Source organism: Burkholderia sp. ZZQ-2, assembly GCF_050768715.1.
In the GTDB taxonomy this organism is placed as follows: domain Bacteria; phylum Pseudomonadota; class Gammaproteobacteria; order Burkholderiales; family Burkholderiaceae; genus Burkholderia; species Burkholderia cepacia.
In genome coordinates this window covers 1-57671 of record NZ_LDVA01000364.1, presented here as the reverse complement: position 1 = coordinate 57671, position 57671 = coordinate 1, and the positions used below count along the sequence as shown (strand labels likewise).

The following is a 57671-nucleotide window of genomic DNA, read 5'->3' as shown; positions in this document are numbered from 1 at the left end:
CGCGCAGACGAACCTGCTCGACGCCAACCTGCTCGATTCGCTGTCGCTTGTGCACTTCGTGCTGTTCATCGAGCAGACGCTCAGGATCGACATCCCGATTGGCGACTTCGTGCTCGACTCGATCGCGTCGGTCGCGGCGATCTACGACCACTACGTGCTGGGCACGTCGCATGCCGCGAGCGCGTCGCGATGACGCCGGACGACCTGCTTCGTGACGAGCCGTTCGCGTATTTCGCATACGGCTCGTGCATGAACCTCGCGAGCCTGTCGACGTCGCTCGGCTGCGACGCGGCGACGTACTTCGCGGGCGCGGCGCGCCTCGACGGCCATCGCCTCGCGTTCAATTACGCGTCGCTCAACGAGCCGGTCTGCTGCGCGAACATCGAGCCGGCTGCCGGTGCGATCGTCGAGGGCGCGCTGTACCGGTTGCCGATGCGCGTGCTCGACGCGCTCGAGCGTCGCGAAGGCGTGCATCTCGGCCGCTACGTCCGCTACGCGGTCGAGGTGCTGGCGCCGGGCGGGCAGCGCGTACATGCGCTGACGTATCGCGGTGCGGTCACGCTCGATTGCGACGCCGCGCCGAGCGCGCGCTACCGCGACCTGCTGGTTCGCGGGCTGGCCGACGCGGGCGTGTCGGCGGCGTATCGCGACCGCACGGTCGCCTACATGGCGGGGCTGCGTGATCGGCCGCCGCGTGCGGCATGACGGAATCAAGGCATCGTGCGCTCCACAAGAGCGCCCGATCCAGCGGTGCGCTCGCGACTTCGAACGTCGACGAGCGTTTTAAAGGCGCCCTAAGCGGGCATGTGAGCAAAAGGTTGAACATGAACAAGGCTTTCGACCATCCGCGCGTTTTGCGCATCTTGCGCGTTGCCTGCGACGCAGCGCCCGGGCACAACGACGTACAACGAGCCCCCGGATCTGCGGCAACGCCACGAACGGACCTCGCGAGGCCGATGCGCACCTGATCCGCGCCCGCGAGCCGGATCGACACCCGCCCGGCGTGCCGCACACATGCGTGCGGCACGCGGCACCCCGCATGCGAGAACGAGCCGACCGGAGGAGGACGGCTCGCCGCCTTGTGCGCCGGATCGCGGGTGCCGCCGTCGGGCGACGCGTGCAGGACGCCGTGCGCAACGAATGACAATCGATCGCAAACAAGGAAAAAAATCATGGAGACGCTCGTATCGACCGTATTGCCCGCAGCGCGGGTGTCGGAAGACGCCGCCTATCGCAAGGTCGCGTGGCGGCTGATGCCGTTGCTGCTGTTCTGTTACCTGGTGTCGTATCTCGACCGCGTGAACGTGGGCTTCGCGAAGCTGCAGATGGCGGGCGATCTCGGGCTGTCCGACGCGGCCTACGGGCTCGGCGCCGGCATCTTCTTCTTTGGCTATTTCATCTTCGAGGTGCCGAGCAACCTGATCCTCCACCGCATCGGCGCACGCGTCTGGATCGCGCGAATCATGGTGACGTGGGGCGCGGTGTCCGCGCTGACGATGTTCGTCACGACGCCGACGGCGTTCTACGCGATGCGATTCCTGCTCGGCGCCGCCGAGGCCGGCTTCTTTCCGGGCGTGATCCTGTACCTGACCTATTGGTATCCGGCCCATCGGCGGGGGCGGATCACGACGGTGTTCATGACGGCCGTCGCGCTGTCGGGCGTCGTCGGCGGCCCGATTTCCGGCTACATCCTGAAGGCGTTCGACGGCATCAACGGGTGGCACGGCTGGCAGTGGCTGTATTTGCTCGAAGGGCTGCCGTCGATCGTCGCGGGCTTGCTCGTCTACGCGCTGCTCGACGACCGGGTCGCGCAGGCGAAGTGGCTGAACGACGAGGAGCGCGCGCTGCTCGAACGCAACGTGAATGCCGAGGACGCGGTCAAGTCTCACCTGTCGCTCGGTGCGGTGCTCGCGAATCCGCGCGTGTGGCTGATGTGCGCGATCTACTTCTCGTTCGTGATCGGCCTGTATGGCGTCGGCTTCTGGCTGCCGACGCTCATCCATGCGACGGGCGTGGCCGATCCGCTGACGATCGGGCTGCTGTCGACGGTGCCGTATGCGCTTGCGGTGGTCGCGATGATCGCGATCGCACGCAGCTCGGATCGCCTTCGCGAGCGCCGCTGGCACCTCGCGGTGCCCGGTGCGATGGGCACGGTGGGGCTCGTGCTTGCGGTCGGCTGGGCGCATCAGACGGGGCTTGCGATCGCGGCGCTGACGCTCGCGACGATGGGCATCCTCACCGCGATCCCGCTGTTCTGGAGCCTGCCGACCGCGTTCCTCGGCGGCACCGCGGCCGCCGCCGGGATCGCGATGATCAATTCCGTCGGCAATCTCGCAGGCTTCCTCGGCCCTTACCTGATGGGGCTGCTCAAGCAACTGACCGCATCGAACGACGCGGGCCTCTACATGATGGCCGGCTGCATGGCGCTGGGCGGACTGCTCGCGCTGTCGCTGCCGAAAGCGCTGGTGAACCGGTAGCGGTGCGCGGCTTTTCCCCCATGCACGGAGACAGGACATGATCCACAACGAACCCGCACTGTTCCCCGACCAGTCGATGGGCGCCTCGCCGCAGCGCTTTCGCGACGCGATGTGCCGCGTGGCGTCGGCCGTTCACGTACTCACGAGCGACGGACCTGCCGGGCGCTGCGGCATGACGGCGACCGCCGTGCTGTCGGTGTCCGATGCGCCGCCGACGGTGCTCGTGTCCGTCAATCGCGGCAGCGTATCGGCGCAGCGGCTGATCGCGAACGAGGTGTTCTGCGTGAACACGCTCGGCGCCGCCGACCGGTTTCTCGCCGACGTGTTCGCGGGCAGGACCGCGCACGAGCGCGACGCGCGCTTCACGGTGGGCGAGTGGGGCGAGCTCGCGACACGCGCGCCGGTGCTGGCGAGCGCGCGCATCGCGCTCGACTGCCGGCTCGTCGCGTCGATGAGCGCGGCGACGCACGAGCTGCTGGTCGGCGAAGTGGTGGCGCTGCACTGTGCGGCGCCCGACGACGACACGCTCGTCTATCTGCAGCGGGAGTTCCGCGTCGTGTGACGACGCGTGCCGACAGGATGACCGACATGAAACGCGAAATCGTACTAGCCACCAACCGCTGCCGCGGTGAGATCCTCGCCGGCGGTTTTCGCACCGACGTCGCGCGCATCGCGCAGTGCGCACGCGCGCATCTCGGCGACTACGCCGACAACCCGCATGTGCGTGCGCTGCTCGTGGCGCTGGAGAACCGCTGCCTCGCATCGGGGCGCCTGCTCGATCTCACGTACTCGGTGGACCCGAGCTTCATCCTCGGGTTCTTCGACGTGCCCTACAACGCCGACGCGTTCCTCGAGGCGGCCGCGATCGCGCCCGTGCCGATTCCGCCGAGCGTGCTCGCGATCGCGCCGGACGGCAACGCGCTGCCGGTGCAGATCCGCATGTGCACGGACGGCTTTCTCAATCCGCTCGCGGTCGCGGTATTCGGCGAGAACTTCATCGACGCCGACCTGCGCGCGTATCACAAGGCGTACTACTTCATCGACAAGTTCGTCGAGCGCTTCAAGCGCCATACACGCCCGGCAATCGAAGCGAACTGGTCGCCCACCGCGTTCCCGGATCTGCTCGCGGCGGACGACGAGCTGCTGACGCAGGCGAGCGCGATCTGGGTCCACCTGCACGAGTACCACCATCGCACGGGCTTCCTGCCGATCCCGGAGTACCTCGATGCAAAGAGCACGCGCAACGGTGCGGGCGCGGAGGAGTTGCGGGTCGACATCCTGTCGATCCTCGCGCTGTTCCGGCTGCGCTCGGACGACCGCGTGCTGCGCGCTTCGATCCAGTACATCCTGGCCGAGCGCCTGATCCGCTACCCGCTGCAGGCGCCGCCGCTCGACAACTACGACGCGCGCTCGTCGGTCGCGCTGTTTCATTACCTGTCCCGTCACGGCGTGATCGCGCAGCGTGGCGGCTCACTCTATTTCGAAGGGGGCTACGAACGCCTGACCCAGGCGCTCAGGTCCATCGTGATCAAGCTGACGGCGCTCGAATACAAGCTCAGCGTGTCGTCCGATCTCGACCGGAGAAAGATCCTGTCGTTCGTGCTGCCGACGCTCGCGAAGAACGACAACAACTGGGGCGCGGCCGGCAGGCCGCATTGACGGCAGCCCGCTGCCCGCCCCATTTCGCAACGAATCAACCGAGGATCACGATGCCCACCTATCGTTCACGCACTTCCACGCACGGCCGCAACATGGCGGGCGCGCGCAGCCTGTGGCGCGCCACCGGGATGACCGACGCCGATTTCGACAAGCCGATCATCGCGGTCGTCAATTCGTTCACGCAGTTCGTGCCCGGTCACGTGCACCTGAAGGATCTCGGCCAGCTCGTTGCGCGCGAGATCGAAGCGGCCGGCGCGGTCGCGAAGGAGTTCAACACGATCGCGATCGACGACGGCATCGCGATGGGCCACGACGGCATGCTGTACAGCCTGCCGTCGCGCGAGCTGATCGCCGACAGCGTCGAGTACATGGTCAACGCGCACTGCGCGGATGCGATGGTCTGCATCTCGAACTGCGACAAGATCACGCCGGGGATGCTGATGGCCGCGATGCGCCTGAATATCCCGGTGATCTTCGTGTCGGGCGGCCCGATGGAATCCGGCAAGCTGACGTTCCGCGGCAAGCGTCGCGCGTTCGACCTGATCGACGCAATGGTGGTGGCGGCCGACTCCCAGGTGACGGACGACGAGGTGCGCGCGGTCGAGAACGTCGCGTGCCCGACCTGCGGCTCGTGTTCCGGGATGTTTACCGCGAACTCGATGAACTGCCTCGCCGAGGCGCTCGGGCTCGCGCTGCCCGGCAACGGCTCGGTGCTTGCGACGCATGCCGAGCGCAAGCGCCTGTTCATCGAGGCCGGGCGCACGATCGTCGATCTCGCGCGCCGCTACTACGAGCAGGACGACGCGAGCGTGCTGCCGCGCTCGATCGCGACGCGCGATGCGTTCGAGAATGCGATGACGCTCGACATCGCGATGGGCGGCTCGACCAATACGGTATTGCACCTGCTCGCCGCCGCGCACGAAGGCGAGGTGCACTTCACGATGGCCGACATCGACCGGCTGTCGCGCCGCGTGCCGGTGCTGTGCAAGGTCGCGCCGTCGGTGCAGGACGTCCACATGGAGGACGTGCACCGGGCCGGCGGCGTGATCGGGATCATGGGCGAACTCGATCGCGCGGGGCTGCTGAACACGACGCTGCCGACCGTCCATGCGCCGAGCGTCGCGCACGTGCTCGCGCGCTGGGACGTGATGCGCAATCGCGTCGATTCAGTGTCGCGCTTCTATCGCGCGGCGCCCGGCGGCGTGCGCACGCATGTCGCGTTCAGCCAGGACAACCGCTACGACGAACTCGATCTCGACCGCGCGAACGGCTGCATTCGCGATGCCGAGCACGCGTTCTCGCGCGACGGCGGGCTCGCGGTGCTGTTCGGCAACATCGCGCGCGACGGCTGCATCGTGAAGACCGCGGGCGTCGACGGCGGGATGCTGAAGTTCACCGGCACCGCGCGCGTGTTCGAAGGGCAAGAGGAGGCGGTCGAAGGCATCCTCGGCGGTGCGGTCGGCCCGGGCGACATCGTGATCGTCCGCTACGAGGGGCCGCGGGGCGGCCCGGGCATGCAGGAGATGCTCTATCCGACCAGCTACCTGAAATCGAAGGGGCTCGCGAAGCAGTGCGCGCTGATCACCGACGGTCGCTTCTCCGGCGGCTCGTCGGGGCTGTCGATCGGGCACGTATCGCCCGAGGCGGCGGAGGGCGGCGAGATCGGGCTGCTCGAGAACGGCGACGCGATCGAGATCGACATCCCGAACCGCTCGATCAACGTCCTCGTGTCCGACGACGAACTGCGGCGGCGCCGCGCGGCGATGGAGGAGCGCGGCGCACGTGCGTGGCAGCCCGAGAAGCGGCAGCGCCGCGTGTCGGGCGCGCTGCGCGCATACGCGGCGATGACGACGAGCGCGGCGCGCGGCGCCGTGCGGATCGTGAAGGGCTGACCGTGCGGCCCGCCCCGAACCATCCGGCGGCCGATGCGCAGGTCGACACCGTGCTCGTCACGGGCGGCCGCGCGCCGGCCGCGCATCACGGCTTCGTCAACCCGCCGGTGTATCGCGGCTCGACGGTGCTCGCGCCGAGCGTGGCCGACCTGCTGGGCTACACGCAGCCGTACGTGTACGGCCGGCGCGGCACGCCGACCACGGCCGCGCTGCAGGACGCGGTGCGCGCGCTCGATCACGGCGCGGGTGTCGTGCTGTGCCCGTCGGGGCTTGCCGCGATCACGACCGCGCTGTCGTCGTGCCTGTCGGCCGGCGACCATCTGCTGATGACGGATGCGGTGTACAAGCCCGCGCGCCAGCTGTGCGACGGCGTGCTGCGGCGCGCGGGCATCGAGACGACCTACTTCGATCCGCTCGCGTCGGTTGACGCGCTCGCCGCGCTGATCCGGCCGAACACGCGTGCGCTGTATCTCGAAGCGCCCGCGTCGCAGAGCATGGAGCTGTGCGACGTGCCGGCGTTCGCCGCGCTCGCGCGCGACCGCGGGCTCGTGGTGCTGTTCGACAACACGTGGGCGACGCCGCTGTTCTTCGACGCGTTCGCGCACGGCGCCGATCTCGTGATCCAGGCCGGCACCAAGTACCTCGCCGGTCATGCGGACGTGATGATCGGCATGGTGTCGGCGTCCGCGCGCGCGCTGCCGGCGCTCGAACAGTATCAGCGCGACACGGGGCAGTGCGTCGGCTCGGACGACGCGTTTCTCACGCTGCGCGGCATCCGGACACTCGGCGTGCGGCTTCGCCAGCACCAGGCGAACGCGCTGCGCGTCGCGCGCTGGCTCGCCGCGCGTCCGGAAGTGCGGCGCGTGTGCTATCCGGCGCTCGAGGACGATCCCGGCCATGCGCTGTGGGTGCGCGACTTCGGCGGCGCGACGGGGCTGTTCTCCGTCGTGCTGCGCCCGGCGCCCGCGCAGGCCGTCGCCGCGCTGCTCGAGGGGCTCGCGTATTTCGGGCTCGGCTATTCATGGGGCGGCTATGAAAGCCTCGCGATGCCGTTCGACTGCAGTGCGTACCGCACCGCGTCGCACTGGGACCCGGGCGGCCCGTGCGTGCGCTTTCACATCGGGCTCGAAAACGCCGACGACCTGATCGGCGACCTCGAGGCCGGCTTCGCCCGCTTCAACGCCGCGCGCTGACGCCGACACGAGCAGCACGCGCGCGGCCCGCACGTTTCGCGCCGCATTCCAATGACGAGGAACCCCGTATGACGAAGCAACTCTGCCTGGGTGGATTCATGCGCCCCATCTGCCTGCACACGGCGTGGTGGCGGCACCCGAGCGCGCCGACGCTCGCGAACTTCAACTGGCCGGTGATCCGGTCGCTCGCGCAGAAGCTCGAGCACGCGTGCTTCGACGCGGTCTTCACCGCCGACCACCTCGCGGTGATGCCGATGCCGCCGAATGCGCTCAAGCGCAGCGGCACGATCACGTCGTACGACCCGCTCGTGATGCTGTCGGCGATCGCCGCATGCACCGACCGCATCGGCCTGATCGCGACCGGCACGACGAGCTACGAGGATCCGTACCTGCTTGCGCGCCGCTTCGCGTCGCTCGACCACCTGAGCGGCGGCCGCGCGGGCTGGAACATCGTCACGACGGTGAACCCGGAGGCCGCGCTCAACTTCGGTCTCGAGACCGCGCTGCGCCATGCCGAACGCTACGAGCGCGCCGAGGAGTTCTTCGACGTCGTGACGGGGCTGTGGGACGGCTGGTCCGATCACGCGCTCGTGATGGACAAGGAGGCGGGGGTGTTCTCCGATCTCGACAAGATCCGGCCGCTCAACCACAAGGGCAAGTTCTTCTCGGTCAAGGGGCCGCTGAACATCGCGCGGCCCGTGCAGGGCTGGCCGGTGATCGCGCTCGCCGGTGCGTCGGAGGAAGCGCGCGACATGGCCGCGCGTTCGGCCGACCTGGTGTTCGGCAACGCGCGCAGCATCGAGACGGGCCGTGCGTTCTACCGCGACGTGAAGTCGCGCGCGGTCGCGGCCGGGCGCAACCCCGATCACGTGAAGATCCTGCCCGCGAACCAGGTGTATGTCGGCCGCACGCGCGCGGAGGCGCTGGCGAAGAAGCGCTACATGGACGATCTCGTCCACGTGGACAGCAACATCCCGAACCTGTCGATCCGGCTCGGCGTCGACTGCTCGAAGTTCGATCCCGACAAGCCGTTGCCCGAGCTGCCGCACACGGAACAGGGGCAGGGCAACCAGCGCGAATGGGCGGCGCTCGCGCGCCGCGAGGGATTGACGGTGCGCGAGCTGGCGAAGCGGGCGGCCGAATCCGGCACCGGCGAGATGGTCGGCACCGCGTCCGAGATCGCCGACCAGATGGAGGAGTGGCTGATGACGGAGGCGTGCGACGGCTTCATCGTCGTGTTCTACACGGTGCCTGACGGCTACGACGACTTCGTGACGATGGTGGTGCCGGAGCTGCAGCGGCGCGGGCTGTTTCGCACCCGCTACGAAGGCACGACGCTGCGCGAACACATCGGCCTGCCGCGGCCGAAGAGCCCGCTCGACTGAGCGGCGCGTCGCCAGATTTCGTTCCGGGAGACCGCAATGACCCACGATTCACCCCGATCCACATGGATGACGACGCCGTACCGCCGCCGGCTCGGCGTGCTGAGCGACGCCGCACACCTGCCGCTGCTCGGCGACGGGTTATGCGGCGTCGAGCGCGAGACGCTGCGCGTCGATGCCGCCGGCCGGCTCGCGCTGACGCAACACCCGCACGCGCTCGGCGCGGCGCTTACGCACCCGTCGATCACGACCGACTACGCGGAGCCGCTGCTCGAATTCGTCACGCCGCCGCAGCACGACGCGGCCGACGTGATCGAGCGGCTCGACGAGCTGCACCGCTTCGCGTGCCGCGCGATCGGCGACGAGCTGCTGTGGAGTCAGTCGATGCCGTGCCCGCTCGACGACGACCGCCGCATTCCGATCGCGTGGTACGGCACGTCGAACATTGGCATCCTGAAGCACGTGTACCGGCGCGGGCTGGCGTTCCGCTACGGCAAGGCGATGCAGTGCATCGCCGGAATCCACTACAACTATTCGCTCGCCGATGCCGTGTGGCCGCTGCTGCGCGACGTGCGCGACGGATGCGAGCCGGCCGGCCGCGACGCGCGCGACATGCGCTCGGCAGGCTATCTCGCCCTGATCCGCAATTTCCATCGCTACGGCTGGCTGCTGCTGTATCTGTTCGGCGCGTCGCCGGCGCTGTGCGCGGGTTTCGTCGCCGGCGACCGGCACGGGCTCGACGCGTTCGATGCGCAGACGCTGTACCTGCCGTACGCGACGAGCTTGCGGATGAGCGACCTCGGCTACCAGAACCGGGTGCAGGGCGCGTTCGCGCCGTGCCTCGACAACCTGCCTGCGTACCTGGACGGCCTCGCGCGAGCCGTCGCGCAGCCGTGCCCCGAGTACCAGGCGATCGGCGCGAAGCGCGACGGAGAATGGCTGCAGCTCAGCACGCACTTGCTGCAGATGGAGAACGAGTTCTACTCGTCGATCCGCCCGAAGCGCACGGTGCGCAGCGGCGAGCGGCCGATCGACGCGCTGCGCAGCCGCGGCGTCGAATACGTCGAGGTGCGCTGTCTCGACATCGATCCGTTCGCGCCGCACGGCGTCGCCGAGACGACGCTGCGTTTTGTCGACGCGTTCCTGCTGTTCTGCGCGCTCGACGACAGCCCGTGCCTCGCGGGTGCCGAGCAGGACGCGTGCCGGCGCAACTTCGCGGCGGTCGCGCGGGAGGGGCGGCGCCCGGGGCTGGAGTTGCAGCGTGGCGGCGAGCGCGTCGCGCTGCGCACGTGGGCGCACGAGTTGCTCGCGCGAATCAACGAGGCGGCCGGCGTGCTGGATCTGCAGCGCGGCGACACGCGCACGACCGCCGCGCTCGACGCGCAATACGCGAAGCTCGACGATCCGCAGGCGACGCCGTCGGCGCGTGTGCTCGATGCACTGCACACGCTGCGCGACGATCCGGGCGGCGCGTGCTTCGCGTTCGGGATGCGGCAGACGCTCGCGCATACCGGGGCGTTCCGCGCGCGTCCGCTGCCGGCCGACGTGCAGGCGCGCTTCGACGCGATCGCGGCCGAATCGCTGAGCCGGCAGGCCGACCTGGAGCGCACGCAGATCGGCAACTTCGACGCGTTTCTCGCCGCGTATCACGCGGGAACGCTGAACCAGGAGTGCGGCGAGCCGACACATGGCGCGCACTGATACGGTCGCCGCCGTATCGAATCCATCTCACGGAGGACAGATGAGCAGTATCGCGGAAATGAAGACCGATCGCGGGTTCTCGGCGCGGGCGGCCGGCGCGGGCGCGCTGGCGTCGTTCGTCGGCTTTGCATCGACGTTCACGCTGATCGTGAATGCGCTGACGAACGTCGGTGCAACGCGTGCGCAGGCCGCGTCCGGCCTGATGGCCGTCTCGATCGTGATGGGGCTGGCCGGCATCGTGCTCAGCTACCGGACGCGGATGCCCGTCAGCGCTGCGTGGTCGACGCCCGGCGCGGCGCTGCTGCTCGGCCTCGGAGCGGTGAAGGGCGGCTATCCGGCCGCGGTCGGCGCGCTCGTGCTGACCGGCGTGCTGCTCACGCTGGCCGGGCTGTGGAAGCCGCTCGGCCGCGCGATCTCGAGGATTCCGCTGCCGATCGCCAACGCGATGCTCGCGGGGATCATCCTGAACCTCTGCGTCGCCCCGGTGCACGCACTCGAGCAGTATCCGCTGTACGTCGCGCCGATCCTGCTCGTCTGGGTCGTGATGATGCGGGTTCGCAAGATTCTCGCCGTGCCTTGCGCCGCGGTCGCGACGCTGATCGTGATCGCGTTCATCGCCAAGACGGGGGGCGTCGGCGCGACCGGGATGTTGCCGCACCTCGCGCTCGTCGGGCCCGTGTTCTCGGCATCGACGATGGTGAGTGTCGCGGTGCCGCTCTTCATCGTGACGATGGCGTCGCAGAACATCCCGGGTGTCGCGGTGCTCAACGTCAACGGCTACCGGCCCGAGGCGTCGCGGCTGTTCACGGCCACGGGGCTGTGCAGCCTGCTCGCGGCGCCTTTCGGCGCGCCGCCGATCGGGCTGGCCGCGATCACCGCCGCACTGTGCGCCGGCGAGGAGGCCGGCCCCGACGAATCGCGGCGCTACTGGGCCGGCATCGTCTGCGGCGCCGCGTACATCGTGTACGGGTTCGCGGCGAGCGCCGCGACGCTGTTCATCGCGGTCGCGCCGCCGGTCATCATCGAAGCGGTTGCCGGCCTCGCGCTGATGAACGCCCTCGGCGGCGCGCTGCTCAACGCATTCACCGACAAGGACGCGCGCGAGGCCGCGATCCTGACCTTCCTCGTGACGATGGCGGGCCATGCGTTTCTCGGCATCGGCGGCGCGTTCTGGGGCCTGCTGACCGGCATCGGGCTGACGTTCGTGCTGCGTCGCGAGAAGGGCCGGTGATGCCGCGCGACGACGCGGCCCCCGCAGTTCTGCGATTCCCTCAAAAAAACGGAGAAGAGATGCAGCACAACATCGTGAAAGTGACCGCGACGCCGGTGTTCGCGCGCGGCGACGCGGAGATCGCCGGCGTGCGGTTGTCCGGCAAGCTGTCGGGCGTCATCGTCGAAATCGAGACGTCGCAGGGCGTGGTCGGCCACGGCTTCACGGCGATCACCGACGAAGCGGTCGTGGCCGCGGCGATCGATCACGTCGCCGCACCCAACCTGGTCGGGATGAACGTCGTCGAGCGCGAGCGGATTCTCGACAAGCTGTACTGGCTGTTATGCCCGCGCGGGCAGACCGGCTATGCGGGGCACGTGATTTCCGCGATCGACATCGCGGTCTGGGATGCGATCGGCAAGATCGCCGGGCTGCCGGTATGGAAAATGCTCGGCGGCGCGCGTCCGGTCGTGCCGCTGTACACGACGTTCGGCTTCGCGTCGCTCGAGCGCCCGGAGCTGATACATGCCGCGCGTGCGCTCGTCGGCGCCGGACATCGCCGCATCAAGATGATCGTCGGCTATCACGCGCTTGCGCGCCGCGACGAAGGGCGCTCGCTCGACCAGGTCGTCGCGGACGACGTCGCGCGCGTGCGCGCGGTGCGCGATGCGGTGGGCGACGCCGCCGAGATTTACATCGACGCGAACTGCGGGCTCGACCACTATCACGCGCTGCGGCTTGCTGAGCGCGTGGCCGATTGCGACATCGGTTTCTTCGAGGAGCCGATCGCCGAGAACGACCCCGCGAAGCTCGCCGACCTGAGAAAGCGCGGCGGCATTCCGGTCGCCACCGGGCAAAGCGAGGGGCAGTTGTTCCGGTTCAGGGATTTCCTCGTGAACGACGCCGTCGACATCCTGCAGCCAAACGTGTGCGTGTGCGGCGGGTTCTCCGTCGCGGCGCGCGCGGCCGCGCTCGCGCAGGCGTTCGGCGTGCCGATCGACAATGGCGGCACGTTCCCGTTCCACAACATGCATCTGCACGGCGGGCTCGCAAACGGCGGCTCGGTCGAGTGGCACGTCGTCGCGGTCGAGATCTGCCGGAACCTGTTTACCGGCCTGCCGGCCGAGCAGAACGGGACGCTGGCACTGCCCGACACGCCGGGCCTCGGCTTCGGCATCAATCGCGATGGTGTCCGCGAATTCTCGTCGGGCCCGGGATCGCAGGGGCACGGCAAGGCGTGAGCGTCGGCCGGCGCGTCCGCGAGCGAGGACTCGCCGGCCGTGCGTCGACGGCTTCCCGCGCGTCGTCGCGCGGCAAGTGGCCTGCCAAGCCGCCCGGGCATGCCAAAGCGGATCTGCCTGCGGCCGGCATCATGCCGAGGCCAGTGTCCGCACGATATTGATGAAGCTGGCAAGGACGTGCCCGATATCGCCTTTGCGCCAGACGAGGCCGGTTTCGACGACGAACGAGCCGTGTGCGAGCGGGCGATAGACGACACCCGTACGCTGCAGATTGTGCAACGATTGCGGCACCAGGGCGACGCCCATGCCGGCGGACACAAGGCTGACGATCGTCTGCATCTGGATTGCTTCCTGGCCGATGTGCGGGACGACACCGACGTCGCTGTAGCACTCCATGATCGCGTCGTAAAACCTCGGGGCGAGACGACGCGGAAAAATCACGAGCGGAAGGTCTGCCACTTCCTTCAGGTGAATCGGCACGTCGTCGGGTGCCGTCGACGCGGCGCTCGGCATCGCGAGCACGAGCGGCTCGCTCAGGAGCGGCAGATACGACAGCTCGGCCACGTAGCGCGGCGGCAACGGCGGAATGATCAGGCCCGCGTCGATGTGGCCCGCGACCAGCTCTTCGATTTGCACGTCGCTCGTCGCTTCGGTCAGTTGCAATCGCACCAGCGGATAACGCATGCCGAATTCGCGCAGCAGCGAGGGCAGCAGCCCGTAATCGGCAATCGAGACGAACGCGAGCGACAATCTTCCGGTCTCGCCGAGAGCGAGGCTCTTTGCCAGCGCGGGAAGCTCCTCGGCCGCGGCAAGCAGTTTCAGCACCGTCGGAAGCAACGCCTCGCCGACTGCCGTGAGCGCGACCGCACGCTTCGTGCGTGCGAAGAGCTCGACGCCGAGTTCGCGTTCCAGGGAGCGTATTGCCTGCGACAGCGGCGGCTGGGTCATCGAGAGGCGTGCGGCCGCACGGCCGAAGTGCCGCTCCTCGGCAACGGCCGCGAAGTAATACCACTGGCGAAGATCCGGGGGGAAGTTGGGCATTCGTTCGACCTGAAGCGGCTGAATGGTGATGAATCATATATTGGACCAGCGGCCTGTGGCGCATCGGGAGCCGGTTCGTTCTTGTGTGCGCGGGACGCATGAGCCGATGGCCGGGGCGCCGCTTTATGCGACGCAAATGCCAGGAAAGCCAGCCGGCAATTGACGGACCGGCGACGTGGAGCATGCGGACGGAAGCTACCGCGTCAGGCAATACAACACATCGGGACAACCTTCCTCGTTCCTGCTTCCGTCGTTATATGCAATGGCAACGAATCCATGCCGCTCATAAAACGCGGCAGCATCGCGATTCATCTGGAACGTATAGAGCTGGAGCTTGCCAACCGTCTGCGACTTCACCGATTCCAGGAGGGCGGAACCGATCCCTTGTCGTTTGAATTCGGGGCACACGTACAACTGGTCGAGCCATGCCGCACCGTCAGCGATGACGTGTGCGGCCATGCCGACGATGCGATCGTCGTACATGGCAACGGTCACGTTGCCCGACGGGACAAGTACGTTGGCAATCCAGTCGCGGACGGCGGCTTCGGAGTGCGCGAGCGGCGCGTAGGATGCGAGCGCGTTGCGCGACCGCAGATACACGTCAGCCACCGCCGCGGCATCAGCCGCCACGGCTCGGCGCAAGATCAAGGGCATGGATCGGCTGCTCCGGAAAATTAATTGCGTGCACAACGATAGCAGCACGGAATCGAACTTCCAAGTTCGTGCGGCATGCTGCTGAAACTGCCGACATCGGAAGTCCGGCGCTGCTTGTCGAGTTTGCGCTACAGCGGTGAGATCGGGTTGCCGATTTGCTGCTTCATTCCGACATTCCCGTATCATCCGTCCGGTTCGCCGGGTCCCACGCGCCGGCGATTCCGCACACATGAAAGGACGAGCGATGAAGGTCGAAAGGCGCGGCCACGGTAAAGCGATCGGGCACGGCGAGGCGGCGGATCCGAAGCGGGCCGGCATCGCACCCGTCACAAAGAGTACCGACCCGCGCGACTACCAGAATGCACCCGCCATCGCGGCCGTCATGCCGAAAGCATTTCCCGACGGCTTCGTCGTCGCGGAGCATCGGCACACGCGCGCGCAACTCGTCTACACCACGACGGGCATCGCCGAAGTCATCGCCTGCCGGTCGCTGTGGATGATCCCGCCGCATCGCGCACTCTGGATTCCGCCCGACCTGCCGCACGCGATGCGCGCACACGGGCAACTCGAAATGCGCACCGCCTACGTCGACCCGCGAGCCTGCCGATCCGCGTACCCGGATCAGCCGGGCCTGATCAACGTTTCGCCGCTGCTGCGCGAGTTGATCGTGCGTGCATCGTCGTTCCCGGTCGAGGTCGATCCCGACGGACGCGACGCGCTCGTCATCCAGCTCATGCTCGCCGAAATCGAGTGGTCTCCCGAGCAACCGTTGCGGCTGCCGTCCGGCCAGGACCGGCGTCTTGCCCGGGTCTGCGACGCGATGCTCGCGAATCCGGCCGATCAGCGAACGCTGACGGAATGGGCCGACGAAGTCGGTGCGTCGAGCCGGACACTGGCCCGGCTGTTCACCGCCGAAACCGGGCTGTCGTTCAGCCAGTGGCGCCAGCAGGCCAGGATTTCGGCCGCGCGCCCGCTGCTGGCCTCGGGACGCTCCGTGATCGCCGTCGCGGCCGAACTCGGCTACGAAACCACGAGCGCCTTCTCGACCGTGTTTCGCCGGTTTGCCGGCATGACGCCCAGTGCGTACGCGAAACTGTCCGATTCCGCGTAGCAAACGTCCTTCCAGCAAACGCGGGGCGCGGCGTGCACGCTTATCGTGTCGGTCATCGAATCCACTGACCGAACGAGGTAAGCCGACATGACGCGACACGACATCGAATTCCTGTCCGAAGCCGCCACGCTGCGAGGCTGGTACTACGAACCGGCGCAGCGCATCGCCGGTACGCAAGCGTATCCGGCCATCGTGATGGCGCACGGCTTCTCCGGCGTGAAGGAACAATATCTGGACCGCTACGCCGAGGTATTTGCCGCCGGCGGTTTCGGCGTGCTGCTCTACGATCACCGGAATTTCGGCGCGAGCGACGGGTATCCGCGTCAGGAGATCGACCCCGTGCAGCAGAAGCGCGGCTATCGCGATGCGATCAGCTATCTGCTGACGCGCCCGGACGTCGATGCCGCACGCATCGGCATCTGGGGCACCAGCTACAGCGGCGGCCACGTGCTCGAAGTCGCGGCCATCGACCGGCGCGTCAAATGCGTGGTTTCGCAGGTGCCGACGATCAGCGGATATCAGTCGGCGTTGCGCCGCACGCGTTCCGATCTGGTGCCCACGGCGCTGGCTCGCTTCGATGAAGATCGCCGGCAGCGATTCGCGGGCGGCGTGCCGGCGATGTTGCCGGCAGTCAGCGCGGACCCCGCGACAGCCTGCGCGATGGCGGGCGCGGATGCGTACCGGTTCTTCACCGAGTCGGCGGCGCGGTGCGCGCCGAACTGGAAAAACGAAGTGACGCTGCGCAGCGCGGAGATGTCGCGCGAGAACGAACCGGGCCAGTATGTCGACCGCATCTCGCCAACCCCGTTGCTGATGATCGTAGCCAACGACGATCTGCTGACGCCAACCGACCTGTGCCTCAAGGCGTGGGAAAACGCGCTGGAGCCGAAGCGCCTGCTCCAGATCAAGGGCGGGCATTTCACGCCGTATATCGAGCATTTCGACGAAACGAGCCGGGCGGCGGTGGAGTGGTTCACGCTGCATCTGTCCGGCGCGCGCTGACCTGACCGGTTGCAGCGCGTGCGTGCGGTGTCCACGGCTTGCGCGAATGGCGATACCGCTAGCTTCGATGGTGCCGGCGTTTGAGGGGAAGGCGGCAAGGCATTCCGAGGCACGACTACATCCGTCGCCCGTCCGAAGCAACACCGGCGAACGGCACGCCGTAATGCCGCACGCGCTCGCGGATGAAGTGTCGCCTCTTGGCCCGTACACGGCGGCGGCCGATGCTTCGTTATATGGAGTAATAGCTGTAATCTGGCCTGAAATTTTCTTTCCGGAGACTCGGGCTAGACTGGTCTCGCCTTGATACCCCCCCAAGGTGTTGTGTGTTCTCGGCTTGGCCCGCGCTTTCAGGTTTTCAGGTGCGGGCCAATTTTTTCGGGTGAGCGCCACCGGCCGTTCCGCTCCCGACCCTGCCGGCGAATGCGTCATCCGGCACCCCCGTTTCGCAATAGCCATTCTTTCCGAACCCTTTCATGGAAGCCTGACGATCGACAATCGGTCGCAACGTCGTGTGTGATCGTCGGCTATTGCCCGGATCATCATGACGTCAGGCAGCGCGGTGCGACCGCTCGATGAGGGGTGAGCGGGATTCTTCTTGTATCTCGCTCGTTGGCCCGACCGTGTCGGGCTTTTTTGTTCGAGGTCGGGCGGGTGTGCCACCGATCGCTGCATGTGGCAACATCGCGGTGATTTGCACATCCGATCCGGGTGCCGGCAGACCCATCCATCCGAAGGGGGAGTCATGTTTGACCATGTCAAATTCGGCGTGAGCGACTTTGCAGCCAGCAAGACGTTTTTCCTCAGCGCACTTGAACCGCTTGGCGTCGTGGTGGTGGGTGAGGGCGATCCGTCGTACGGCATCGAGATGTCCCCGCCTGGCAAACCATCGTTGTGCCTGTTCCAGACGTCGGAGAAGCCGGCGCATCTTCACATCGCGTTCGTGGCCGACGACCGGCAGCAGGTCGATGCGTTCTATCGCGCGGCGCTGGAGGCGGGCGGGAAGGACAATGGCGCGCCGGGGCTGCGGCCGCATTATCACGCGAACTACTACGCGGCGTTTGTCATCGGGCCGGATGGGCACAATATCGAGGTGGTGTGTCATCAGGCGCAGGGGTGATGCCCTGTCGGGCAGCATGGGGCGGCGAGGCGGCTTGCAAGGTCATGTGCGGATGGACCGGTCGACCGATGCCGTTGAATCGATGAGCGAACGCATGCTTCATGCGAGCAACGGAGCTTTCCGGGATGAGTGACATCGCCATTGACCTGCCTTTTCCCGTCATCGCGATTCTCATGGGGGCCATCTACTGGCCCGTGACGCTTTGCGTCGGCGCTGTCGGGCTGTATGTCGGCGTGACGCGCCTGCGCGGTATCGTGCGCGTTGCGTGCGTCGCCATTGCACTCCTGTTCATCGTTGATGCCGGCGCGGGGATCTATGAGGCTCTCCGGCAGGGCTTGAATGCTTCGCACTAGAGGCGTGTTCGGCGTGAGTGCGTGTACGCGTCTGAGGCGATTGCGGATGGACTACACTCGGCCGAAACTCGCTGCGTCGTGAAATCGACAAGCGGCAAATACGATACGAACACAATCCGGGGCGGGGAGCGCAAGCTTCCTGAAAGAGACGATGCCAATCGGCAAGTTGAAGGCCATGCCGGCGTTTCGCGCCGACGCACCGTTGCAGATCCGTCACGCCATCGCGCTCTTCACGATCGTCTGGCTCATCGAGGCCGGATTCGCCGTCTGGCTCACGATGCTGGGCTTCGACCAGGCTGGCGAAGTCCCCGCGGCGAAAGCCGTGCTCATGCGCAAAGGCGCCGCGATGGTCGGGATCATCCAGGCTTTCTGGCTTTTGCTGAACGCGAGCCTGATCGTGGGCCTGTGCCAGCGACAAAAGCTGGCGCGTGTGCTGGAACTGGGGCTCACGGTCGTCACGACGATGGCCCTTCTCGTGATGGGGCTCCCTTTCAGGCTGAGCCTGATCGAAGTGGGCTTTCTCGCCAATGCGATCGCGACCGTGCTCATTTACACGGGCCCGTGTACGCGCTGGTTCCAGGCGGCAGCTTCATGAGAGCGTCGTGCCTTCGGCTGACCGGGCGAGTGCCTGCTGTCGAAAATACGGCTTGGCGGGATGACGGCTGTCGAGCCGCGACGTGAAGACGCCACGGAGAAACGGGCGATGACCTCGAAAAACATCCGCAGGGCAACGGCAGACGACGTACCGGTGCTGACCCGGATCCGGAACGACGCACATGCGAAGAAGCTCACGTACGGCGACCATGCGTGGGGCAAGGAAGGTGACGGATTTTCCGAGCGGTGGGTACGGAGCAACGTTGCTGAAAAGGACGTGTATGTCGTCGAGCTGGACGGCGCGTTGGCCGGAACGTTCTCGCTCGGCTTCGGCGAAGACCGGCATTGGGGGCCGCAGGCGCCGATCGCCGGTTACGTGCACGGGCTTTGCGTGCGGAGAGGCTTCAACGGGCTCGGGCTCGGCGGTTTCATGCTCGACTGGTGCGCTCGCAAGGTGAGCAGGTTGAACCGGCATTTTGTCCGGCTCGATTGCGCCGTCGAAAACGTGACGCTCTGCGCTTACTACGAGTCGCTTGGCTTCATTCGTGTGGGGTTGAAATCGGACGGGATTGTCTCGTCGCTGTACGAGAAACCCGCTGCTTGGCGTTCAACTGGATACGCCCCCTTCGATTTCCCTTGCACCTGACGCTACGTCAGCTTTTATGGTCGACACCGACGACCGGGAAAAAAATGCGACTGAAGATCGGCGATCTGGCGAAGAAGGCGGGACTGAGCGTCCGGGCCTTGCACCACTACGATGCAATCGGGCTGCTGTCGCCGGCGCAGCGCACGGACGGCGGCGCGCGCCTGTATGGGCGGGACGACCTCATCCGGCTGCATCGGATCGAGGCGCTGAAACGCTTCGGGTATTCGCTGCCGGACATCAAGGCGAGCCTCGACGGCCAACTGGCCGGTTCACCGCTCCAGCTTCTGCAGCGCCAGATCGCGGAACTCGATGCACAGGCGTCGCGCGCGCAGCGCCTGAGTCGTCACCTGCAATACATCGTGGACGTGATCGCCACCGGCGACGAGACCACGGCGACCGACTGGCTGAATGCTCTGGAGTGGATGAACATGATCCAAAAACACCTTGAAGACGACGAACTCGATGCGTTGCTGGCATCCGGGCCGGATACGATCGCGCCGACGGATCCGTCGTGGGCAGCGCTGATCGAAGAAGTTCGCGTTGCCCGGCAGCAGGCGCTGCCGGCCGGCAGCGAAGCCGCCCAGGCGCTGGCGTGGCGCTGGATCCGGCTCGTGGTCCGGATGACCCGCAACGACCCGACGCTCGCGACCAAGCTGATGGCCATTCAGCTCGACGAACCGCGTGCTCCGCAAATCGTCGGCATCACGGCGGAGATGCTCGCATGGATCGACGAAGCGTTCGTGCACGCGCGCTGCGCGCTACTTGCGAAGCACCTCGACCCGACTCAGGCCGACGAGGTGCGGCGGCGCCAGTTCGCCGCCATGAAGCATCGAGCGTGGCCGGCGCTGGTGGTCGAACTGAGAGCGCAAATGGATGCGGGCGTCGACGCCGGCGCCGCACCGGTGCAGGCGATCGTCAAGCGCTGGCAGCAGCTGTTTCTCGACAGCTTCTGCGGCGACGACGCGGCGCTGGAAGCACGCGTGCGCGATGCGATGATGCGCGAACCGGATCTGCAACTGGGCATCGGCCTCGACGATGCGTTGCTTGCTTATCTGAACCGGGCGCATGTCGTCGGCCACGACACGACGCCGGTGAACGCCGGGCCCAAGCCGAGCGCGCTGCTGGTGGCCACGCAGCGGGCCGCGCACCAGCTGCTCGACCGGCCGCTGGTGCTCGACGATCCGGTCGCGCTGACCGTCCTCGGTGCGGCTGAGGCGCAAGCCTTGCGCGACAACCTCGACAAGTTCCGCCAGCCAATGACGGTGGGCATGCGCAGCACGGTGGTGGTACGCAGCCGGCTTGCCGACGACGTGTGGGCCGACGCGATCGAACGCGGCATCCGCCAGTATGTGGTGCTGGGTGCGGGGCTCGATACCAGCGCATACCGGCGAGCCGATGCGCCGGGGCGCGTGTTCGAGGTCGACCTGCCGGCGACGCAGGCGTGGAAGCAGGCCCGTTTGTGCGAGGCGGGCATGGCGGTGCCGCCGTCGCTGCGATTCGTGCCGGTCGATTTCGAGCGGGTCGGTCTCGCGCAAGGGCTGGCGCGCGCCGGTTTCGATGCCGATGCGCCGGCGCTGTTCAGCTGGCTCGGCGTGACGATGTATCTCGACGAGGCCGCGGTGATCGACACGCTGCGCTTCATCGCCGGGTGTGCCAAAGGTAGCGCGGTCCTGCTCGAATATGTGGTTCCGCTGTCGAGCCTGCCGCCGATCATGCGCATCGCGATGGAGCAGATGACGGCGCGATTCGCCGAGCGTGGCGAGCCGTGGAAAAGCTTTTTCGAACCCGACGCACTGACCGCGAGCCTTGCCGCGCTGGGCTTCAGCCACAGCAACACATGGACGCCGGACGAGTTGAACCGGCGCTACCTCGCGAATCGCGCCGACGGGCTGCACATCGGCGCATCGCCGGGGCGTCTGGTTCTGGCGACGGTCTGACGAACCGGCGCGAAGCGCAGGCCGGCCGCAACCGCCCGTTCGACAGAAGCGGCCGGATCATCGACAATTCGCGGCTATCAAAACATGAGAGAGAGGGCAGGTGCATGCGCAGGGTCGTCAAGTCGCTCGGGGTGATCCTGGGCATTTCCGTCGCCGGCATCGCGGGTGCGCAGGCCGCCCCGAGCGAACCGGCATTCCCGCGTTTCACCCAGGCGGAGGGCCGGCAGGATTCGGACGGGCTCCCGCTGTCCGGCGTGAAACTCTGCGTGCTCCCCGATCGTGCGCCGTGCTTCGAGATGCCGCCCGTGCCGGTTCCCCATTCGTCGAAGGAGCTTTACCAGTTCGGACTGATGCCGCGGTCCGAGCGGTTGCCGATTGCGTCGGGCGGCTCGTGGGTGTTCTTCTCGGGGATGTTTTCCGGCGGTGGCAGCGGGATGCTGGAGCGCGTGGCGATATTGCGTTATGGCGCGAACGGCAAGATCGAGAACCTGATGCCGGAAGTCACCCAGACGGAGACGGCCGATCGCGCGATGTGGAAGGTGCCGGACGTGTCGCCCTATCCGGTGTTCGTTCGGGCGGACTTCGTGTGGGCCGACGACGAGGATCATTTCGGCAAGCACTTTTTCGTCGTCGACGCGTGGACGTTCGATCCCGCCATCGGGCAGTACAGGAAGCGGTTTTCCTACCGCACCGCGAAGCGCTATGACCGCGGCGAGGGCTCGGATCATGTGTTGAGCGCCGAGCGTGCGGACATTCTGCGTCACCTCGCCGCCAGCAAGTAGCGCGCTGCCGGTGCGGCGAGCCTCCGCCGCCACCCGCGTGGGTTGCCGGCGGGGGCGAACCGCCGTTCAGGCGGCCGCCCGCAGCCTCATCGCTGCGCTTCCCCGTAAGTCTCCCTGCATACCTCGCGCAACGCGTCGACAAGGAGATCCCGCGCCGGCGAGCGCGAATCGGCGGCGCGGGTAAAGAGCGCGATGGGCGGGAGCGTCCAGACCAGCGAGTACGGCACGATCGCCACGCCGGCGATCCGCACCAGTTCTTCCGCGATGTCGGCGGGCACGATCGATACGGCCTCGTCGCTCGACGCGATCATCTCGCCGATCAGCTTGGACGAGTAGCTTTCGACGATCGGAACGGGCGGCGGGATGCCGGCCGACAGGAACAGGTCGGTGACCTGTTCCCGCATCGGCGTATGCGGGGCGCCGAGAATCCAGTCGAGCGCGTGCAGCTTGTGCCAGTCCAGCGCGGTGCGGGCCAGTTTCGCGGCAAGACGCCGGCTCGCGATCATGCGCGGCTGCTGCTGGTACAGCACTTCGAAGGAAACCTGCCCCAGGTCGATCGCCGACGACGCCCGCCCGATCACGATGTCGACGCTGTGGTCCTTGAGCTGCAGCAGGAGCTGATCGCTGGTGCCTTCGTGAATCGTCACGGTCAGGCGCCGTTCCATGCGCGCCTGCAGCCGCTTCAGCGCCGCCGACAGCATCTGCCCGGAAATGAACGGAATCACGCCGATGTGCAGGTGGGCCGCATGCCCGGCGGCGACGGCCTCCATTTCTCGGGCGAGGTGGTCGAGATCCTTGATCATCGCCTTCGCCCGCTCGAGCACGACCGCGCCGAGCGCGGTAGGCCGCATGCCGCGCGACGAGCGCTCGAAGAGCGGCGTGCCGAACATGCTCTCCAGCTCGGACAGCGCGTTCGTCACGGCCGGCTGGCTGCTGGCCATGTGCTCCGCGACGCGCGTCAGCGACCCGTGCTGCTGGATCTGCAGCAACAGCACCAGGTGCCGCATCTTCAGGCGCGCGCCCAGCCGCCTGACCACGTCGTTCGCGTCAAAAGTCATTGACTGGTCACGTATTCATCATGAAAAAGTGATGGAGCGATATTAAAACAGAATCATCACCTTATGGCGGATCCCTAGAATCACCTTCATGGATCGCGCCGGGACTGGCCTGGCGCCCGTGCCCGGATCGAAAAACATGAAACAGACTGAGACACAGCAGCAGGCAGCGTTCGACTATCACGAATTTCCGACCCCGGGAAAGATCTCGGTCGTCGCCAGCAAGCCGCTCGTGACGCAGCGCGATCTCGCGCTGGCGTACACGCCGGGCGTGGCGGGCGTGTGCGAGGCCATCGCCGCCGATCCGCTGCAGGCGCACCGCTTCACCAGCCGCGGCAACCTGGTCGGCGTGATCACGAACGGCACGGCCGTGCTGGGTCTCGGCAACATCGGCCCGCTCGCGTCCAAGCCGGTCATGGAAGGCAAGGCCGTGCTCTTCAAGAAGTTCGCGGGGATCGACGTCTTCGACATCGAGATCAACGAAACCGATCCGGACAAGCTGGTCGACATCATCGCGGGCCTCGAGCCCACCTTCGGCGGCATCAACCTCGAGGACATCAAGGCGCCCGAATGCTTCACGGTCGAGCAGAAGCTGCGCGAGCGCATGAAGATTCCGGTCTTCCATGACGATCAGCACGGCACCGCCATCACCGTGTCCGCGGCGTTCATCAACGGGCTGAAGGTCGTCGGGAAGTCGATTTCGGAAGTGAAGGTCGTGACGTCGGGCGCAGGGGCCGCCGCGCTGGCCTGCCTGGACCTGCTGGTCGACCTCGGGCTGCCGGTCGAGAACGTCTGGGTGACCGATATCGAAGGCGTCGTCTATCGCGGGCGCACCGCGCTGATGGACCCGGCGAAGTCGCGCTTTGCGCAGGAAACCGATGCGCGCAAGCTGGCCGACGTCATCGGCGGCGCGGACGTGTTCCTGGGCCTGTCGGTCGGCGGCATCCTGAGTGCCGAGATGCTGAAGGAGATGGCGCCGCGCCCGCTGATTCTGGCGCTGGCCAATCCCACGCCGGAAATCTTCCCGGAACTGGCGCACGCGACGCGCGACGACGTCGTCATCGCGACGGGCCGCTCGGACTACCCGAACCAGGTGAACAACGTCCTCTGCTTCCCGTACATCTTCCGCGGCGCGCTGGACGTGGGCGCGACGACGATCACCCGCGAAATGGAGATCGCCGCGGTGCACGCGATCGCGGGGCTGGCCGAGGAAGAGCAGAACGAAGTCGTCGCGGCGGCTTATGGCGCGTACGACGTGGCGTTCGGCGCGCAATACCTGATTCCGAAGCCGTTCGACCCGCGCCTGATCGTCCGTATCGCGCCGGCCGTGGCGAAGGCGGCGATGGAAGGCGGCGTGGCGAAGCGCCCGCTGACGGATCTCGACGCGTATGTCGAGCAACTGCAGCAATTCGTCTACCACTCGGGCGCGTTCATGAAGCCGCTGTTCGCGACGGCGCGCCGGCTGGTGCGTGACGGCGGCAAGGCACGGATCGTCTTCACCGAAGGCGAGGACGAACGCGTGCTCCGCGCGGTGCAGGTGATCGTCGACGAGAAGCTGGCGCGTCCGATCCTGGTCGGGCGCCCGGAAGTGCTGCTGGCGCGCATCGAACGGTTCGGCTTGCGGATCCGGCTCGGCCAGGATGTCGAGGTGACGAACCCCGAGTACGACGAGCGGTTCCCGCAGTACTGGACGACGTATTGGGAGCTGCGCTGCCGGGACGGCATCTCGAAGGAAATGGCGCGGGTCGAGATGCGGCGCCGCCTGACACTGATCGGCGCGATGATGGTGCGGCTCGGCGATGCGGACGGGATGATCTGCGGCACGGTCGGCGAATATCACAACCACCTGCGGTTCGTCGACGAGGTGATCGGCAGGAAGCCGGGTGCGTCCACGTATGCGGCGATGAACATCCTGTTGCTCGACCAGCGGACGGTCGCGCTGGTGGACACGCACGTCAACGACAATCCCGATGCCGAGCAGATCGCGGAATTCACGATCGCGGCGGCTCGTCAGATGGAATGGCTGAACCTCACGCCGAAGGCGGCGTTGCTGTCGCGGTCGAACTTCGGGTCGGGGAGTGCGGCGTCGGGCGTGAAGATGCGCCGGGCGCTGGAGATCATCCGGGAGCAGGCGCCCGATATCGAGGCGGACGGCGAGATGCATGGCGACTGTGCGCTCGACGAGGGCTTGCGGTCGAGGCTGCTGCCGATGTCGCCGCTGAAGGGGGCGGCGAACCTGCTCGTGTGCCCGAACGTGGATGCGGGGAATATCGCTTACAACCTGCTCAAGACGGAGGCGGGCAGCAATGTGGCGGTGGGGCCGTTCCTGTTGGGCGTCAACGCGCCGGTGAATATTCTGACGTCCAGTGCGACGGTGCGGCGGATCGTCAACATGACGGCGTTGACGGTGATCGAGGCGAACCGGAACGCGTCTGTTTGAGCGGAAACCGGAAGGGGGCGAGTTCACCGGACAGGGTGTGGTTCGGGGGGGGGATTCGCCCCTTCGGCGATTGATTTCTAGTCGCGTCCGTCGACGTTGACTTCATCGAGGCCCCATGTGGCCGCAAGATGATCGCGCAAGGTCGCGAGAATCTCGTCCGATAGCGCGGGCAATCCCCGCGCGGTGGCTCGGGCGAGGATCAACCCGCCCACCATTGTCGACAGCATCGAAATTGCGCGAACCCGGTCCTCGGGTTCGATCTGCGCAGCCTCGGTGCCATCGGGCCTCCGCTGCGCGAATAGCGTCATGTAGCGCCCGATGCCTTGGGCGAAAGCGTCCGCGATCGCACCCGTTTCGCGTGCCGCGTCTGCCGCGAGCGCGGCCACCGGGCAGCCTTGGCCGATGCTGTCGCGATGCTGCGGCGACAAGTAATTCGCGACTCCAGCTCGAAGGAACCCGTCGGCGTCGGTGTTCGCATCGGCATCCGGTGTCTCCAGCTCGGAGAGTTTCCACTCGAACGCGTATTCCGCGGCCTCGGCCGCCAGCGCATCCTTCGATTCGAAGTGCCGGTACAGCCCGCCGTGGGTGAGCCCGGCCTCGCGTGTGATGTCGGCCACCCCCACGCCGGTGAAACCGCGCTCGCGGTACAGCCGGGCCGCGGCCTGCAGGATGGCCAGGCGGTTTTCGGCCACCTGCGTTTTCGAGACTTTCATGAAGATCCTTTCGTGCGCATGGCATTGCGTGTTGATGACAATCATACTCAATACTGTATGATGTCGATCATCATCAATAGATCGACCAGGACAGAATCCATGCACATCACGCCCACTGCGAACCGCCGAATCGTCGTCACCGGCATGGGAATGGTCTCGCCGCTGGGTTCCGGAGTCGAGCTGGTGTGGCAGCGGCTGCTGGCCGGCCAGTCAGGCTTGCGCCTGCTGCCGGATGCGATGACGGCGGACATCGCGGCACGCGTGGGCGGTGTGGTGCCCGATGTGCACGAGGATGCGTGCGGCGGCTTCGACATCGACCGCTTTGTGTCGACCAAGGACCAGCGCAAGATTGACCGCTTCATCGCCTTCGCGCTCGCCGCCGCGCAAGAGGCACTCGCGCAGGCGCAATGGGCTCCGGCCGACGAAGCGTCCCGGCAGCGCACAGCCACGGTCATCGCGTCGGGCATCGGTGGATTTCCGGCAATCGCGGGCGCGGTGCGGACGACCGAGACGCGCGGACCGAAGCGTCTGTCGCCATTCACGATCCCCTCGTTCCTCGTCAACCTTGCCGCGGGCCACGTGTCGATCAGGCACGGCCTGAAGGGGCCAATGGGCGCCCCGGTGACCGCTTGTGCCGCGAGCATCCAGGCCATCGGCGACGCGGCGCGGCTGATCCGCTGCGGCGAGGCCGACATCGCGGTGTGCGGTGGCGCCGAGGCCGCAATCGATCGCGTCAGCCTGGGCGCCTTCGCCGCAGCGAAGACCTTGTCCACCGGCTTCAATGACACGCCAACCCGCGCATCGCGGCCCTTCGATCAGACTCGCGACGGTTTCGTGATGGGCGAAGGCGCCGGCATGCTGGTGATCGAATCGCTCGAGCACGCGCTTGCGCGCGGCGCCGTCCCCCTGGTCGAACTCATTGGGTATGGCACCAGCGCCGACGCGTTTCACATTACCTCCGGCCCCGAAGACGGCAGCGGCGCGCGACGCTCGATGCAGGCGGCGCTGACGCAGGCCGGCCTGACCGCGTCCGACCTGCAGCATCTCAACGCTCACGCGACCTCGACGCCGGTCGGCGACCTGGGCGAATTGGCCGCGGTGCGCGACCTGTTCGGCGTCGACGTCCCGCTCGCCATCACCTCCACCAAGTCGGCGACGGGCCACTTGCTGGGCGCGGCCGGTGGCGTAGCGGCGATCTTCACCGCCCTGGCCTTGCGCGATCAGGTCGTCCCGATGACGCTGAACCTCGAACAGCCGGACGCACTCGCCGAGGGCCTGGACATCGTGCACGATGCGCCGCGGCACATGCCGATCGTTCACGCGATGGCCAACGGTTTCGGCTTCGGCGGCGTGAACGCCAGCCTCGTCTTCAAGCGTTGGGGAGCTTGATGTCGCCCGCGTCTGCGAAGCCTGCCGGGTGCCAGCGGCCCGGTCGGCTCCTCGATCGGCGATCGATTCACGATCAAACGCTCAGTGGACGCGTGAAGTCTGGGCCATTCGGCGAAACCCTTCGGTACACGGTCTGATCGGAACATTCAATTGAGCTTCTGCTCTCGGCATCGGCGAATGTGCCGGCGTACGTCGGCTTCGGGTCGATCACGGCCCGTGGTGGCGTGACGGCGAAGCAATCTCAGGCCTGATCCGACGCTGGCCGAGAGATCCGGGTTTTGACTTACTCGCCTGATCTGACTCTGGCGACGGACGTTCCGACGCGACCCTGGCGAGCGGCTCCCTTCATGCTGCCGCGCTTGTCAGTCGAAATCCGTTGCTACCGGCTCGGGATGTCCGCAATCGTTTGCAAGCAGCCACCCGGACATCGGCTTTACCCTTGGACGCCTCTGCTGCGTCTCCGCACCCCGCGCCGATTTAATCAGTATTTCGTAACAATCACCCGTCGCGACACTCCGGATAGCTCGCTTTCGATACCAATCCTAACGAAGTTTTAGGGCTCGCTACTTCGCGTATCGTCCGATAATTATCTTTTATTTTCGTCTAAAATCGCGCTTCCTCTTACTTTATAACGGAAAGCGTTTTGAAAGGACTGACGAAAAATCTCTCGCGCACGGCCATCGCCGCATGCGTCGCTTATGCCGGGCTCATGCCTTTATCCCGGCCCGCCGAAGCCCAGGTCGAACCTCTGAAGAATCCCGTCTACGGTGTGACCCTCGACGACCTGACCAAACTGGACGCCATCGTCGCGTCGCTGCAGAACCTGCCGTACAAGCCCACCGTGCGTGTCGTGTTCGATCCGGGTACGTCGGCCGCCGACTACTACGCGCCTCTGCTGCGCCTGCACGCAGTCGCGTACGTGATGGGCGAAGTCTACGATTCCTACTATTTCCCGACGGACCTCACCACGTACAAGGCAAGAACGCAGGAACTGGTGTCGCAGCTGAAGAACACCGTCGACGTCTGGGAGATCGCGAACGAAATCAACGGCGAATGGCTGCGTAACAACCCGAGCGGCACGAATTCCGTGGTCAACTCGCAAGAGCAGCAGATCGGCCAGATGGTTGCGGCGGCCAACCAGATCGTCAAATCGAACGGCGGCAAGACGGCCATCACGCTGTACTACAACGACGACAGCAAGGGCAACAACTGCTGGGAGAAGCCGCAGGATTACTGGAAGACGTGGCCGACCGCGTTCCTGTCCTCGACGGTCCGCCAGCAGGCCGACTACGCGCTGTTCAGCTACTACCCGTATCAGGATTGCCCGGGGCTGAACCCGACGTGGAAGAACGATTTCGCGGCGCTGGAAAGCATCTTCCCGAACGCGAAGGTCGGCTTCGGCGAAATCGGCACCTCGGATATCTCCGCGCCCGCATCGGTGCAGCAGAACCTGATCAAGACCTACTACCCGATGGTCAACAGCATGACCGATCCGCGTTTCATCGGCGGATTCTTCTGGTGGAACTACGCCGAGCAAATGCTCCCGTATTCGACGAGCTCGTACTTCCAGCTGTTGCGTCAGACGATCATCACGCTCAAGGCGCCCAACTAAGCGAAAAGCGCCATCCAGGAGCAAGCGTCAGCGTCGTTGGTTAGAACCACAATGTCGCGCGTACCACGAGACCACGTGCGCGTGCCGCTGACGTCAATCCGAACCGGTATTGCACCGTGACATCCAGATAGCTTGCCGGCGCGCTGTACCGCCCTTCGCGAAACCAGTACCGCAACTGGATGCCGGGCCCGGCGCCGATCGCCGTCTTTTCCGGCTGTCGATTGTCGTGATCGCCGGCCACCGCGGCGTGCGGGTAGATGGTCAGCCGATCGCTGATCATCGGCAAACGCCAGGTGTGCCCGTAACGCAACTCCGAATAAATGATGTACCGGCCCGCGCTGATGAAGTACGCGCCTTCGACATACGCCTGCCAGCTGCGCCAGCTCGGTTCGGTCACCCGCAGGTCGGTCCCGGCCTCCGACGAATAACCCACGCGCATCAGCCAGTCCGTCATCGACAGGCTGCCGACGTGGAACAGCCGCTCGGCGGTCAGCACGACGTTCTGGTCGGGCAGCGGCTTGTAGCGCGCGCCCACCGAACCCTGCACGGTCGGCATGCCGGTCACGTTGCCCGTCCCGTCGTAGGCCGTGCCGTATCCACGCACGAAGAACTGGAAGATGCGGCCGTTCTGATAGCCGATCTTCGGCGGCTGCCAATACGCTTCGATACCCGGCTGCAACACGCTGATCGTGCCTTGCGGGCCGAATGCGGCCGACTGGTACGGCGCGCTCAGCACGAACCCCCAGGTGCGCTGAAGCTGCTCGACTTCCCGTCGATAGCCGAACTTGTGCTGCGCATCGAATTTGTGTTCGTTCTCGTCGGCGTCGAGGCTGTGCTCGAACAGGTCGATGGACTCGTCATTCAACCCGATCCGCTTGGCGGCATAACCCGCGTCCGCGTAGTTCATCGCGTTGCCGGCGCCGCCGGCGAATCCCTCCTGGAATGCGTCGAGTGCCTCGCGATCCTTGTGGTCGCGCAGCAGGTCATAGGCTTCCTGCAACTTCTGTTGCGCGGTATTGTCCACCGGCGCCTGGGCGGGCTGGTCTTCCTGCCGCGCCTGCGCCGCGATCGACGCGGCCATGTTGCGCTCGCCTTCGGTCGTCGCATCGTCGGCCGCGAGATCCGCCATCCGGATCGCGGTATCGCGGTCGCCCGCCTGCAGGCTCAACTGCGCGATGCGCAACTGAACCACGGCCGATTTTTCATCGGCGAGCGGTGCCAGCGCAATGCCGGCTTCATGCGGACGATTCGCCGCGAGCGCGCTGTCCGACCAGGCGAGACGCAGGTTGCGCTGCTGCTCCTTGCTCCATTTCCCGGTTGCGACGGCGGCCGAGAAATCGCTGCAGGCGACGTCGTAGTGCATCTGCCGCTGCGCCAGGTAGCCATGCTGCGCACGCACCGCCGCACTCTTCGGAAAACGAACCGTCAGCGATTCCACCAAGGCGTCCGCTTCGTCGACCTTTCCTTCCCGCCTGTATACGTCGACGAGCAGCAGCCCGAGCTGTTCGCTACCGGGCTGAATCCTGATGGCGCGCGATGCATACACTTCCGCGAGCGGCAGGTCGCCGGCATTGATCGCCTTGTAGGCGCTGTCGGCGAGCCGGTAGGCTTTGGGCGTCAGCGGCTGCGCGGCGAAGGCCGGCGCCTGCCACGCCAGCGACACGGCGATCGCCAGTGCGCTCAACCGTGCGCAGCGCTTGAGGCCGGCCGCGATCGGGGGTTTCGAATGCTTCATGCCTGTTCTCCCGACGGTTTCGTCACGAGGGCGCCTTGCTGCGCCGCCGGGTCGCCGTCGCGTACGCGGGCGAGTTCGACGAAGCGCGAGTGCCGGGAGAGTTCGGCGGCAATCTCCGCATCGCAGGCGATGAAGTAGGCCACGTTCGATCGGGCGCCGCGCCGCACGACGTCCTGTTCGTCCGGCGTGAGCGGTCGCCCGACCGCAACGTTCAACGTGCCGTCTTCCGCGGTCGAAAACGGGACGGCGTGGTATGCGTACTGGAGCTCGAATGCCAGCGAATCCGCGAAGTGGCCTACCGCGACGTTGCCGAGGCTCACCCGGGGCAGTTCGGCTTGCTCGGCGATCGCATCCGCGAGCGATTCGGCGGATATCGCGCAGCCTTCGACCAGCAGTTCACCCAGCCGTTTGCCGCAGGTCAGCTGCTTATCGAGGCTCGCCTGCAATTGCTCCAGCGTGACCACGCCCCAGCCGACCAGGATCTCGCCGACTTTCATGCGTGCTTTCCCGAGCGCTTCGTTCGACAGATAGGTATGGCTGGTCTTGTCCCAGGCGATGGGCTTGCCGGTCACCAGGTGGCCGATATAGATGCGCCACGCGCGGCAAACCGCGTAGAAATTGATCAGGTTGTTGACGAACATCCGCGGGATCGACAGCAGCCCCTGGGTCGGGCCGTTCAGCTTGCTGACGAAGTGGAAACGCTGCCCGGCCCGCGCGAACAGCATGGCGGTGTTGATCCACAGCAGCGGCGCGACCCAGTGGCTCGCCATGACGAGCGGGGCGCCGACGGGGATGACATGGATGGATCGCTGAAGTGCGCCGAGCAACAGGAAGTTGATCAGCACGCCATAGGCAATGACCGAAAACAGCGAGGTCACGATGCCCTTGCGATCGTGGAAGAACATGTATCGGGTGAGAAGGTTGCCTTTCCAGCCGAGTTGTTCCCAGCCCTGAAAGGCGATGCCGAGGATCCAGCGCGTGCGCTGACGGTACGCTGTACGAAATGTTTTCGGAAAATACTCGCGCGTGGCCAGCAGGTTGCGATCGGCGACGCTACCCGTTGCGCGTCTTTCCGCTGCATCGCGCGTGATGCCCGTCAATGGAATGCATGCAAAGGTTTCCTTCATCCCCAGGTCTCTCAACCGGAAGCTGAAGTCGTAATCCTCGGTCAGCGAACTGGTGTTGAACGGCGCGCCGTTGCGTTCCTTCATCGCCGCTTCGATCGAGCGCCTGCTATAGCACGATGCAACGCCCGCGCCCGGGACGATGCCGGTCAGGCGGGCCCGAACCGGCACATCCTTCTGGTGCGTTTCGCTGAAGTCGTCCAGGTAGCATCCGGCGACGAACTCGTTCCATTTTCGCGGCAAGGACAGCACGGGAAGCTGGACCAGGTCGCTATCCGCGACCGCGTGGTTGAGATACTTGAGTTCGACCGGATGAATGACGTCCTCGCAGTCGTGCATGACGACGCCCGCGAATTGAATTCGGTGGACCGCTTCGTAGCGCAGGATCGCTTCGACGATCCAGTTCAGGCAGTCCGCCTTGCAGGTCGGCCCGTCGTTCATGACGGTCGCGCGCGTGACCCTGCCCGGGTACCGGCGGACCATGCGTTCGACCTCGGCCGTGGTTTCGGCATCGTTGTGATAGGTGCCGACGAATATCACGTAGCGCTCGTACTCGAGGGTCGCCAAGGTGTTTTCGATCATCTTGGCGATCACGTCGTATTCCTTCCAGGCCGGTACCATCAGCGCCAGATGCCGTTCTTCCAGTGCGCGCAGCATGCCGATATCGATCGTTTGAGATTTTTCACGACGCAGGATGCGCCGGATTTCAAACGACCAGTAACAGGCATCCAGCGTGAGGTCATCCAGTGTGCTTACCAGGATGACAATTGCGGTCACAATGGCGACAAGGTTAAGTGCGTATAAGTACGCACTCCAAATCATGTTATCCATCATTTTTTCCGCGCTTTTATCTTGTATTTGATTATTTCCCCTCGTATCGACGAAAGACGAAAGTTCCCCGTCCTCGCCGGCCCCGTCACGTCCACTCCGTGGCTTGCGCCGCGCGAATTCCCGCCGCTCGAAAAAGCCGGCAGCACGCGAGCTTTCTCGATGTGGTCACGTTGCATCGCGAACGATGCAACGTGTTCAGTGGATGACTTTTTGACAGCCCGTTTCCCGCTTGCTTGCCTGCCTCCGTCCCTGCATTCCTGATCGCCTGCCGCCGCTCTCCACCCGACGCTTGCGCAGTGCCCCCGCGCACCGACTCCGCAGCACACAGCTCATGTAGCAAGTCGTGCGCCATCGCTGCGCGACCCTTGACGTTACGTGCGTCGCAGGGGGCCGCACGGGATTGGCCTGCCGAATCCGAGCCAAATGTTTCAGTGCTGAAACACGCCGTCGATCGACCGGATGACACATCGTTTTCCGACCCTCTGCCGGGCCCCGATCGTCGCTTTCGGGAAATCGCCACACGATTCCGGCGGTGACCAGCCGGATAAACAGGCGTCGAACCGGAAAGCCGGTGCTTCAGTCGTCATTGCACATGCATGTCACCGGAGGAAATCTTCGCGTTGCGCTCAGAGAAGCGCGGCGATTGACTGGTTTTCCCTGAATCGTACGAACAGGGTTCGCGCGTTTGTCCGATTAAATTCATGACACCGCCGCGTTGCATGCCTGAAACGTTTTATCGGCCCAATTTTCGAGTGGCGTCGATGCGTGAATTTCACTCCCTTGGCGCATGCCCATTTGCGACCGATGGTACGGATCTAGCTTGAAAGTAAAGCCATCTCCTCCCGGATTTATTTGTCTGGTTTCAATTGCGCAGCAAAAATTAACGACATGGCGCCCCGATTCCGGAGGGTGATTCTCGATGCTCGTCTCGCGAGCGAGATGAACTTATTTTGCATATCAAAGGATGAAAATCATGCCTTCGCATCGCAATGAATCTTTTCGAAACGGGTTGAGCATCGCCGGATCACTCGTCGCATTGATCACCACGTTCGCCGTCGCCGTCGGCGTTCAGGATGCGAATGCGCAGGCGACAAGCAACGCTTCCGTCATGAACATCAAGCCGCCTCCGCTGCCGAACGGCTCGGCCCAGGTCAACGTGAAAGCAGGGATGTCCGACGAGGATTGGGAGAAGGCATACAAGGAAACGGGGCGCCCGAAGTTCAGCAAGAATTCCGTCAAGAAACTCAACGGCAATGTGCAACGTGACTAGGGAGAAACGGCCATGAAAAAGATCTTGCTCGTCATCGCCCTGCTAGCGGGGCTCGCGCAAATGACATTGCCGGGCACCGCGCACGCGCAGGCCACCACAGCGCACACGCTCGTGCTGTACGACAACCCGGCCAACGACCCGTATTCGAAGCTCGGTCTGATGTACAGCATCATGCTGAGAAACCTGCTTGGCCATTTCAATGCGACGATCGATCTGGTTCCGATCCAGAACTACACGTCCGGCATGGTCGGGAGCCACGACGTCACGTTCTATATCGGCGACTACTACAACAACCCGATTCCGACGGCGTTCATGAGCGACGTGATGACCACCAAGAAGACGGTGGTCTGGTTCAAGTACAACTTGTGGCAACTGGCCTGGAACACGGCCTTCACGTTCAATCAGACCTTCGGGTTCAGCTTCGTGGGCCTCGCGGGGATGAACGCGACGCCGTCGGCGAGCAATCCGAATCCTGGCTTCTACGATACGGTCACGTACAAGAACCTGTCGATGGTCAAGTACTACGCCTATAACGCGTCGACGGGCGTCATCAGCGCGGATCCGGACATTGGATTGACCCAGGTCGTCGATTCCACCAAGGCGCAGGCGCTCGTCACCATCAAGAACAGCCAGAGCGGGGCAACCGCGCCGTACATCATGCGCTCGGGCAACTTCTGGTACTTCGCGGACATGCCGTTTTCCTACATCGGCCCGACGGATCGCTACCTGGTGATCTGCGACATCCTGCACGACATCCTGCAGACCAATGCACCGGTGAATCACCGTGCGCTCGTCCGTCTGGAAGACCTCGACGCGTATACGACGACGAGTTCGATGCAGCAGCTGACGAATTACATGTACTCGAAGCACATTCCGTTCACGATGGCAACCATCCCGTTGTATACGGACCCGAACGGCTATTACAACGGCGGCGTGCCGGAGACGATCCATCTGGCGCAGGCAACCGGCCTCAAGAGGGCACTGAACTACGCGCTCGCGCGCGGCGGCTCGATCGTGATGCACGGCTACACGCACCAGTACGATTCGACGCCGAACCTGCTGAATGCAGTCAGCGGCAGCGACTACGAGTTCTGGTACGCGGTACAGAACCGGCCGGTTGATGAGGACTCCATCCCGTGGGCGGAAGGCAGGATGGCCGACGGCCTGCTCGAGTTCACGCTCAACGGCTACAAGATCGTCGGCTGGGCCGCGCCGCAGTACCAGATGTCGCCGGCCGCGTCGTCGGCGACAGCCCTCACGTTCCCGACCACGTTCCAGCGGGCCGTGTACTACACGTCGACCAAGCCGCAACTCGGAACGGGTGCCGCCAACCAGGACTTCTCGGCCGGGCAGTTTTTCCCGTACATCATCAACGCCGATTACTACGGGCAGCGGATCGTTCCGGAGAACCTGGGCAGCGTGCAGTACAACATCTGCAATATCGACCCGTTCTCGTGCATCACGTACACGTGGCAGCAAATCGTGACCAATGCCCAGTACGGCCTGGCGGTACGCGATGGTTTCGCGTCGTTCTTCTTCCATCCGTACTGGCTTGAACCGGATCTCGGATTGCCGGCGCTCCAGGACTTCCAGAGCATGATTACCGGCATTACGAATCTCGGCTACAAGTGGGTGGACGGCACGACGGCCAAGTGACGCAGGCGGAGCGACAGCCCCGTGCGACCCGCATCGGCAATGCGGGTCGCACGTTTGCGTTCGATCGGCTACGATGACGCGCAGGCATGCTTCCGGAGAGCCAGCGATGACCCCATACGCGATCCCGGCCTGGCGCAGGATTCAACGGCGTATGGGCCGGCTTCGGCTCGCCGCGCGACCGGGCCCGCTTTCAGTCGCGCCGCGTTCGCCCCGGGCGGCGACGCTCGCGGCGATCGGCGCCTCGCTCGTCGTGGCCGCCTGCAGCTGGACCGCGCACGACGTGCACGCGGACGGCATCGTCTGGCAGGTGGACAACTCGACGACGAATCCGGTCGGCAACTGGCAGATGCTCGGCATTCACGATCTGCTGATTCAATGGACCGTCGTCGACGATACCGCGTTCATCGCCAGCACCTCGATCCAGCCTGCCGCGCACCTTCCCGACTGGGAGCGCATCGGTCGTGAGCCGTGGGCCAGGAACGTCATCCTGGGGCTGGCCGGCTACCAGGACGAAAAACGGGCGCGCACCCATCTGTCGACGCTCGCCGACCAGTCGCTGGAAGTGGCGCGCGCACCGGTTCCGCTGCATGTCACCGGCTACTACTTCCCGGTCGAGATCGATCCGACCTGGCAGGACGCGCCAAAGCTCGCCGCCGTCCTGCAACGGCTGCCGCGGCCGCTCTGGGTGAGCGTGTACGACCAGACCAACATCGGCGGAAAGGCGCTCGCGGACTGGCTCGCGGCGTGGCTGCCCGCGGACGTCGGCGTGTTCTTCCAGGACGGTTGCGGTGTCTATGCCCGCGAGCCGTATGTCGCGCGCGCCTACCTCGACGAACTGGTTGCAAAGTTGGGAAAAAAACGCGTGCGTGTCATCGCCGAGGCGTTCAGGCCTGCCGAGCGGGGCGGATTCCGTTCGGCCAGCGCCGACGAGCTGGGCAAGCAACTGCTGGCGTATCGCGGTTATCCGGTCTACCTGTTCGATGGTCCGCACTATGTGTCGGACGACCTCACGCGCACGCTCTCGACGTGGAAGCCGAAGCCGCCGCCGGCCGTGCCGGTGGGCACGGCGCACTGATTCGGCCCGGTTCCGGCGAACCGGGGGCAAGGGAGCGGGCGGCGAAACAATCGGGCGGATTGGCTTTCCGGCGGCAACGCGTGCCCGGCACCCGGTGCCGGCACGCCGGCGTACGGGGCCGACCGTCGATTTGCTGCTCCCGCCCGCGCCCCATTTGATGACCAAACCGCAAGACCTAGTGCATAGATATCGTTTGCCGCAGCCTTAATGACTATCGACAATCGTGGCTCGATTTCGCCGCCGTGGCGCCAGAAGCGCCGCGGTGGCCGGTACCTGGCGGCTATCCCGGCCGCCCGCACCATCCAGCTCACGACGACATGTACGCGTTCACCCCTTCATTCCAGAATCCCGCCGGCTCGCCGATCCGCGAACTGTTCAAGTACCTGTCCGAACCGGGCATGATTTCCTTCGCGGGCGGCTATCCGGCCAGCGACCTGTTCGACGTCGACGGCCTGAACGCGGCCGCCGGGCGCGCGTACGCGCAGCCGGTGCGCTGCCTGCAATACGGCCCGACCGATGGCCTCGCCGAACTGAAGCAGCAACTGATCGCGTTGATGGCGCGTCGCGGTGTGGCGTGCACGGCGGCAGAGCTGCTCGTCACGACCGGTTCGCAGCAGGGGCTCGACCTGTTGCTGCGCGTGATGGTGTCGCCCGGCGACGTCGTGCTGACCGAGCAGCCGGCCTATCCGGCGACGCTGCAGGCGATGCGTCTGCAGCAGGCGCGCATCGTGACGATTCCGGTCGACGGCGCGGGGCTCGACGTCGATCGTCTCGGCGAACAGCTTTCATCCGGCGCGATCGCGCAGCCGAAGCTGCTCTACACGGTCCCGACCTTCGCGAACCCGACGGGCGCGACGCTCACGCGCGAACGACGGCTGAAGCTGCTGCGTCTCGCGGTGCAATACCGCTTCCTGATCGTCGAGGACGATCCGTACGGCGACCTGCGTTTCGCGGGCGAAGCCGTGCCGTCGATGCTTGCGCTGGCCGACGAAGTGGACGGCGCACGCGACTGGATCGTGCATTTCGCGAGCCTGTCGAAGATCGTCGCGCCGGGGCTGCGCGTGGGCTGGACGATCGCGCCGGCCGAGATCGCACGCCGCTGCGTGATCGCGAAGCAGACGGTCGACCTGTGCAGCACGCCGTGGACGCAGGCGACCGCCGCCGAATATCTGGCCGACGGCGCGCTCGAACGTCATTTGCCGCGCATCACGGCCGCGTACCAGCGCAAATGCGATGCGATGTGCGACGCATTGCGCGACGGCCTGGGCGATGCGATCGAATTTCATCGTCCCGAAGGCGGGATGTTCGTGTGGGCGCGGATCGGCGCGGTGTCGTCGGACGTGCTGCTGCAACAGGCGATCGCGAACAAGATCGTGTTCGTGCCGGGCAAGGCGTTCTTCGCGGACAACGTCGACGCGGCATCGCTGCGCCTGTCGTTCGCCGCGCCGGACGTCGATGCGATCCGGGAAGGCGTCGCGCGCCTCGTGCGCGCGTATGGAGCGGCGCTCGCCGCGTGAGGAGACAACAACGTGAATATCACCGTCAACGACACCGTATCGATGGGCGCAGCACCGGGCGCGGGCGATAACCGGCCCGTGGCGCACCGCTCGTCGCAGATCAGCGCAGGGCCGCAGTATGTGGCCGACGTGCTCGGCCGCTTCGGCGCCCAGCCGGCGGACGACATCGGCGACGCGGCGCCGGTCGTCCTCGGCTACAACTGAGCCGCACGGCGACGGCCGGCGTGCGGCACGCGTGCCGGCGCCGCCGCAAGCGGTTAAGCTTGCGCGACCGCAACACGCACGATCGCCGCTTCGCCATGTCCGACTCAACTTCCGAATCGCTCGCGCAAACGTACGAGCGCCTCTGGTCCTGCCTCGAATCCGGCGTGAGCGCGCAGCGTTCGCCGTTCACGATGCTGCAGGCCGCGACGCTCGGTATCGACGGCGCGCCGAAGGTACGCACGATCGTGTTGCGTCAGGCGAGCCGTGCCGATCGTGTGCTGTCGTTTCATACTGATGTGCGCTCGGAGAAGGTCGCGGAGCTGCGGCGCGATCCGCGCATCGCGCTCGTCGCCAGCGATCTCGATGCGCTCGTGCAGATTCGCGCGGAGGGCGTTGCATCGATCTGCGACGACGAAGCGCAACGCCGCGCGATCTGGCAATCGAGCCGACCGCATACGCTGCTGCTGTATCGCGCACCGTTGCCGCCGGGTACGCCGGTCGAGTCGCCTGAAGCCGCGCATGTGTCGGCGAGCCCGCGCGCCAATCCCGACGACGACGGTTACGAGAACTTCTGCCTGCTTCACGTGAGTGTGACGCGCATCGACTGGCTCGAACTCGCGCGCGCCGGCCATCGCCGCGCGGTGTTCGACCTGCATGAAGGCGGCTACGAAGGCCGGTGGGTCGCGCCCTGAGCCGGACTGCTCACGCGCCGCTTTCGACGTGACGGGCCAATGCCGCGGCGAGGTACTGCTCCCCGTCATCGATCGACCCGACGATCGCGGGCGCAATGACTTCTCCCCAGAACGGCAGACGCCACTGCGGATCGGGATGATGCCCGAGGACGACGGCCCGATACAGGCCATCGGGCCGTTGCACAATCAGCGTGAGCAGATGCCGATCGGCGAGATGCGTTTCGGCAACGGGTTGCTCGCCGGGCATCACCACGCCCGTCCAGATGCCGCCGTATCTTTCTTCCCATCCCATCGGATCATCTCCTCGCGGCATATCGCCCGTTGCGGGGTTGGCCGCCGGCTGCCCGGGATCGCACACGGCGCCTAAGCGCTGCTTCCCGCGCCGCGGCTACCGGGCGAATCGGGCGGCCGCCCGTCCGACGCCGCCTGCGCGGTCATCCACTCGCGCATCACGACGATGGCGTCGTCATCACGCCGTTCGGCCGGATACACGAGATAGAACCCCATCGACAGCGGAAACGCGAAATCGAACGGCTTGCACAGCCGGCCGGCGGCGATGTCGCGCTCGACGAGCGGATCGGTGGCGAGCGCGATGCCCTGGCCGGCGACGGCCGCATCGATCGCGAGCGACGTCTGGTTGAAGCGCAGCCCCTTGTGCGGATCGAGGTCGACGGGCTCCGGCATCGCGGCGAGGAACTCTGGCCACAGGTCGTGCGCGTCGTGCAGCAGCACGTGGCTTGCAAGCGCGCGCGGCGACGCCGGCGCGGCCAGCAGCGCGGGGCTGCACACGGCACACACGTCGAGCGGGAACAGCGCGTGCGTGGCGAGATGCTTGCCGAACGGCGGCTTGCCGTAACGGATCGCGAGATCGACGCCGTCGTGGCGGAACGTCGCGATCTGCGGGTCGGCGATCACGCGCACGTCGTAGTCGGGATGTGCGTCGGTGAAGTGCGCGAGCCGCGGGATCAGCCACTTCGACGCGAACGACGGCGTCGTGCTGATGGTCAGCGCGGCGCGCCGCTTCACGAGCTTGTCGGTCGCGTCGGCGATCGCGTGCAGCGCGCGCTGGACGTCGGAGAAATACGCGGCGCCGTCGTGCGTCAGCGCGAGGCCGCGCGGCAGGCGTTCGAACAGCTTCAGGCCGAGCACGTCCTCGAGGTGGCGCACCTGCTGCGCGACGGCGCCCTGCGTGACGCCGATCTCGTCGGCGGCGGCGCGGAAATTGAGGTGCCGCGCGGACACTTCGAACGCGCGGAGCGCATTCAGCGGCGGCAGGCGGGAGGGGCGAGGCGGCATCGTCAGGCTGTAGAAAAACTATCGACTGGAGGCAGAAATACTGGTTCGACAGTGGGTATCGATGCGCCTACATTACCACCATGGCGCACCGAACGGCGGTTGCGCGGCGGCAGGATTCGAATGAGGAGCAGATCGTGACTGTAGAAAAAGTGGCGTTGATCACGGCGGCGGGCAAGGGCATGGGCGCGGCGATCGCGCGCGAACTGGCGGCGACGGGCTATCGCGTCGCGCTGATGTCGCCGTCGGGCAGCGCGGTGGCGCTCGGCGAGGAACTGGGCGGGTTCGGCATCCAGGGTTCGGTGACGGAAGAAGCCGACATCGACCGGCTCGTGCAGGAAACGCTCGCGCGCTACGGCCGCATCGATGCGGTCGTGAACAACACCGGGCATCCGCCGAAGGGCGAGCTGCTGGCGATCACCGACGACAACTGGCATGCCGGGCTCGACCTGATCCTGCTGAACGTGGTGCGTGTGATGCGCCGTGTGACGCCGATCTTCCAGAAGCAGGGCGGCGGCGCGGCGGTCAACATCTCGAGCTTCGCGGCGGACGCGCCCGAGCAGCCGATGCCCGTTTCGTCGGCACTGCGCGCGGCGCTGAGCGCATGGACGCGTCTTTACGCGGAACGTTACGCGGCCGAGCACATCCGGATGAACGCGGTGCTGCCGGGCTTCATCGACAGCTGGCCGGAAACGCCGGAGATCGTCGCACGCATCCCGGCCGGCCGTTTCGGCAAGACCGGCGAGATCGCGAAGACGGTCGCGTTCCTGCTGTCCGACGGCGCGGGCTACATCACCGGGCAGAACATTCGCGTCGACGGCGCGATCGTCAAGGCGCTGTAAGCGTCGCGCGGGCGAGCGGCCGCAGCGGCCGTGCCGCTCGCCGCGCCGCCGCTACAAACGCGTACAAACCAGACAAATCCGGGATACATCAGACCTTTCAAATGGGCGACGCCGCGTGAGCCGGGCGCGCCGGATTGAAAGCGAAGGCGCGGCCCCGCGCGCGGCATGTTCACTTTCCACTTCACGAAAGGAGATGCCGAACGATGTCTTCCACACCGTTTTCCCCGATGCGTCGCCACCTGCTTGCCACGTCCGTGGCCGCAGGGGTCTCGGCGATGCTGCCCACGGCGCTGCATGCCGCGACCGGCGCGAGCGGCATACGCCCGTTCACCGCGCACATTCCCGACGAAGCCGTCGCCGACCTGCGCCGCCGCATCGCGGCAACACGCTGGCCGGGCCGCGAGACCGTCGCCGACGAATCGCAGGGTGTGCGGCTGGCGCGCATGCAGGCGCTGCTGCGCTACTGGGGCACCGATTACGACTGGCGCAAGGGCGAGGCGCGCCTGAACGGTTTCCCGATGTTCATCACGGAAATCGACGGGCTCGACATTCATTTCATCCACGTGCGCTCGCGGCACGAGAACGCGATGCCGATGATCATGACGCACGGCTGGCCGGGTTCGATCTTCGAGCTGCTGAAGGCGATCGGCCCGCTGACCGACCCGACCGCGCACGGCGCGAGCGCCGACGATGCGTTCCATGTCGTCGTGCCGTCGTTGCCGGGCTTCGGCTTCTCGGGCCGGCCGACGCAGACCGGCTGGGGTTCCGACCACATCGCGCGCGCGTGGGGCGAGCTGATGGCGCGGCTCGGTTATACGCGCTTCGTGTCGCAGGGCGGCGACTGCGGCTCGGTGATCTCGCACCGGATGGCGATGCAGCGCGTGCAGGGCCTGGCCGGGATTCACGTGAACATGCCGGCGACGGTGCCGCCGGATATCGCGACGCTGCTCGCGACCGATGCACCCGCGCCGGCGTCGCTGTCGCCGAAGGAGAAGGCCGCGTACGAGAAGCTCGCGACGTTCTATCGCGACAACTGCGGTTACTCGGCAATGATGGTCACGCGCCCGCAGACGGTCGGCTATGCACTCGCCGATTCGCCGTCCGGGCAGGCAGCGTGGATGTACGACAAGATTTCGCAGTGGACTTATAGCGGCGGCGTGCCCGAGCGTTCGATCCCGCGCGACGAGATTCTCGACGACATCTCGCTGTACTGGCTGACCAACACCGCGACGTCCGCCGCGCAGATCTACTGGGAGGATCACTCGAACAACTTCAATGCGGTGGATATCGCGTTGCCGGCCGCGATCACGGTGTTTCCGGGCGAGATCTACCAGGCGCCGCGCAGCTGGGCCGAGCGCAGCTATCACAACCTGATCTACTTCAACGAAGTCGACAAGGGCGGGCATTTCGCGGCATGGGAGGAGCCGGAGTTGTTCGCGCGTGAAGTGCGTGCCGGGTTCCGGCCGTTGCGGCGCGTGTAAGCGAGGGAGGATGGGCGAACGCGGGCCGGTGCGGATGCGGCCGGCGTTTGCTTCCGTCGTGCACGTTCCGGAATTCACCGTAGCGTCGTTATGGCTGCCGGCGTTACCCGTCAAAGCGGCCGTTTTACAGCAGAAACGGCACGGCGCTTCCGTTCACGATTGAATGACATATCGATGAACCAGCCCCCTTCTGGAAGAAACATTCCATCGTAATTATTTGATTAAAAAGCGATTTTGATAAAAATCAAAATATATCGCGTGAATTGCCTGATGTATTGAAACCCTCAATACAATGATTCGCGACTGCACCTGAGTGCGGACGGATCATCCTGTTTATTGGCACGCGGCAAAAAGCCGAATCGGCTTTTTCACGGTTTCGCCCGGTGAAAAAATACGACCCGAGGTTTCGCGATGACGAATAACGACGTGCGCGAGTCACGCATGGCTTGCGATGGCATGCGCCCGCTTGAAGGTCGAAGAGGCATCGTCGTCGGCCTGGCGAACGAGCAGAGCATCGCGTGGGGATGTGCGCGCGCCTTTCATGCGGCGGGTGCCGAGCTGGCGGTGACCTGGCAATCCGACCGGGCGTTGCCGTACATCGAGCCGCTGCTCGACCAGCTGAAGCCGGCGATTGCGATGCCGCTCGACGTGAGCCGGGCCGACCAGATGCGCGAGGTGTTCGACACGATCGGCGAACAGTGGGGCGGCCTCGATTTTCTGTTGCATGCCGTTGCCTATGCACCCAGGGCCGATCTGCACGGGCGGGTCGTCGACAGTTCGCCGGAAGGGTTCGCCCTCGCGATGGATACCTCCTGCCACTCGTTCATCAGGATGGCGAAACTGGCCGAGCCGTTCATGACGTCCGGTGGAAGCCTGATGGCGATGACCTATATCGGTGCCGACCAGGTCATCGCGGAGTACGGCGTGATGGGCCCGGTCAAGGCGGCGCTGGAGGCCACCGTCCGATACCTCGCTGTCGAGCTGGGGCCGGCCGGCATTCGCGTGCATGCGGTGTCGCCCGGCGCACTGGCCACGCGGGCGGCCTCCGGGCTGCCTAACTTCGATCACCTGCTTGACGACACCGCCCGCCGTGCGCCATTGCGCCGTCCGCTCGACATCGACGACGTCGGTGCGCTGTGCACCTTTCTCGCCAGCGATGCCGCACGCGCGATGACCGGCGGTATTCACTACATCGACGCGGGGATGCACGTGCTCGGCTGACGCGAGGCGGCCGCTCCCGGAATGCGTCGAGATTCACCTTGCCCCTCTGGAGAACAGTGTTATGGATGCTGCCACGCAACTGGCGCGCAGTCATGAGATCGCCACGGAGATTGTCCACGTCCTGCAAAAGCGCACGCAGCACGCGCTGGAACAGTACGGGAAACGGTTGGGCGAAGCACTCGACGGCAGCGACGGCCCCGGCCAGGAGCCGGGCGCCGCCCCGTTTGCCATGCCGTTCTCGCCGCTGGGCACGTGGCATTACGCGGTCGACGCTGCACAGCGCGCGCTGCTGTTCTGGGACACGCTGCGCGAGCGCGGCACGCAATATGTCGAGCGCATGGCCGAGGGGCTCAAGCCGGTGCTGCATTTCGACTACGACGTCGTGCTCGACGGCCGGCAGTTCGCACGGCCCGTCAATTACGCGCTCGTTCACATCCAGCCGCCGGATGGCGTGATCGTCGACGCCGGCAAGCGGCCCTACCTGATCATCGATCCGCGTGCCGGGCACGGCCCCGGTATCGGCGGCTTCAAGGACGATTCGCAAGTCGGCGTGGCGTTGCGCGCGGGGCATCCCGTGTATTTCGTCGTGTTCTTCCAGGAGCCCGAGCCCGGCCAGACGTTGCTCGACGTGTGCGCCGCGGAACAGGCGTTCGTGCGGAAAGTGCGGGAGCTGCATCCGGACAGCCTCAAGCCGGCCATCGTCGGCAACTGCCAGGGCGGCTGGGCCGCGATGATGCTCGCGAGTTCGTCGGCGGACGATACGGGCCCGATCGTCATCAACGGCGCCCCGATGTCGTACTGGAGCGGCGCGTGGAGCGACGGGCCCGGCGACAATCCGATGCGTTATGCCGGCGGCATACTCGGCGGCACGTGGCTCGCGTCGTTCGCGTCGGACCTGGGCAACGGCAAGTTCGACGGCGCCTATCTCGTGCAGAACTTCGAGAACCTGAATCCGGCGAACACGTTGTGGGACAAGTATTACCACGTGTACGACCACATCGACACCGAGCCGCCGCGCTTCCTCGAGTTCGAGCGCTGGTGGGGCGGCTACTACCTGATGAACCGCGACGAGATCGAATGGATCACGCGCAACCTGTTCATCGGCAACAAGCTCTGGTCCGGCGAAGTGAAAGACGGATCGGGCAAGGCGTTCGACCTGCGCGAGATCCGCTCGCCGATCATCCTGTTCGCGTCGATGGGCGACAACATCACGCCGCCGCAGCAGGCGTTCAACTGGGTCACGGACATCTACGGCAGCACGGAGGAGATCAAGTCGCGCGGGCAGGTCATCATCGGGTTGGTGGAAGAGGACGTGGGGCATCTCGGCATCTTCGTGTCCGGCAAGGTCGCGAAGAAGGAGCACGCGCAGATCGTCAGCGTGCTGGATGCCGTCGAAACGCTGCCGCCCGGCCTCTATGCGATGTCGATCGAGGAGGTAAAGGGCGCCGACGGGAAGGTCACGTACGACGTCACCTTCGCCGAGCACCGTCTGGAAGAGATCGCGCAATACTTCAACCGCTTCGGGCGCAAGGACGAGCAAGCGTTCGAGGCCGTCGCCGCGCTGTCCGAATTCACGCAGCGCGCGTATGAACTGTTCATGCAGCCATACGTGCAGCAGGCATCGAACGAGACCACGGCGCACCTGTTGCGCGACTTTCATCCGCTGCGCTTCCAGCGCTGGGCGTTTTCGGACCTGAATCCCTGGCTTCGCTGGCTGAAGCCAGCCGCCGACATGGTCAGGGCCCACCGCCAGCCGGCCGACGATATCGAGCCGTGGCGCAAGCTCGAACGGCGTGGCTCGGATATCGTCAGCGCGTCGCTCGATTGTTTCCGCGCGATGCGCGATGCAAGCATCGAGTCGCTGTTCTTCTCGCTGTACACCCAGCCGGCCATGCTTCATTTCGGGGAGCAGTATCGCGACCGTCACGCGGCTGCGCCGGCGGCGGCGGACCCTCGCGACCTGCCGTTCGTGAAGGCGGCGCTCGCGTCGATCGAGCGTGGCGGCTACACCGAAGCGGTTGCGCGCGCGGCGTTTCTGCTCGAGCGCAGCGGCGAACCGTTTCCGCTGGCGCAGCTTGCGACCGAGCGCGAGCTTGCCGAAACCTACGCCGAATACCTGCCGAACCTGCCGCCCGACCAGTGGCGGCGCATCTATGGCGAGCAGGAGATCATCGCGACTTACGCGCCCCAACAGGCCGTCGCCGCGCTGCCGGTGCTGCTTGCCCGGCCGGAGGACCGCCAGCGGCTGCTGACGCTGCTGGACAAGCTGCTGGGCGACGCGCGCGTGCAAAGCGCGTCGGTGAGCGAGCAACAGTGGGCGGCGCTGCAACGCATTCGCGCGGTACTGGGCGCGCCGCCTGCCACGCTACCGGCCAGGGGGCCGCTGGCGACACTCGAACGCGTGCAGTGACGGACAGCGAGGAACCGCAATGGAAACCCGACACGAGAAATATCGCCGCCTCATCGAACACTGCCAGGCGCTCGCGCCGATGCCGACGGCCGTCGCGCATCCGTGCGATCGAAGCTCGCTCGAGGGCGCGCTGGAGGCGGCGCGCAAGGGGCTGATCGAGCCGATCCTGGTCGGCCCGCGTGCGCGTATCGAAGCGACCGCCGCGGAGTTGCAGCTACCGATCGGCGACTACGAGATCGTCGATGCGCCGTACAGCGAGGCGTCGGCAGCGGCGGCGGTGCGGCTCGTACGCGACGGCCGCGCGTCCGCGCTGATGAAGGGCAGCCTTCACACCGACGAACTCATGGCCGAAGTGGTGCGGCACGATTCCGGGTTGCGCACGGGCCGGCGCATCAGCCATTGCTTCGTGATGGACGTGCCCGCGCACGCCGATCCGCTGATCGTGACCGACGCGGCAATCAATATCGCGCCGACGCTCGAGGAAAAGGTCGACATCCTGCAGAACGCGATCGATCTCGCGCATGCGCTGGATTTTCCGCAGGTCCGTGTGGCGATCCTCTCGGCCATGGAGACGGTCAACCCGAAAGTGCCGTCGACGCTCGAAGCCGCCGCGCTGTGCAAGATGGTGGATCGGCGGCAGATCACCGGCGCGCTCGTCGACGGCCCGTTGGCGCTCGACAACGCGATCGATCCCGAAGCCGCGCGCATCAAGCAGATCGATTCGCCGGTGGCCGGGCACGCGAACGTGCTGATGGTGCCGAACCTGGAAGCGGGCAACATGCTCGCCAAGAGCCTGTCGTTCCTGGCCGGCGCGGATGCGGCGGGCATCGTGCTCGGCGCGCGCGTGCCGGTCATCCTGACGAGTCGTGCCGATTCGTTGATTACCCGGCTGGCTTCCTGTGCGGTCGCGATGCTCGTCGCGAACGTGCAGCGCGAAGCGGCCCGGCGCGCGGGGTGACGCCATGGCAGACGTGATTCTGGTGTTGAATGCCGGCTCGTCGAGCATCAAGTTTTCCGCATTCGACGTGCACGGCGACACGCTCGGCCTGATCGTGCATGGCCAGGTCGAGGGCCTGTACACGGCCACGGCGCACTTCAGTGCCGTCGACCGCCACGCGGAGCGTCACGAACGGCAATGGGCCGGCGGCGATACGTTCGGCCATCAGGAAGGGCTCGAGCAGATCGCCGCGTTCCTGGGCGCGCATCAGGAAGGGCACCGTCTCGCGGCGGTGGGCCATCGCGTCGTGCACGGCGGGCAACGCTTCAGCGGCCCGGTGCGCGTCACGCCCGAGATCGTGGCCGAGCTGGAAAAACTCACCCCGCTCGCGCCGTTGCATCAGCCGCACAACCTGACGCCGATTCGTATCCTCGAAACGATGCAGCCCGGCGTCGAGCAGGTGGCCTGCTTCGACACGGCGTTCCACTGCACGCAGCCCGCGGTGACCCAGGCGTTCGCGCTGCCCGCGTCGATCACCAGCCGGGGCGTGCGCCGGTACGGTTTTCACGGGCTCTCGTACGAGTACATCGCGAGCGTGCTGCCCGACGTCGCGCCGACGGCGGCGCGCGGGCGCACGGTCGTCGCCCATCTCGGCAACGGCGCGAGCATGTGCGCGCTCGTGGCAGGCAAGAGCGTCGCGAGCACGATGGGGTTCACGGCGCTCGACGGGCTGCCGATGGGCACGCGTTGTGGCAACCTCGATCCGGGCGTCGTGATCTTCCTGATGGAAGCACTCGGGATGGACGTGCGCGCCGTCGAGGATCTGCTCTATCGGCGTTCCGGGTTGCTCGGCGTGTCCGGTATGTCGAGCGACATGCGCACCCTGCTCGCGAGCGACGATCCGCACGCGCGCTTCGCCATCGAGCTGTACGTCTACCGCATCGCGCGCGAACTCGGTTCGCTTGCGGCCGCGATGGAGGGCATCGACGCCGTCGTGTTCACGGCGGGGATCGGCGAGCACGCGGCGGCGGTTCGCGAAGGGGTGTTGCGCCGTGCGGCGTGGCTCGGCGTCGAGATCGATGTCGACGCGAACGGCACGGGCGGGCCGCTGATCACGACGGCATCGAGCCGCGGATCGGCGTGGGTGATCCCGACCGACGAAGAGCTGATGATCGCGCGCCATACGCACCGGCTGATCGGGTGACGGGCGAACGAGCAAGGAATCCTCATGGCTGAACTACTGCTGGTCAATGTCGAAGAACACGCGCGCGACGACGAGGTCGGCGCGTTCCTGGCGCGGCATGGATTCCCGCTGTTCGATGCGATCGAGCGCGTGCCGGCCGGGATCGGCACCCCCATCGCACTGCTTCGGTTCGACACGCTGTCGTCGGTGGCGCTTTACACGCTGCGCGCCCGGATCGATCACATCTCGTGGCGGGGCCGCTCGATTCGCGCGCATATCCTGCCGGACCGGAAGGACTGAACGGCTTCGTGCAGCGGCGTGGTTCGAGCGGTGAATGCGGGCCGGCCGACATGCGGCCGGTGTTCATCGGCGGGGTGGGGCGGTCACCTTCAGATGATCCGGCACGTGCCGTGTACGTCCCTCAGCCACGTGAAAAGCGTCATCGCGGCATAGACACAAGGCAGCACGATCAAAAATCGACGCCAGGTGACCTTGAAACGCGGAAGCCGCCGGACGACCGCGGCGAGCGCGATGCAGGCAACCAGCCCGACCGGCAAGATGTTCCAGTTGTACCTGAAGGCGGCAAAAACGAAAGCCGCCGTGACAAACACGACCCAGACGACGGCATCGCCAAGCGTGTCGCAGTAGGCGGTGGCGTATCCGGAGAACCACGCGAGCAGGAGCGCCGCAAGCCCGAACGCGGTCAGGATGGTCGCGAGCCAGAGCGGCGGCCCGTTCATGCTCGCCTGTTGCACGGGAGCGTCTTGTTCGTCGGCATCGGTCAAATTGGTCACCTGCAATCGGGTGGGTTGTCACGGCAAGCGGCGTAGTATCGCCGCGTTTCGGCGCCGAAGCGAGAGGCGGAGCGTGGCCACGCCATCGCCGGGGCAGGCCGGCGCGTGGCACATGGCCCCCTGCGAACCCGCATTCCCGCCCGATTTTTGAATCGTCGTGTGTCGTGTTCGCCGACAGATACGTTGGGATACAAAGCCTCGCCAGGGCTCGGGTATAAAACCGGTGAAGCGATTCACACGGCGGCGCGATGCCATGCACCGCTGCCGAGAATGCGGATTCCCGAGTGCCCGCACGTGCCGCGGGTCACCTTCCTTAGCGATCGACACTGGAGAACGAGCCATGCCCGAAACCGTGAACACCCGCCGCCGCCTGATCCTGGGTACGACGCTGGCGAGCCTCAGCCTCGCCGACCTCGGCTTCAGCGCCCTGGCGCACGCGCAGTCGGCGCCCGATGCAGCGCCTGCGAAGCGCGCGGCCGGCGTCGCGTCGCTGGGCACGATCCACCAGATCGACGCGGGCGTGCTCAACGTCGGGTATGCGGATCTCGGGCCGAAGAACGGCCCGGTCGTGTTCCTGCTGCACGGCTGGCCGTACGACATCTACAGCTATGCGGAAGTCGCGCCGCTGCTCGTCGCGGCCGGCTATCGCGTGATCGTGCCTTACCTGCGCGGCTACGGGTCGACGACGTTCCGTTCGGCCGACACGGTGCGCAACGGCCAGCAGGCCGTGACGGCCGTCGACATCATTGCGCTGATGGATGTGCTGAAGATCGACCGCGCGGTGTTCGGCGGCTACGACTGGGGCGCGCGCACGGCCGACATCATCGCGGCGCTGTGGCCGCAGCGCGTGAAGGCGCTGGTGTCGGTGAGCGGCTACCTGATCGGCAGCCAGGAAGCGAACCGCAAGCCGCTGCCGCCGCAGGCCGAATTCCAGTGGTGGTATCAGTTCTACTTCACGACCGAGCGCGGCGCGCTGGGCTACGCGGCGAACCGCGACGCGTTCAACAAGCTGATCTGGCAGCTCGCATCGCCGAAATGGCAGTTCTCCGACGAAACCTACGCGCGCACGGCCGCGTCGTTCCAGAACCCCGATCACGTGGCCGTCGTGATCCACAACTATCGCTGGCGTCTCGGGCTCGCGAAGGGCGAGGCGCAATACGACGACCTCGAGCGGCGCCTTGCGGCCGGCCCTGCGATTACGGTGCCGACGATCACGATGGAAGGCGATGCGAACGGCGCGCCGCATCCGGAGCCGGCCGCGTACGCGAAGAAGTTCACCGGCAAGTACCAGCACCGCACGATCACCGGCGGCATCGGCCACAACCTGCCGCAGGAAGCGCCGCAGGCGTTCGCGGATGCCATCCTGCAAGTGGAGCACCTGTGATGCGGGCGGGCATGGAGGGCGTGCGTCGCGGCGTGCGCCGCGGGTTCGTCGCGGGCGTGCTGCTGGCCGGCGCGTGGTCGGCGAGCGGCCCGGCCGCGTTCGCGGAGCAGCCGAAGCCGGCTGCCGCCGCCGCGTCGCCGATTTACGGCGTGACGATCCCGCCCGGCTACCGGAAGTGGGAAATGGTCGCCCCGGCCGAAGAAGCCGCGCCGCTCGATGAACTGCGTGTCGTGCTCGGCAATCCCGTCGCGATCCGTGCGCTCGAACAGGCGACACTGCCGTTTCCGGACGGCACGATCCTGGTGAAACTCGCGTACAAGCGCAAGCAGTCCGACGAGTTCGCGCCGGCGACGGTGCCCGGACAGGCGACGACCGTGCAGGTGATGGTGAAGGACTCGCGCCGCTATGCGTCGACGGGCGGCTGGGGCTTCGGGCGGTTCATCAACGGCGTGCCGGCCGATATCGGCCAGCATCAGACGTGCTTTGCGTGCCATCAGGCGCGGGTGAAGAATCACGACTACGTGTTCACGCGGCTGGCGCCGTGACGTACCCGGTTCGATGCGTTCGACGGAAAGGCGTGCCGTGCGTGGCACGCCTTTTTTTCATGGTGGGTGTGCTTTCGTGGAGAACGTCAGCGGAGCGGGCCATGAACGATGCGGTAGCCCGGTTTGTATCGCACTGTATCTGCGGCCGTTCCTGAAAAACTGGCATGCAGAAAGCCCCGGTTCCGGAAACATGCCGGATACGTGGGCGGGTTCTACTGTCGACATGCAGGAAACGTTCGATGCCAGACGATCTGGATCGGATGCCGAATGATCGACCGACCTACTTCCTTCAAGGAGAACCCTCATGAAAGCCGCTCGCATCCTCGCCGTTGCCGTCCTCGCCGCCATCCCCGCCCTGTCGTTTGCCGACACCGGCCACGGCCTCACGCGTGCCGACGTGCGCGCCGAACTCGTCCGCCTGGAGCAGGCCGGCTACAACCCGGCGCGTAGCGAACCGCATTACCCGGAAGACGTCGCCGCCGCGCTGCAGGTCGCGCGTTCCGACCAGAACGGCCCGTCGAAGTCGCAAGACGACAACGTGGCCGACGCATCGACGCGTGCCGGCCATCGCGGCGCGGCGCAAGCGCATTCCGCGCCGAACGCATACGACGACCTGTACGCGCATTCGTGATCCGGAGCCGCGCCTGCCTCGTGCGCAGGCGCAGCCGCTACCGCGGCACGTTCAAACAACACAACAGAGCAAGGAGTAAAACGATGGCCGGTTTGATGAAACGCGTTCTGGTGTCCGCCGCCGTGATCGGCGGACTGTTCGGTGCGGTCGCGGTGCAGGCTGCGCCGAAAGACGACCTGAAGGGCACGAACGTCGTGCTCGTGCACGGCGCATTCGCCGACGGGTCGAGCTGGAACCGCGTGATTCCGCTGCTCGAGGCGCGCGGGCTGCACGTGGTGTCGGTGCAGAATCCGCTGAGCTCGCTCGCCGACGATGCAGCCGCGACGAAGCGCGCGATCGACGAGCAGAAGGGGCCGGTCGTGCTGGTCGGCCATTCGTGGGCCGGCGTCGTGATCAGCGACGCGGGCAACGACGACAAGGTGAAGTCGCTCGTGTACGTCGCCGCGTTCGCACCCGACAACGGCCAGTCGATCGCGGACGTCACGCAGGGGTTGCCGGCACCCGCATGGGCCGGCGAACTGCGCAAGGACGCGGGCGGCTTCGCCACGTTGTCGGACAAGGCGATCGCGCAGGATTTCGCGCCGGACCTGCCGCCCGCGCAGCAGCGCATCGTCGCGGCGACCCAGGGGCCGTGGTACGGCGGGTGCATTTCGGAGAAGGTCACGCAAGCCGCGTGGCATGCGAAGCCGTCGACGTTCGTCGTCGCGACGCAGGACAGGATGATCGATCCGACGCTGCAGGAAACGATGGCGAAGCGGATCGGCGCGACGGTCGCGCGCGTGAACGGCAGCCATGTGTCGATGCTGAGCCAGCCGAAGGCCGTGGCCGACGCGATCATCGCGGCAGCGGAACGCGCGAAGCAGGATGCGCAGTGAGTGAACGCGGCGCCGCGCTTTCGCAGGGAAGCGCGGTGGCGCGAGTGACGGAGATGTCTTTTCACGAGGAGGAGTCATGACGCAACTGTGGCAACTGCCGGCAACCGAACTCGCGAAACGCGTCCGGCATCGCGACGTGTCCGCGCGCGAAGTGGCGGACGCCGTGCTCGATCGTCTCGACGCGGTGAATCCGGCGATCAACGCGGTGATCGAACACAGGCCCGACGACGTGCGGCGTCAGGCCGACGAAGTCGATCGCGCGATCGCGCGCGGCGACGATCCGGGGCCGCTCTCGGGCGTGCCCGTCACCGTGAAGATCAACGTCGACCAGGCGGGTTTCGCGACGACGAACGGCACGCGCCTGCAGGAGAACCTGATCGCGCATGCCGACAGCCCGGTGGTCGGCAACCTCAGAAAAGCCGGCGCGATCCTGCTCGGCCGCACCAATTCGCCGACGTTCGCGCTGCGCTGGTTCACGTCGAATCTCGTGCACGGCCACACGCGCAATCCGCGCCATCCGTCGCTGACGCCGGGCGGATCGAGCGGCGGCGCGGCGGCGGCCGTGGCCGCGGGAATCGGCCCGCTTGCCGTCGGCACCGACATCGGCGGCTCGGTGCGTTACCCGGCCTACGCATGCGGCGTGCACGGAATCCGGCCGTCGCTCGGGCGCGTGCCGGCGTTCAACGCGTCGTCGCCCGAGCGGGCGATCGGTGCGCAGTTGATGTCGACGGCGGGCCCGATTGCACGCACGATCGACGATCTCGCGCTCGCGCTGCGGGCGTTCGCCGCGCCCGACCCACGCGACCCGTGGCACGTGGCGGTGCCGTTCGACGGGTGCGAGGTGCCGAAGCGCGCGGCACTGTGCGTGCGGCCGGGCGGCCTGCAGGTCGTGCCCGAAGGCGAGGCCGCGTTGCGCGATGCCGCGCGACGTCTGGTCGATGCGGGCTGGACCGTCGACGAGATCGACGACACGCCGCCGATGCGTGAGGCCGCACTGTTGCAGGAGCAGCTCTGGCTCGGCGACGGTTTCGATGCACTGGCGAACGCGGTTGCCGGCGACGGCGATCCGGGCGCGGCGGCGGTGGTCGAGGCCGTGCGCGGCAAGGTGCGCGACCTGCCGGCCGATGTGATCAGCCGCGCGCTCGTCCGGCGTACGACGCTGACGCGACAGTGGCGGCTGTTTCTCGATGAATATGCGGTCGTGTTGCTGCCGGTGTCGTCGGAGCTGCCGTTTCCGGACGATCTCGACCGGCAGGGGCAGGACGGGTTCGATCGCGTGTGGGAGGCGCAGCTCACGTTGCGCGCGCTGCCGGCGATGGGGCTGCCGGGGCTCGCCGTGACGACGTCGCTCGAGAATGGCGTGCCGGTCGGCGTGCAGGTGGTCGCCGCGCACCATCGCGAGGATCTGTGCCTGCTCGCCGGGCGCGACATCGAAGCGCGCGGCGTGCCGGTTGCGCCGGTCGACCCGGTACAGTGACCGGCAGACGCACAAGCGAATGCATCGGCGATGCCCGTCAGGCATCGTGCAGACGCATGCCGGCAGCCGGATTTCTTGCGACATCCATGCAGGCGCGCCAGCGCCTGCATTCCATTTCCGCTTCCATCCCAACGCGCCACCCGCCGCGTTGATCGTCTCCCGCGATTCCTTTCGAACACCTTCGATGCGCGACATCGAACGGCCACCATTGCGCCTGTCCTGCTCGCCCGCGAGCTGCGCCGATAGCGCGCGTCTGCTATTGCATTCCCCGCAACGCTGATTAGGAAATGAATTTTTATTGGTTCAGCTTCCCCGGCCGCCCTCGCATAGTGGCGCTGACGGCTATAGACAGCACGCAAGCTGCAACGGCCGAATTCCCGGTGTTTTTGTTCATACGAATCCGCGAAAACAAGGAAGTGTCATGACGGTTGAACTGGAAGAACGAACTGCCGCGCAGCAGGCGCTCGAAGACGCGCGCGCGGCCGCTGCGGCGGCCGGTACGCCCTATGCGGGCGGTGTCGCGCCGGAAGTCGCGTGGGCGCTGTTCTCGTCCGGCGATGCGCTGCTGGTGGACGTGCGCACCGCCGAGGAACGGAAATTCGTCGGCCACGTGCCGGAATCGCTGCACGTGCCGTGGGCGACCGGCACGAGCCTGACGCGCAACCCGCGCTTCGTGCGCGAACTGGAAGCGAAGACGGGCAAGGCGGCCGTCGTGCTGCTGTTGTGCCGTAGCGGCAACCGCTCGGCGCAGGCGGCCGAGGCCGCGACGAAGGGAGGCTTCACGCAGGTATTCAACGTGCTCGAAGGGTTCGAGGGCGACCTCGACGAACGGCAGCATCGCGGCGTCAGCAACGGCTGGCGCTTCCGCGGCCTGCCGTGGGCACAGGACTGATTCACGGCCGAGACAGGGAGAACGCAGCATGGCCGCATTCGACATCGACGACATCGTTCAATCGCTGCAGACCGTACGCCGTGCATGGCGCGAGAAGCAGCGGCGCTCGCTCGAACCGGGCGGGCGCGACCTGCCGGCGCGCGAAGCGCTCGCGCAGATCATCGGCGCGCTGAAGGGCGTGCTGTTCCCGATGCGGCTCGGGCCGCCCGAGCTGCGCCAGGAGAGCGAGAACTTCCACGTGGCCCACGCGCTCGACGCGGCGCTGAACGCGCTGCTCGCGCAGGTGAAGCTGGAATTGCGCTACGCGGCGCGGCAGCGCAATGCCGACGGGCCGGTCGATCATGTCGACGAAGTCGCGTCGACGGCCGTGCAGGCGTTCGCCGCGCGCCTGCCCGAGATCCGCCGGCTGCTCGACAGCGACGTGCTGGCCGCGTTCCACGGCGATCCGGCGGCCGGCAGCGTCGACGAGGTGCTGCTGTGCTATCCGGGCATCCTCGCGATGATCCACCACCGGCTCGCGCACGAGCTGTACGGGCTCGGCCTGCCGCTGCTCGCGCGGATCATCGCCGAACAGGCGCATGCGGAGACCGGCATCGACATTCATCCGGGCGCGCGCATCGGCGCGGGCTTCTTCATCGACCACGGCACCGGCGTCGTGATCGGCGAGACGGCGATCATCGGCGAGCGCGTGCGCGTGTACCAGGCCGTCACGCTCGGCGCGAAACGCTTTCCGCGCGACGCGGCCGGCCATCTCGAGAAAGGGCTCGCACGGCATCCGATCGTCGAGGACGACGTGGTGATCTACGCGGGCGCCACGATCCTCGGCCGCGTGACGATCGGGCGCGGCGCGGTGATCGGCGGCAACGTGTGGCTCACGCAGGACGTGCCGGCCGGCGAGAACATCACGCAGGCGGTGCTGCGCAGCGAAACGAACGCCACGCCGCGCGCGGCGGCGCGTGTCGCCTAGGAGGCGCGATGAGCGACCTCATCCATCACTTCGGCGCCAACGTGCGCAGGCTGCGCGAAGCGCGCACGTGGTCGCAGGAACAGCTGGCCGAGCATGCGGGGCTGAACCGTTCGTATGTCGGCGAGATCGAGCGCGGCGAGGCGATCGCGTCGATCGTCACGGCCGACAAGATCGCGCGCGCGTTCGACGTATCGATCTCGACGCTGCTGCCGGGCACGTTCGTCACCTGAGGCCGCCTCGTCACCTTTCCCTTTCGGTCGCACGCGACATGACGGCTATAGCATGTTGAGCCGGCAGGTGCGTGCTTCCGATAATCACCCAGCGTCATAAGCAATCCCGTTTTTCATCTTAAGAACCCGGAGCCACACATGTCGACCGTTGCAAGCGGCGCGGCTGCGCTGAGCGATCACGCCGCCCGCCAACTAGCGAACGCTACCAAGACCGTCCCCCAGCTTTCCACGATCACGCCGCGCTGGCTGACCCATCTGCTGCAATGGGTACCGGTCGAGGCCGGCATCTATCGCCTGAACCAGGTGAAGAACCCGGAAGCCGTGCGTGCCGCATGCACGCAGCTCGAGGACGAAAGCGTGCTGCCGCAGACCTTCGTGCCGTACGAGGAACAGCCGCGCGAGTATTTCCTCAACGCGGTGAGCACGGTGCTCGACGTGCATACGCGGATCTCCGATCTTTACAGCAGTCCTCATGACCAGATCAAGGAACAGCTGCGCCTGACGATCGAGACGATCAAGGAGCTGCAGGAAAGCCAGCTGATCAACAACCCCGACTACGGGCTGCTCGCGAACGTGACCGACGACCAGCGGATCTTCCCGCTGACGGGCGCGCCGACGCCGGACGACCTCGACGAGCTGCTGACCAAGGTGTGGAAGGAGCCCGCGTTCTTCCTCACGCACCCGCTCGCGATCGCCGCGTTCGGCCGCGAATGCACGCGGCGCGGCGTGCCGCCGCCGACGGTCAGCCTGTTCGGCTCGCAGTTCCTGACGTGGCGCGGCATTCCGCTGATCCCGTCGGACAAGGTGCCGGTCGCGGACGGCAAGACCAAGATCCTGCTGCTGCGCGTCGGCGACAAGCGCCAGGGCGTGGTCGGCCTCTATCAGCCGGGTGTCGCCGGCGAGCAGGGTCCGGGCCTGTCGGTGCGCTTCATGGGGATCAACAACCAGGCGATCGCGTCGTACCTGATCTCGCTGTATTGCTCGCTCGCGGTCCATTCGCCGGATGCGCTGGCTGTCCTCGATGACGTCGAAATCGCCAAGTTCCATGACTATCCCGACACCTACCGTTAATCCCGGCCTGGCCGGCGGCGACGCGCATGCGCTGCCGCACGCGCCGTTGCCGGCCGGCTTGCCCGATCCCGCGACGCTTGCGCGGCTCGCGTCCGAGTTCTTCTCGACGCCGCCCGGGCAGGCCACCGCGCCC

General features: G+C 66.3%; 53 protein-coding genes (1 of these 53 running past the window's edge). 44 read left to right on the top strand and 9 right to left on the bottom strand.

Going from position 1 to position 57671, the window contains the following annotated elements; genetic code table 11:
- From ABY44_RS37175 to ABY44_RS37125, 11 genes are all read left to right on the top strand, one after another.
- Positions 1-193: the 3' portion of an acyl carrier protein gene (locus tag ABY44_RS37175; RefSeq protein WP_059692833.1), read on the top strand. The gene continues 116 nt to the left of window position 1, outside the view; 193 of the gene's 309 nt are visible here — the last part of the coding sequence; the start codon falls outside the window, past its left edge; the stop codon is at positions 191-193.
- The gene (locus ABY44_RS37170) at positions 190-705 is read left to right on the top strand and encodes a gamma-glutamylcyclotransferase family protein (RefSeq protein ID WP_060171511.1); all 516 of its coding nucleotides are present in this window, start codon (positions 190-192) and stop codon (positions 703-705) included. The genes ABY44_RS37175 and ABY44_RS37170 overlap by 4 nt, the downstream gene beginning before the upstream one ends.
- 467 nt (positions 706-1172) lie before the next feature.
- A complete protein-coding gene (locus tag ABY44_RS37165; RefSeq protein ID WP_060171509.1) occupies positions 1173-2477 on the top strand; it encodes an MFS transporter in 1305 nt (434 codons plus the stop codon).
- Between the two features lie 37 nt (positions 2478-2514).
- Positions 2515-3039 carry a flavin reductase gene (locus ABY44_RS37160; RefSeq protein ID WP_027790681.1) on the top strand — a complete coding sequence of 175 codons (525 nt, stop codon included), beginning with the start codon at positions 2515-2517 and terminating at the stop codon, positions 3037-3039.
- A gap of 26 nt (positions 3040-3065) precedes the next feature.
- Positions 3066-4136, top strand: a complete 1071-nt coding sequence (locus tag ABY44_RS37155; RefSeq protein ID WP_225723293.1) for a DUF6421 family protein — start codon at positions 3066-3068, stop codon at positions 4134-4136.
- A 50-nt stretch (positions 4137-4186) separates the two neighbouring features.
- Positions 4187-6028 carry a dihydroxy-acid dehydratase gene (gene ilvD / locus ABY44_RS37150; RefSeq protein WP_060085665.1) on the top strand — a complete coding sequence of 614 codons (1842 nt, stop codon included), beginning with the start codon at positions 4187-4189 and terminating at the stop codon, positions 6026-6028.
- 2 nt (positions 6029-6030) lie between these two features.
- The gene (gene metC / locus ABY44_RS37145; RefSeq protein ID WP_060171712.1) at positions 6031-7221 is read left to right on the top strand and encodes a cystathionine beta-lyase; all 1191 of its coding nucleotides are present in this window, start codon (positions 6031-6033) and stop codon (positions 7219-7221) included.
- A 68-nt stretch (positions 7222-7289) separates the two neighbouring features.
- A complete protein-coding gene (locus tag ABY44_RS37140) occupies positions 7290-8606 on the top strand; it encodes an LLM class flavin-dependent oxidoreductase (protein WP_021156686.1) in 1317 nt (438 codons plus the stop codon).
- Positions 8607-8672: 66 nt separating this feature from the next.
- Entirely contained in the window at positions 8673-10304 is a 1632-nt protein-coding gene (gene gshA, locus ABY44_RS37135; RefSeq protein WP_027790685.1) for a glutamate--cysteine ligase, read from the top strand.
- Positions 10305-10344: 40 nt separating this feature from the next.
- A complete protein-coding gene (locus tag ABY44_RS37130; RefSeq protein ID WP_027790686.1) occupies positions 10345-11535 on the top strand; it encodes a benzoate/H(+) symporter BenE family transporter in 1191 nt (396 codons plus the stop codon).
- A 59-nt stretch (positions 11536-11594) separates the two neighbouring features.
- Complete coding sequence (locus ABY44_RS37125; RefSeq protein ID WP_060171507.1) at positions 11595-12755, top strand: mandelate racemase/muconate lactonizing enzyme family protein; 1161 nt, start codon at positions 11595-11597, stop codon at positions 12753-12755.
- Between the two features lie 129 nt (positions 12756-12884).
- Here ABY44_RS37125 and ABY44_RS37120 read toward each other — a convergent pair whose 3' ends face one another.
- Both ABY44_RS37120 and ABY44_RS37115 read right to left on the bottom strand, forming a co-directional pair.
- Positions 12885-13796, bottom strand: coding sequence for a LysR family transcriptional regulator (locus ABY44_RS37120; RefSeq protein WP_060171504.1), 912 nt, complete (start codon positions 13794-13796; stop codon positions 12885-12887).
- A gap of 195 nt (positions 13797-13991) precedes the next feature.
- The gene (locus ABY44_RS37115; RefSeq protein ID WP_059692848.1) at positions 13992-14450 is read right to left on the bottom strand and encodes a GNAT family N-acetyltransferase; all 459 of its coding nucleotides are present in this window, start codon (positions 14448-14450) and stop codon (positions 13992-13994) included.
- A 244-nt stretch (positions 14451-14694) separates the two neighbouring features.
- Between ABY44_RS37115 and ABY44_RS37110 the strand changes: the two genes are divergently transcribed.
- The 8 genes from ABY44_RS37110 (at position 14695) to ABY44_RS37075 (ending at position 21992) form a co-directional block, all read left to right on the top strand.
- Positions 14695-15561 carry an AraC family transcriptional regulator gene (locus ABY44_RS37110; protein ID WP_081072729.1) on the top strand — a complete coding sequence of 289 codons (867 nt, stop codon included), beginning with the start codon at positions 14695-14697 and terminating at the stop codon, positions 15559-15561.
- An 87-nt stretch (positions 15562-15648) separates the two neighbouring features.
- Positions 15649-16563: an alpha/beta hydrolase gene (locus ABY44_RS37105; RefSeq protein WP_060171502.1), complete on the top strand. Its 915-nt coding sequence runs from the start codon at positions 15649-15651 to the stop codon at positions 16561-16563.
- A gap of 742 nt (positions 16564-17305) precedes the next feature.
- Positions 17306-17680, top strand: a complete 375-nt coding sequence (locus ABY44_RS37100) for a VOC family protein (RefSeq protein ID WP_027790692.1) — start codon at positions 17306-17308, stop codon at positions 17678-17680.
- A 125-nt stretch (positions 17681-17805) separates the two neighbouring features.
- On the top strand, positions 17806-18033 hold the full coding sequence (locus ABY44_RS37095) for a hypothetical protein (RefSeq protein WP_034196126.1): 228 nt from the start codon (positions 17806-17808) through the stop codon (positions 18031-18033).
- Positions 18034-18184: 151 nt separating this feature from the next.
- Positions 18185-18628, top strand: a complete 444-nt coding sequence (locus tag ABY44_RS37090) for a hypothetical protein (RefSeq protein ID WP_060171499.1) — start codon at positions 18185-18187, stop codon at positions 18626-18628.
- A gap of 60 nt (positions 18629-18688) precedes the next feature.
- Positions 18689-19273 carry a GNAT family N-acetyltransferase gene (locus ABY44_RS37085; RefSeq protein WP_230949277.1) on the top strand — a complete coding sequence of 195 codons (585 nt, stop codon included), beginning with the start codon at positions 18689-18691 and terminating at the stop codon, positions 19271-19273.
- 44 nt (positions 19274-19317) lie between these two features.
- On the top strand, positions 19318-21210 hold the full coding sequence (locus ABY44_RS37080) for an SAM-dependent methyltransferase (RefSeq protein WP_060171495.1): 1893 nt from the start codon (positions 19318-19320) through the stop codon (positions 21208-21210).
- On the top strand, positions 21111-21992 hold the full coding sequence (locus ABY44_RS37075) for a hypothetical protein (protein ID WP_230948800.1): 882 nt from the start codon (positions 21111-21113) through the stop codon (positions 21990-21992). Before ABY44_RS37080 ends, ABY44_RS37075 begins: the two co-directional genes overlap by 100 nt.
- 86 nt (positions 21993-22078) lie before the next feature.
- Here the strand turns inward: ABY44_RS37075 and ABY44_RS37070 are convergent, their stop codons facing one another.
- On the bottom strand, positions 22079-23050 hold the full coding sequence (locus tag ABY44_RS37070) for a LysR substrate-binding domain-containing protein (protein ID WP_021156700.1): 972 nt from the start codon (positions 23048-23050) through the stop codon (positions 22079-22081).
- Between the two features lie 136 nt (positions 23051-23186).
- Here ABY44_RS37070 and ABY44_RS37065 point away from each other — a divergent pair, with 136 nt between their 5' ends.
- Positions 23187-25487, top strand: coding sequence for an NADP-dependent malic enzyme (locus ABY44_RS37065; RefSeq protein WP_027790699.1), 2301 nt, complete (start codon positions 23187-23189; stop codon positions 25485-25487).
- Positions 25488-25564: 77 nt separating this feature from the next.
- On the opposite strand, the gene ABY44_RS37060 is transcribed toward ABY44_RS37065, so the two are convergent.
- Positions 25565-26200 carry a TetR/AcrR family transcriptional regulator gene (locus tag ABY44_RS37060; protein ID WP_060171709.1) on the bottom strand — a complete coding sequence of 212 codons (636 nt, stop codon included), beginning with the start codon at positions 26198-26200 and terminating at the stop codon, positions 25565-25567.
- A gap of 99 nt (positions 26201-26299) precedes the next feature.
- On the opposite strand from ABY44_RS37060, the gene fabF reads away from it, so the two are divergent.
- Positions 26300-27589, top strand: a complete 1290-nt coding sequence (gene fabF / locus ABY44_RS37055) for a beta-ketoacyl-ACP synthase II (protein ID WP_431643550.1) — start codon at positions 26300-26302, stop codon at positions 27587-27589.
- Between the two features lie 709 nt (positions 27590-28298).
- The gene (locus ABY44_RS37050) at positions 28299-29201 is read left to right on the top strand and encodes a hypothetical protein (RefSeq protein ID WP_060208666.1); all 903 of its coding nucleotides are present in this window, start codon (positions 28299-28301) and stop codon (positions 29199-29201) included.
- Between the two features lie 40 nt (positions 29202-29241).
- Here the strand turns inward: ABY44_RS37050 and ABY44_RS37045 are convergent, their stop codons facing one another.
- The gene (locus tag ABY44_RS37045) at positions 29242-30936 is read right to left on the bottom strand and encodes an NfrA family protein (RefSeq protein ID WP_060171486.1); all 1695 of its coding nucleotides are present in this window, start codon (positions 30934-30936) and stop codon (positions 29242-29244) included.
- Complete coding sequence (locus ABY44_RS37040) at positions 30933-32891, bottom strand: glycosyl transferase family protein (protein ID WP_226113422.1); 1959 nt, start codon at positions 32889-32891, stop codon at positions 30933-30935. Before ABY44_RS37040 ends, ABY44_RS37045 begins: the two co-directional genes overlap by 4 nt.
- Positions 32892-33864: 973 nt before the next feature.
- Here ABY44_RS37040 and ABY44_RS37035 point away from each other — a divergent pair.
- The 6 genes from ABY44_RS37035 to ABY44_RS37010 all read left to right on the top strand — a co-directional run bounded on the left by ABY44_RS37035 (position 33865) and on the right by ABY44_RS37010 (position 39305).
- Entirely contained in the window at positions 33865-34161 is a 297-nt protein-coding gene (locus ABY44_RS37035; RefSeq protein WP_060171485.1) for a hypothetical protein, read from the top strand.
- A 12-nt stretch (positions 34162-34173) separates the two neighbouring features.
- Entirely contained in the window at positions 34174-35817 is a 1644-nt protein-coding gene (locus tag ABY44_RS37030; protein ID WP_060171480.1) for a DUF2334 domain-containing protein, read from the top strand.
- A gap of 106 nt (positions 35818-35923) precedes the next feature.
- Positions 35924-36892, top strand: coding sequence for a hypothetical protein (locus ABY44_RS37025; RefSeq protein ID WP_059692862.1), 969 nt, complete (start codon positions 35924-35926; stop codon positions 36890-36892).
- A gap of 317 nt (positions 36893-37209) precedes the next feature.
- Positions 37210-38409, top strand: a complete 1200-nt coding sequence (locus ABY44_RS37020) for a PLP-dependent aminotransferase family protein (protein ID WP_027790708.1) — start codon at positions 37210-37212, stop codon at positions 38407-38409.
- Positions 38410-38421: 12 nt separating this feature from the next.
- Positions 38422-38613 (top strand): hypothetical protein, encoded by a 192-nt coding sequence (locus tag ABY44_RS37015; RefSeq protein WP_060085652.1) that lies wholly within the window; start codon positions 38422-38424, stop codon positions 38611-38613.
- A 95-nt stretch (positions 38614-38708) separates the two neighbouring features.
- On the top strand, positions 38709-39305 hold the full coding sequence (locus tag ABY44_RS37010) for a pyridoxamine 5'-phosphate oxidase family protein (protein WP_060171707.1): 597 nt from the start codon (positions 38709-38711) through the stop codon (positions 39303-39305).
- A gap of 10 nt (positions 39306-39315) precedes the next feature.
- Here the strand turns inward: ABY44_RS37010 and ABY44_RS37005 are convergent, their stop codons facing one another.
- Together ABY44_RS37005 and gcvA are read right to left on the bottom strand one after the other, a co-directional pair.
- On the bottom strand, positions 39316-39663 hold the full coding sequence (locus ABY44_RS37005; protein WP_155639451.1) for a hypothetical protein: 348 nt from the start codon (positions 39661-39663) through the stop codon (positions 39316-39318).
- 5 nt (positions 39664-39668) lie between these two features.
- Positions 39669-40601, bottom strand: coding sequence for a transcriptional regulator GcvA (gene gcvA, locus ABY44_RS37000; RefSeq protein ID WP_060171475.1), 933 nt, complete (start codon positions 40599-40601; stop codon positions 39669-39671).
- A 134-nt stretch (positions 40602-40735) separates the two neighbouring features.
- On the opposite strand from gcvA, the gene ABY44_RS36995 reads away from it, so the two are divergent.
- The 7 genes from ABY44_RS36995 to ABY44_RS36965 all read left to right on the top strand — a co-directional run bounded on the left by ABY44_RS36995 (position 40736) and on the right by ABY44_RS36965 (position 48972).
- A complete protein-coding gene (locus ABY44_RS36995) occupies positions 40736-41440 on the top strand; it encodes an SDR family oxidoreductase (RefSeq protein ID WP_060171705.1) in 705 nt (234 codons plus the stop codon).
- Between the two features lie 203 nt (positions 41441-41643).
- Positions 41644-42921 (top strand): epoxide hydrolase family protein, encoded by a 1278-nt coding sequence (locus ABY44_RS36990; RefSeq protein WP_021156719.1) that lies wholly within the window; start codon positions 41644-41646, stop codon positions 42919-42921.
- 411 nt (positions 42922-43332) lie between these two features.
- The gene (fabI, locus tag ABY44_RS36985) at positions 43333-44142 is read left to right on the top strand and encodes an enoyl-ACP reductase FabI (protein WP_414143092.1); all 810 of its coding nucleotides are present in this window, start codon (positions 43333-43335) and stop codon (positions 44140-44142) included.
- 61 nt (positions 44143-44203) lie between these two features.
- A complete protein-coding gene (locus ABY44_RS36980) occupies positions 44204-46552 on the top strand; it encodes a DUF3141 domain-containing protein (protein ID WP_060171473.1) in 2349 nt (782 codons plus the stop codon).
- 19 nt (positions 46553-46571) lie between these two features.
- Positions 46572-47510 carry a phosphate acetyltransferase gene (locus ABY44_RS36975; RefSeq protein WP_027790717.1) on the top strand — a complete coding sequence of 313 codons (939 nt, stop codon included), beginning with the start codon at positions 46572-46574 and terminating at the stop codon, positions 47508-47510.
- Positions 47511-47514: 4 nt separating this feature from the next.
- Positions 47515-48693, top strand: a complete 1179-nt coding sequence (locus ABY44_RS36970) for an acetate/propionate family kinase (RefSeq protein ID WP_060171471.1) — start codon at positions 47515-47517, stop codon at positions 48691-48693.
- A gap of 24 nt (positions 48694-48717) precedes the next feature.
- On the top strand, positions 48718-48972 hold the full coding sequence (locus ABY44_RS36965) for a hypothetical protein (RefSeq protein WP_060085645.1): 255 nt from the start codon (positions 48718-48720) through the stop codon (positions 48970-48972).
- Positions 48973-49061: 89 nt separating this feature from the next.
- On the opposite strand, the gene ABY44_RS36960 is transcribed toward ABY44_RS36965, so the two are convergent.
- On the bottom strand, positions 49062-49466 hold the full coding sequence (locus ABY44_RS36960; protein ID WP_060171469.1) for a hypothetical protein: 405 nt from the start codon (positions 49464-49466) through the stop codon (positions 49062-49064).
- A gap of 340 nt (positions 49467-49806) precedes the next feature.
- Between ABY44_RS36960 and ABY44_RS36955 the strand changes: the two genes are divergently transcribed.
- From ABY44_RS36955 to ABY44_RS36915, 9 genes are all read left to right on the top strand, one after another.
- Positions 49807-50850: an alpha/beta fold hydrolase gene (locus ABY44_RS36955; protein WP_060171467.1), complete on the top strand. Its 1044-nt coding sequence runs from the start codon at positions 49807-49809 to the stop codon at positions 50848-50850.
- The gene (locus tag ABY44_RS36950; protein ID WP_059692878.1) at positions 50850-51395 is read left to right on the top strand and encodes a cytochrome P460 family protein; all 546 of its coding nucleotides are present in this window, start codon (positions 50850-50852) and stop codon (positions 51393-51395) included. The genes ABY44_RS36955 and ABY44_RS36950 overlap by 1 nt, the downstream gene beginning before the upstream one ends.
- Positions 51396-51699: 304 nt before the next feature.
- Positions 51700-52026 (top strand): DUF4148 domain-containing protein, encoded by a 327-nt coding sequence (locus ABY44_RS36945; RefSeq protein WP_060171464.1) that lies wholly within the window; start codon positions 51700-51702, stop codon positions 52024-52026.
- Between the two features lie 83 nt (positions 52027-52109).
- On the top strand, positions 52110-52901 hold the full coding sequence (locus tag ABY44_RS36940; protein WP_060171462.1) for an alpha/beta fold hydrolase: 792 nt from the start codon (positions 52110-52112) through the stop codon (positions 52899-52901).
- A 76-nt stretch (positions 52902-52977) separates the two neighbouring features.
- Positions 52978-54378: an amidase family protein gene (locus tag ABY44_RS36935; protein ID WP_431643545.1), complete on the top strand. Its 1401-nt coding sequence runs from the start codon at positions 52978-52980 to the stop codon at positions 54376-54378.
- 421 nt (positions 54379-54799) lie between these two features.
- Positions 54800-55270: a rhodanese-like domain-containing protein gene (locus tag ABY44_RS36930; RefSeq protein WP_059692885.1), complete on the top strand. Its 471-nt coding sequence runs from the start codon at positions 54800-54802 to the stop codon at positions 55268-55270.
- Positions 55271-55298: 28 nt separating this feature from the next.
- Positions 55299-56237, top strand: coding sequence for a serine O-acetyltransferase EpsC (gene epsC / locus ABY44_RS36925; protein ID WP_027790728.1), 939 nt, complete (start codon positions 55299-55301; stop codon positions 56235-56237).
- 8 nt (positions 56238-56245) lie between these two features.
- On the top strand, positions 56246-56467 hold the full coding sequence (locus tag ABY44_RS36920; protein WP_021156738.1) for a helix-turn-helix domain-containing protein: 222 nt from the start codon (positions 56246-56248) through the stop codon (positions 56465-56467).
- A 138-nt stretch (positions 56468-56605) separates the two neighbouring features.
- Positions 56606-57538, top strand: a complete 933-nt coding sequence (locus ABY44_RS36915) for a family 2A encapsulin nanocompartment shell protein (RefSeq protein WP_027790729.1) — start codon at positions 56606-56608, stop codon at positions 57536-57538.
- The last annotated feature ends 133 nt before the right edge of the window (positions 57539-57671 follow it).

Excerpts from the sequence above, each read along its gene's own strand:
- ABY44_RS37170 (WP_060171511.1), top strand. The coding sequence starts at position 190 with ATGACGCCGGACGACCTGCTTCGTGACGAGCCGTTCGCGTATTTCGCA.
- ABY44_RS37165 (WP_060171509.1), top strand. The coding sequence starts at position 1,173 with ATGGAGACGCTCGTATCGACCGTATTGCCCGCAGCGCGGGTGTCGGAA.
- ABY44_RS37160 (WP_027790681.1), top strand. The coding sequence starts at position 2,515 with ATGATCCACAACGAACCCGCACTGTTCCCCGACCAGTCGATGGGCGCC.
- ABY44_RS37155 (WP_225723293.1), top strand. The coding sequence starts at position 3,066 with ATGAAACGCGAAATCGTACTAGCCACCAACCGCTGCCGCGGTGAGATC.
- ilvD (WP_060085665.1), top strand. The coding sequence starts at position 4,187 with ATGCCCACCTATCGTTCACGCACTTCCACGCACGGCCGCAACATGGCG.
- ABY44_RS37140 (WP_021156686.1), top strand. The coding sequence starts at position 7,290 with ATGACGAAGCAACTCTGCCTGGGTGGATTCATGCGCCCCATCTGCCTG.
- gshA (WP_027790685.1), top strand. The coding sequence starts at position 8,673 with ATGACGACGCCGTACCGCCGCCGGCTCGGCGTGCTGAGCGACGCCGCA.
- ABY44_RS37130 (WP_027790686.1), top strand. The coding sequence starts at position 10,345 with ATGAGCAGTATCGCGGAAATGAAGACCGATCGCGGGTTCTCGGCGCGG.
- ABY44_RS37125 (WP_060171507.1), top strand. The coding sequence starts at position 11,595 with ATGCAGCACAACATCGTGAAAGTGACCGCGACGCCGGTGTTCGCGCGC.
- ABY44_RS37120 (WP_060171504.1), bottom strand. The coding sequence starts at position 13,796 with ATGCCCAACTTCCCCCCGGATCTTCGCCAGTGGTATTACTTCGCGGCC.
- ABY44_RS37115 (WP_059692848.1), bottom strand. The coding sequence starts at position 14,450 with ATGCCCTTGATCTTGCGCCGAGCCGTGGCGGCTGATGCCGCGGCGGTG.
- ABY44_RS37110 (WP_081072729.1), top strand. The coding sequence starts at position 14,695 with ATGAAGGTCGAAAGGCGCGGCCACGGTAAAGCGATCGGGCACGGCGAG.
- ABY44_RS37105 (WP_060171502.1), top strand. The coding sequence starts at position 15,649 with ATGACGCGACACGACATCGAATTCCTGTCCGAAGCCGCCACGCTGCGA.
- ABY44_RS37100 (WP_027790692.1), top strand. The coding sequence starts at position 17,306 with ATGTTTGACCATGTCAAATTCGGCGTGAGCGACTTTGCAGCCAGCAAG.
- ABY44_RS37095 (WP_034196126.1), top strand. The coding sequence starts at position 17,806 with ATGAGTGACATCGCCATTGACCTGCCTTTTCCCGTCATCGCGATTCTC.
- ABY44_RS37090 (WP_060171499.1), top strand. The coding sequence starts at position 18,185 with ATGCCAATCGGCAAGTTGAAGGCCATGCCGGCGTTTCGCGCCGACGCA.
- ABY44_RS37085 (WP_230949277.1), top strand. The coding sequence starts at position 18,689 with ATGACGGCTGTCGAGCCGCGACGTGAAGACGCCACGGAGAAACGGGCG.
- ABY44_RS37080 (WP_060171495.1), top strand. The coding sequence starts at position 19,318 with ATGCGACTGAAGATCGGCGATCTGGCGAAGAAGGCGGGACTGAGCGTC.
- ABY44_RS37075 (WP_230948800.1), top strand. The coding sequence starts at position 21,111 with ATGGACGCCGGACGAGTTGAACCGGCGCTACCTCGCGAATCGCGCCGA.
- ABY44_RS37070 (WP_021156700.1), bottom strand. The coding sequence starts at position 23,050 with ATGACTTTTGACGCGAACGACGTGGTCAGGCGGCTGGGCGCGCGCCTG.
- ABY44_RS37065 (WP_027790699.1), top strand. The coding sequence starts at position 23,187 with ATGAAACAGACTGAGACACAGCAGCAGGCAGCGTTCGACTATCACGAA.
- ABY44_RS37060 (WP_060171709.1), bottom strand. The coding sequence starts at position 26,200 with ATGAAAGTCTCGAAAACGCAGGTGGCCGAAAACCGCCTGGCCATCCTG.
- fabF (WP_431643550.1), top strand. The coding sequence starts at position 26,300 with ATGCACATCACGCCCACTGCGAACCGCCGAATCGTCGTCACCGGCATG.
- ABY44_RS37050 (WP_060208666.1), top strand. The coding sequence starts at position 28,299 with ATGCCTTTATCCCGGCCCGCCGAAGCCCAGGTCGAACCTCTGAAGAAT.
- ABY44_RS37045 (WP_060171486.1), bottom strand. The coding sequence starts at position 30,936 with ATGAAGCATTCGAAACCCCCGATCGCGGCCGGCCTCAAGCGCTGCGCA.
- ABY44_RS37040 (WP_226113422.1), bottom strand. The coding sequence starts at position 32,891 with ATGGATAACATGATTTGGAGTGCGTACTTATACGCACTTAACCTTGTC.
- ABY44_RS37035 (WP_060171485.1), top strand. The coding sequence starts at position 33,865 with ATGCCTTCGCATCGCAATGAATCTTTTCGAAACGGGTTGAGCATCGCC.
- ABY44_RS37030 (WP_060171480.1), top strand. The coding sequence starts at position 34,174 with ATGAAAAAGATCTTGCTCGTCATCGCCCTGCTAGCGGGGCTCGCGCAA.
- ABY44_RS37025 (WP_059692862.1), top strand. The coding sequence starts at position 35,924 with ATGACCCCATACGCGATCCCGGCCTGGCGCAGGATTCAACGGCGTATG.
- ABY44_RS37020 (WP_027790708.1), top strand. The coding sequence starts at position 37,210 with ATGTACGCGTTCACCCCTTCATTCCAGAATCCCGCCGGCTCGCCGATC.
- ABY44_RS37010 (WP_060171707.1), top strand. The coding sequence starts at position 38,709 with ATGTCCGACTCAACTTCCGAATCGCTCGCGCAAACGTACGAGCGCCTC.
- gcvA (WP_060171475.1), bottom strand. The coding sequence starts at position 40,601 with ATGCCGCCTCGCCCCTCCCGCCTGCCGCCGCTGAATGCGCTCCGCGCG.
- ABY44_RS36990 (WP_021156719.1), top strand. The coding sequence starts at position 41,644 with ATGTCTTCCACACCGTTTTCCCCGATGCGTCGCCACCTGCTTGCCACG.
- fabI (WP_414143092.1), top strand. The coding sequence starts at position 43,333 with ATGACGAATAACGACGTGCGCGAGTCACGCATGGCTTGCGATGGCATG.
- ABY44_RS36980 (WP_060171473.1), top strand. The coding sequence starts at position 44,204 with ATGGATGCTGCCACGCAACTGGCGCGCAGTCATGAGATCGCCACGGAG.
- ABY44_RS36975 (WP_027790717.1), top strand. The coding sequence starts at position 46,572 with ATGGAAACCCGACACGAGAAATATCGCCGCCTCATCGAACACTGCCAG.
- ABY44_RS36970 (WP_060171471.1), top strand. The coding sequence starts at position 47,515 with ATGGCAGACGTGATTCTGGTGTTGAATGCCGGCTCGTCGAGCATCAAG.
- ABY44_RS36965 (WP_060085645.1), top strand. The coding sequence starts at position 48,718 with ATGGCTGAACTACTGCTGGTCAATGTCGAAGAACACGCGCGCGACGAC.
- ABY44_RS36955 (WP_060171467.1), top strand. The coding sequence starts at position 49,807 with ATGCCCGAAACCGTGAACACCCGCCGCCGCCTGATCCTGGGTACGACG.
- ABY44_RS36950 (WP_059692878.1), top strand. The coding sequence starts at position 50,850 with ATGCGGGCGGGCATGGAGGGCGTGCGTCGCGGCGTGCGCCGCGGGTTC.
- ABY44_RS36945 (WP_060171464.1), top strand. The coding sequence starts at position 51,700 with ATGAAAGCCGCTCGCATCCTCGCCGTTGCCGTCCTCGCCGCCATCCCC.
- ABY44_RS36940 (WP_060171462.1), top strand. The coding sequence starts at position 52,110 with ATGGCCGGTTTGATGAAACGCGTTCTGGTGTCCGCCGCCGTGATCGGC.
- ABY44_RS36935 (WP_431643545.1), top strand. The coding sequence starts at position 52,978 with ATGACGCAACTGTGGCAACTGCCGGCAACCGAACTCGCGAAACGCGTC.
- ABY44_RS36930 (WP_059692885.1), top strand. The coding sequence starts at position 54,800 with ATGACGGTTGAACTGGAAGAACGAACTGCCGCGCAGCAGGCGCTCGAA.
- epsC (WP_027790728.1), top strand. The coding sequence starts at position 55,299 with ATGGCCGCATTCGACATCGACGACATCGTTCAATCGCTGCAGACCGTA.
- ABY44_RS36920 (WP_021156738.1), top strand. The coding sequence starts at position 56,246 with ATGAGCGACCTCATCCATCACTTCGGCGCCAACGTGCGCAGGCTGCGC.
- ABY44_RS36915 (WP_027790729.1), top strand. The coding sequence starts at position 56,606 with ATGTCGACCGTTGCAAGCGGCGCGGCTGCGCTGAGCGATCACGCCGCC.